Source organism: Chitinophaga sp., from assembly GCF_035761305.1.
GTDB lineage: Bacteria > Bacteroidota > Bacteroidia > Chitinophagales > Chitinophagaceae > Chitinophaga.
The window spans coordinates 1-57,671 of sequence record NZ_DASTRI010000221.1; the positions used below are offsets into that span (position 1 = coordinate 1).

At 50.6% G+C, this 57,671-nt stretch carries 43 protein-coding genes; 14 read left to right on the forward strand and 29 right to left on the reverse strand.

The genetic code is table 11. The annotated features are described in order from the left end of the window. Positions 1 to 171: 171 nt before the first annotated feature. Positions 172 to 1,161 (forward strand): Holliday junction branch migration DNA helicase RuvB, encoded by a 990-nt coding sequence (gene ruvB / locus VFS25_RS18600; RefSeq protein WP_326463675.1) that lies wholly within the window; start codon positions 172 to 174, stop codon positions 1,159 to 1,161. An 11-nt stretch (positions 1,162 to 1,172) separates the two neighbouring features. Here the strand turns inward: ruvB and VFS25_RS18605 are convergent, their stop codons facing one another. The 3 genes from VFS25_RS18605 to VFS25_RS18615 form a co-directional block, all read right to left on the reverse strand. Continuing rightward, positions 1,173 to 1,874, reverse strand: coding sequence for a response regulator transcription factor (locus VFS25_RS18605; RefSeq protein WP_326463676.1), 702 nt, complete (start codon positions 1,872 to 1,874; stop codon positions 1,173 to 1,175). 127 nt (positions 1,875 to 2,001) lie between these two features. Further along, positions 2,002 to 2,799: a DUF3108 domain-containing protein gene (locus VFS25_RS18610; RefSeq protein WP_326463677.1), complete on the reverse strand. Its 798-nt coding sequence runs from the start codon at positions 2,797 to 2,799 to the stop codon at positions 2,002 to 2,004. A gap of 9 nt (positions 2,800 to 2,808) precedes the next feature. After that, on the reverse strand, positions 2,809 to 3,675 hold the full coding sequence (locus tag VFS25_RS18615) for a lysylphosphatidylglycerol synthase domain-containing protein (RefSeq protein WP_326463678.1): 867 nt from the start codon (positions 3,673 to 3,675) through the stop codon (positions 2,809 to 2,811). Between the two features lie 155 nt (positions 3,676 to 3,830). Between VFS25_RS18615 and ruvC the strand changes: the two genes are divergently transcribed. Together ruvC and VFS25_RS18625 are read left to right on the forward strand one after the other, a co-directional pair. Continuing rightward, on the forward strand, positions 3,831 to 4,394 hold the full coding sequence (gene ruvC / locus VFS25_RS18620) for a crossover junction endodeoxyribonuclease RuvC (RefSeq protein WP_326463679.1): 564 nt from the start codon (positions 3,831 to 3,833) through the stop codon (positions 4,392 to 4,394). 247 nt (positions 4,395 to 4,641) lie between these two features. Further along, positions 4,642 to 5,394 (forward strand): response regulator transcription factor, encoded by a 753-nt coding sequence (locus VFS25_RS18625; protein ID WP_326463680.1) that lies wholly within the window; start codon positions 4,642 to 4,644, stop codon positions 5,392 to 5,394. Here VFS25_RS18625 and VFS25_RS18630 read toward each other — a convergent pair. The 4 genes from VFS25_RS18630 to rsmA all read right to left on the reverse strand — a co-directional run bounded on the left by VFS25_RS18630 (position 5,369) and on the right by rsmA (position 8,114). After that, complete coding sequence (locus VFS25_RS18630) at positions 5,369 to 5,773, reverse strand: HIT family protein (protein ID WP_326463681.1); 405 nt, start codon at positions 5,771 to 5,773, stop codon at positions 5,369 to 5,371. The genes VFS25_RS18625 and VFS25_RS18630 overlap by 26 nt on opposite strands. A gap of 79 nt (positions 5,774 to 5,852) precedes the next feature. Further along, a complete protein-coding gene (greA, locus tag VFS25_RS18635; protein ID WP_326463682.1) occupies positions 5,853 to 6,326 on the reverse strand; it encodes a transcription elongation factor GreA in 474 nt (157 codons plus the stop codon). Positions 6,327 to 6,438: 112 nt separating this feature from the next. Beyond that, positions 6,439 to 7,365, reverse strand: coding sequence for an NAD(P)-dependent oxidoreductase (locus tag VFS25_RS18640; protein WP_326463683.1), 927 nt, complete (start codon positions 7,363 to 7,365; stop codon positions 6,439 to 6,441). Further along, complete coding sequence (rsmA, locus tag VFS25_RS18645) at positions 7,362 to 8,114, reverse strand: 16S rRNA (adenine(1518)-N(6)/adenine(1519)-N(6))-dimethyltransferase RsmA (protein ID WP_326463684.1); 753 nt, start codon at positions 8,112 to 8,114, stop codon at positions 7,362 to 7,364. The genes VFS25_RS18640 and rsmA overlap by 4 nt, the downstream gene beginning before the upstream one ends. Before the next feature lie 75 nt (positions 8,115 to 8,189). Between rsmA and pdxA the strand changes: the two genes are divergently transcribed. Beyond that, a complete protein-coding gene (pdxA, locus tag VFS25_RS18650; RefSeq protein ID WP_326463685.1) occupies positions 8,190 to 9,251 on the forward strand; it encodes a 4-hydroxythreonine-4-phosphate dehydrogenase PdxA in 1,062 nt (353 codons plus the stop codon). Between the two features lie 138 nt (positions 9,252 to 9,389). Here pdxA and VFS25_RS18655 read toward each other — a convergent pair whose 3' ends face one another. From VFS25_RS18655 to VFS25_RS18665, 3 genes are all read right to left on the reverse strand, one after another. After that, a complete protein-coding gene (locus VFS25_RS18655) occupies positions 9,390 to 9,692 on the reverse strand; it encodes a transcriptional regulator (protein ID WP_326463686.1) in 303 nt (100 codons plus the stop codon). A gap of 104 nt (positions 9,693 to 9,796) precedes the next feature. Next, complete coding sequence (locus tag VFS25_RS18660; protein WP_326463687.1) at positions 9,797 to 10,444, reverse strand: hypothetical protein; 648 nt, start codon at positions 10,442 to 10,444, stop codon at positions 9,797 to 9,799. Between the two features lie 40 nt (positions 10,445 to 10,484). Then, the gene (locus VFS25_RS18665; RefSeq protein ID WP_326463688.1) at positions 10,485 to 12,638 is read right to left on the reverse strand and encodes a TonB-dependent receptor; all 2,154 of its coding nucleotides are present in this window, start codon (positions 12,636 to 12,638) and stop codon (positions 10,485 to 10,487) included. 164 nt (positions 12,639 to 12,802) lie between these two features. Here VFS25_RS18665 and VFS25_RS18670 point away from each other — a divergent pair, with 164 nt between their 5' ends. After that, positions 12,803 to 13,483 carry a hypothetical protein gene (locus tag VFS25_RS18670; protein WP_326463689.1) on the forward strand — a complete coding sequence of 227 codons (681 nt, stop codon included), beginning with the start codon at positions 12,803 to 12,805 and terminating at the stop codon, positions 13,481 to 13,483. A gap of 71 nt (positions 13,484 to 13,554) precedes the next feature. On the opposite strand, the gene atpA is transcribed toward VFS25_RS18670, so the two are convergent. The 8 genes from atpA to VFS25_RS18710 form a co-directional block, all read right to left on the reverse strand. Beyond that, positions 13,555 to 15,132, reverse strand: a complete 1,578-nt coding sequence (gene atpA / locus VFS25_RS18675; RefSeq protein ID WP_326463690.1) for a F0F1 ATP synthase subunit alpha — start codon at positions 15,130 to 15,132, stop codon at positions 13,555 to 13,557. A gap of 97 nt (positions 15,133 to 15,229) precedes the next feature. Then, on the reverse strand, positions 15,230 to 15,790 hold the full coding sequence (gene atpH, locus VFS25_RS18680; RefSeq protein WP_326463691.1) for an ATP synthase F1 subunit delta: 561 nt from the start codon (positions 15,788 to 15,790) through the stop codon (positions 15,230 to 15,232). A gap of 76 nt (positions 15,791 to 15,866) precedes the next feature. Further along, on the reverse strand, positions 15,867 to 16,361 hold the full coding sequence (gene atpF / locus VFS25_RS18685; RefSeq protein WP_326463692.1) for a F0F1 ATP synthase subunit B: 495 nt from the start codon (positions 16,359 to 16,361) through the stop codon (positions 15,867 to 15,869). Between the two features lie 147 nt (positions 16,362 to 16,508). After that, positions 16,509 to 16,766 carry an ATP synthase F0 subunit C gene (gene atpE, locus VFS25_RS18690; protein WP_326463693.1) on the reverse strand — a complete coding sequence of 86 codons (258 nt, stop codon included), beginning with the start codon at positions 16,764 to 16,766 and terminating at the stop codon, positions 16,509 to 16,511. Between the two features lie 45 nt (positions 16,767 to 16,811). After that, on the reverse strand, positions 16,812 to 17,969 hold the full coding sequence (gene atpB, locus VFS25_RS18695; protein WP_326463694.1) for a F0F1 ATP synthase subunit A: 1,158 nt from the start codon (positions 17,967 to 17,969) through the stop codon (positions 16,812 to 16,814). A gap of 198 nt (positions 17,970 to 18,167) precedes the next feature. Then, on the reverse strand, positions 18,168 to 21,929 hold the full coding sequence (locus VFS25_RS18700; RefSeq protein ID WP_326463695.1) for a DUF3857 domain-containing protein: 3,762 nt from the start codon (positions 21,927 to 21,929) through the stop codon (positions 18,168 to 18,170). Between the two features lie 57 nt (positions 21,930 to 21,986). Further along, positions 21,987 to 23,750: an ABC transporter ATP-binding protein gene (locus tag VFS25_RS18705; RefSeq protein ID WP_326463696.1), complete on the reverse strand. Its 1,764-nt coding sequence runs from the start codon at positions 23,748 to 23,750 to the stop codon at positions 21,987 to 21,989. Between the two features lie 124 nt (positions 23,751 to 23,874). Continuing rightward, positions 23,875 to 26,073, reverse strand: a complete 2,199-nt coding sequence (locus VFS25_RS18710; RefSeq protein ID WP_326463697.1) for a hypothetical protein — start codon at positions 26,071 to 26,073, stop codon at positions 23,875 to 23,877. Positions 26,074 to 26,202: 129 nt separating this feature from the next. Between VFS25_RS18710 and VFS25_RS18715 the strand changes: the two genes are divergently transcribed. The 8 genes from VFS25_RS18715 to VFS25_RS18750 all read left to right on the forward strand — a co-directional run bounded on the left by VFS25_RS18715 (position 26,203) and on the right by VFS25_RS18750 (position 38,268). Then, complete coding sequence (locus VFS25_RS18715; protein WP_326463698.1) at positions 26,203 to 26,949, forward strand: DUF1003 domain-containing protein; 747 nt, start codon at positions 26,203 to 26,205, stop codon at positions 26,947 to 26,949. A 161-nt stretch (positions 26,950 to 27,110) separates the two neighbouring features. Continuing rightward, a complete protein-coding gene (locus VFS25_RS18720) occupies positions 27,111 to 27,794 on the forward strand; it encodes a response regulator transcription factor (protein ID WP_326463699.1) in 684 nt (227 codons plus the stop codon). A 229-nt stretch (positions 27,795 to 28,023) separates the two neighbouring features. After that, a complete protein-coding gene (locus VFS25_RS18725; protein ID WP_326463700.1) occupies positions 28,024 to 29,073 on the forward strand; it encodes a sensor histidine kinase in 1,050 nt (349 codons plus the stop codon). A 49-nt stretch (positions 29,074 to 29,122) separates the two neighbouring features. Next, positions 29,123 to 29,752 (forward strand): sigma-70 family RNA polymerase sigma factor, encoded by a 630-nt coding sequence (locus VFS25_RS18730; protein ID WP_326463701.1) that lies wholly within the window; start codon positions 29,123 to 29,125, stop codon positions 29,750 to 29,752. Between the two features lie 69 nt (positions 29,753 to 29,821). After that, positions 29,822 to 30,829, forward strand: a complete 1,008-nt coding sequence (locus VFS25_RS18735; protein WP_326463702.1) for a FecR family protein — start codon at positions 29,822 to 29,824, stop codon at positions 30,827 to 30,829. Between the two features lie 34 nt (positions 30,830 to 30,863). Further along, positions 30,864 to 34,418, forward strand: coding sequence for a TonB-dependent receptor (locus VFS25_RS18740; protein WP_326463703.1), 3,555 nt, complete (start codon positions 30,864 to 30,866; stop codon positions 34,416 to 34,418). A 23-nt stretch (positions 34,419 to 34,441) separates the two neighbouring features. Continuing rightward, positions 34,442 to 36,178: a RagB/SusD family nutrient uptake outer membrane protein gene (locus tag VFS25_RS18745; RefSeq protein WP_326463704.1), complete on the forward strand. Its 1,737-nt coding sequence runs from the start codon at positions 34,442 to 34,444 to the stop codon at positions 36,176 to 36,178. A gap of 107 nt (positions 36,179 to 36,285) precedes the next feature. Next, entirely contained in the window at positions 36,286 to 38,268 is a 1,983-nt protein-coding gene (locus VFS25_RS18750; RefSeq protein WP_326463705.1) for an FAD-dependent oxidoreductase, read from the forward strand. A gap of 206 nt (positions 38,269 to 38,474) precedes the next feature. Here VFS25_RS18750 and VFS25_RS18755 read toward each other — a convergent pair whose 3' ends face one another. The 8 genes from VFS25_RS18755 to VFS25_RS18790 form a co-directional block, all read right to left on the reverse strand. Next, on the reverse strand, positions 38,475 to 39,788 hold the full coding sequence (locus tag VFS25_RS18755; protein ID WP_326463706.1) for a porin: 1,314 nt from the start codon (positions 39,786 to 39,788) through the stop codon (positions 38,475 to 38,477). A gap of 47 nt (positions 39,789 to 39,835) precedes the next feature. Continuing rightward, the gene (locus tag VFS25_RS18760; RefSeq protein ID WP_326463707.1) at positions 39,836 to 41,323 is read right to left on the reverse strand and encodes an MBOAT family O-acyltransferase; all 1,488 of its coding nucleotides are present in this window, start codon (positions 41,321 to 41,323) and stop codon (positions 39,836 to 39,838) included. A gap of 3 nt (positions 41,324 to 41,326) precedes the next feature. Beyond that, positions 41,327 to 42,655, reverse strand: a complete 1,329-nt coding sequence (locus tag VFS25_RS18765) for a GDSL-type esterase/lipase family protein (protein WP_326463708.1) — start codon at positions 42,653 to 42,655, stop codon at positions 41,327 to 41,329. A 35-nt stretch (positions 42,656 to 42,690) separates the two neighbouring features. After that, a complete protein-coding gene (locus VFS25_RS18770) occupies positions 42,691 to 44,094 on the reverse strand; it encodes a GDSL-type esterase/lipase family protein (RefSeq protein WP_326463709.1) in 1,404 nt (467 codons plus the stop codon). A 152-nt stretch (positions 44,095 to 44,246) separates the two neighbouring features. Beyond that, positions 44,247 to 44,780: a glucosaminidase domain-containing protein gene (locus VFS25_RS18775; protein ID WP_326463710.1), complete on the reverse strand. Its 534-nt coding sequence runs from the start codon at positions 44,778 to 44,780 to the stop codon at positions 44,247 to 44,249. Positions 44,781 to 44,955: 175 nt separating this feature from the next. After that, entirely contained in the window at positions 44,956 to 46,704 is a 1,749-nt protein-coding gene (gene aspS / locus VFS25_RS18780) for an aspartate--tRNA ligase (protein ID WP_326463711.1), read from the reverse strand. Positions 46,705 to 46,833: 129 nt separating this feature from the next. Then, on the reverse strand, positions 46,834 to 47,880 hold the full coding sequence (locus VFS25_RS18785) for an FAD-dependent oxidoreductase (protein WP_326463712.1): 1,047 nt from the start codon (positions 47,878 to 47,880) through the stop codon (positions 46,834 to 46,836). 4 nt (positions 47,881 to 47,884) lie between these two features. Then, positions 47,885 to 53,881, reverse strand: coding sequence for an alpha-2-macroglobulin family protein (locus VFS25_RS18790; protein ID WP_326463713.1), 5,997 nt, complete (start codon positions 53,879 to 53,881; stop codon positions 47,885 to 47,887). Positions 53,882 to 54,054: 173 nt separating this feature from the next. On the opposite strand from VFS25_RS18790, the gene VFS25_RS18795 reads away from it, so the two are divergent. Next, positions 54,055 to 54,768, forward strand: coding sequence for a response regulator transcription factor (locus VFS25_RS18795; protein WP_326463714.1), 714 nt, complete (start codon positions 54,055 to 54,057; stop codon positions 54,766 to 54,768). Between the two features lie 165 nt (positions 54,769 to 54,933). On the opposite strand, the gene sucD is transcribed toward VFS25_RS18795, so the two are convergent. The 3 genes from sucD to VFS25_RS18810 all read right to left on the reverse strand — a co-directional run bounded on the left by sucD (position 54,934) and on the right by VFS25_RS18810 (position 57,654). Next, on the reverse strand, positions 54,934 to 55,818 hold the full coding sequence (sucD, locus tag VFS25_RS18800) for a succinate--CoA ligase subunit alpha (protein WP_326463715.1): 885 nt from the start codon (positions 55,816 to 55,818) through the stop codon (positions 54,934 to 54,936). A 250-nt stretch (positions 55,819 to 56,068) separates the two neighbouring features. Continuing rightward, positions 56,069 to 56,887 carry an ABC transporter ATP-binding protein gene (locus tag VFS25_RS18805; protein WP_326463716.1) on the reverse strand — a complete coding sequence of 273 codons (819 nt, stop codon included), beginning with the start codon at positions 56,885 to 56,887 and terminating at the stop codon, positions 56,069 to 56,071. Between the two features lie 23 nt (positions 56,888 to 56,910). After that, entirely contained in the window at positions 56,911 to 57,654 is a 744-nt protein-coding gene (locus VFS25_RS18810; protein WP_326463717.1) for an ABC transporter permease, read from the reverse strand. Positions 57,655 to 57,671: the final 17 nt, after the last annotated feature.

Sequence of the window (57,671 nt, forward strand, 5' to 3'; positions counted from 1 at the left end):
AGGCCAGTATGATGACAGTGGTTAACCAAATTTTGTACATAGATATATTTATTATAACACAAATAAACTAATATCTCTATAAACAAGCAAACCCATACATCATAATTACGTATTTTTGGGCACTTTCAGTGTATTATGTCCAATTCGCATTTAAGACCAGATGAACACCGCATGAGCGCGGCTGAGAAGGAGTTCGAGAACAGCATACGGCCCAGGGATATTATTGATTTCTCGGGGCAGGACCAGATCATTGAAAACCTGAAAGTATTTATTAAAGCGGCTAAAATGCGGGGAGAGGCGCTGGACCACATTTTATTCCACGGCCCTCCCGGCCTGGGTAAAACCACGCTGTCGCGCATTGTATCTAATGAAATGGGGGTGAACATCAAGGAAACTTCCGGCCCGGTCATAGAAAAACCCGGCGACCTGGCCGGCCTGCTTACCAACCTCGAAGAGCGGGATGTGCTGTTCATAGATGAAATACACCGCCTGAGCACCGTGGTGGAGGAGTACCTGTATTCGGCCATGGAAGACTACCGCATTGATATTATGATTGATAGTGGCCCCAGCGCCCGCTCCATACAAATTAACCTGCACCCTTTTACGCTTATTGGCGCTACCACCCGCAGCGGCCTGCTTACCGCCCCGCTGCTCTCCCGCTTTGGTATTAAATCGCGCCTGGAGTATTATAATGCGGCTACGCTGCAAAAGATCATCTGGCGGGCGGCCGGCCTGCTGCAAACCAAAATCACTTCCGATGCCGCCATGGAAATAGCCCGGCGCTCCCGTGGCACCCCGCGCATTGCCAACGGGCTGCTGCGCCGTGTGCGCGATTTTGCGCAGGTAATGGGCAACGGCACCATTGACCTGGCCATTGCGCAGTTTAGCCTGAAAGCGCTGAATGTAGATGAATACGGGCTGGATGATATGGACAACCGCATTCTGAATGTGATCATTGAAAACTTTAAAGGCGGGCCTGTAGGCATTACCACCATTGCAACCGCCGTGGGTGAGGAAGCCGGCACCCTGGAAGAGGTGTATGAACCGTTCCTGATACAGGAAGGCTTTATTAAACGCACCCCCCGCGGGCGTGAGGTAACGGAAAAAGCCTACACGCACCTGGGAAAAACGCCTAAAGGCGGGGGAACCCTGTTATTTTAATTACGGGTTATTTATTCCTTCACCACCAGCCTGAACCCGTTGCCGTGTATATTCACAATTTCAATATCCGGGTCGTCTTTGAGGTATTTACGCAGCTTGGCGATGTACACATCCATACTGCGGCCGTTAAAATAAGTATCGCTGCCCCATATTTTTTTCAGCGCCAGCTCGCGTGGAAGCAGGTCGTTCTTATGTTCACACAGCATGCGCAGCAGCTCATTTTCTTTCGGGGAAAGGGTGTGTGACTCACCATCGTGGTTAAGGGTGCGCAGGCGGGCGTTAAACGCGTAGCGGCCAATATTAAACTCGTGCTGCTCTTCCTCCTTACTGCTCAGCTCCTGGTTGCGTTTCAGGATGGCCTTTATTTTCAGCAGCAGCAGCTCACTATCGAACGGCTTTACAATGTAATCGTCTGCCCCCAGCTTGTAACCCTGGATAATATCTTCCTTCATGGTTTTGGCGGAAAGGAAGAACAGGGGAATATCGGGGTCCACATCCCGGATCTCCTCTGCCAGCTTAAAGCCATCCATATTGGGCATCATAATATCCAGCAGGCACAGGTCAAATTTCTCCCGGCGAAAAGCTGCCAGGGCCAGTATGCCGTCGCGGCACAGCTCCACGTCATAGTCATTCAGCTCCAGGTAATTCTTCAGCACCATGCCCAGGTTGGTATCATCTTCTGCCAGCAATATATTGGGTTTACGCTCTTCCATAATACATACGGGTTATTAGTTTAAACAAATATAGAATTTTCTGCCGCTTGCAGCCTTGCTAAATTGTTAAATTAGCGGGGCCTGCATTATGCCAGGCATCCTGCCCCGGGGGCTGCCGGCAGCCCGCCTAACGTTTACCAACCAACGAAGTAAGGGGGTAACGCAGGTTCTTATAATCCATCATATCTACTACAATGCTGCCTACGGAAATAGCGCTTTGCACGCGCAGGGGTATTTTATTGGGATCATCGCTTACCCACACATCCATCTGCTCTCCGCCCTGGAACATGGTACCCTTTATCAGCAACGGTTTAAAGTGAATGGCCCTGAACTTGCCATAGCGGGTTTCTACCACCTCACGGCCAATGTAACGGATGTAAATGTTGTACACTTCATCATCCAGGAACATGCTGAAAGGTATTTTATCGTTAGGCTTATACTTGTCGAAATTAATGTTACGGGCGTAGAATACGGCGCTGATCACATCCTGCACACACTCCGGCACCTTAAAGGTGCCGTTGGTGCTGGTGGCGGTATGGCGGGTTTGATCAAAGGTAACGTTATTGTATATCTTATAACCGCCTTCGCTTACATTCCGTACAAATTTAAGGGGGCGCATGGTGGCGGTATCTACATAGCTTTCATAGCGGTCGCGCACTTTAAAGAACCAGTCGTAGGCCCGGTAGGTTTTACCTTCACCGATAAAATGATACACATCGGTATTGCCCAGCTTCTCCAGCAGGGTGTTAAAAACCGCTTCCCCTGCACCTACATAAACGCCGCTGAGGCGGTAATATACTCTCAGGGTAATGCTTTCTCCGGGCTTAAAACTACCATTGGTAATACCACAAAATTCACGCTGGGCTTTAACGGGATAACTATGGAACAAACCTGTAAGTAAGAATATGAGCGTAAAATATCTCATGTATGGATGCTATTTATCCTTAAAAATCTTTACTCCCAATAACAATATACTTCCCAGCACAGCCGGTAAAAGCAGGTTTACCAGCCATATACCAACGGTGGCCGCAATGATAGCAGCCGTATTATCGCTCAAAAGCCCCAGGAAATAAATGCTTACTTTGCCCCTCAGCCCCAGTTCAACAACCGCAATGGTAGGTACCACCGCCATTACCAGATAAATAACAGCATTCAGCAGAAAGCCTTGCCACCAGAGCATTTCCACGCCAAAAGTATTCAGCAAAATCAAATACTGTGCCGAGAAGACCACATACCGGCAGGCGGAAAGCAGCAGCAGGTATTGCAGATCAGCAGTGGTATAGCGGGTAATGATCTGCATAAATACTTTGGCTTTCCTGAGCACCGGTATCTTTTCAAAGATCGTAATCACAATCTGTAACCGAAAATATAATATAATGGCCAACACGCCAATAAGCGCCAGCGCCACCAGTAAAATTTTTTCCCATATGTAGGCGGCCGGATAGCTGTTTGCCTTTGCCAGCGGGAAGTTATTGACATAATAGATGAGCCCTGTTAACCCAAAAATAATAGTGATGATAAGCTGACTAAGGCTGCCGATCATGGTAGCGGCAATAGATTTCAGCTTATTCTGGTTGCTCATGTACAGCATACGGCCACCGTACTCGCCTATACGGTTTGGCGTGTTAATAGACAGGGAAACCCCTGAAAGCACGGCGCTGAAAGCCCGCAAAAACGAAACCGCTTCCAGCGAGCGTACCAGCAGCTGCCATTTGCGCGCCTCCAGCCCCCAGTTAAAGATCATGAGCACAAACACCAGGGTTAGCGCCATTCCGCCTTTTTGCCGGAGTGTAACCAGCATATGCTGCAGGGAAAGGGAGAGGTTGGGTTGGTGTTTTATTTGCGTGTAAATGGAATAGGCTAACCAGCTAAAAAGGACCGTGCCTAACAGGTAATTGAGAATTATTTTGGTACTTTTGTTCAGACATTTAAGATTTTGGCAAAAATAAACCGCGGTTGGCAAAGAAGTCAAAAATAATTCTGGGAATAGACCCGGGTACGCTGGTGATGGGGTATGGGCTTATACAGGTGCAGGGCAAAACTGCCAGTCTTATAAAAATGGATGTGCTCAAACTGTCCAATCGTAAAGACCACTATGAAAGGCTACAACTGATCCACTCCTGTATTAATGAGCTGATACTATTACATAAACCTGACTGTTGCGCGATTGAAGCTCCCTTTTTTGGAAAGAATGTTCAAAGTATGTTAAAGCTGGGCCGGGCACAGGGTGTAGCCATTGCTACCGCCATGCAGGCCGGGCTTACGGTGGCAGAGTATTCTCCTAAAAAAGTGAAACAATCCATAACCGGTAACGGTAATGCGGATAAAGAGCAGGTATGGCAAATGCTGCAACGCATACTGCTGTTCTCGGAACGGCCTGATTTCCTGGATGCTACGGATGCCCTGGCGGTGGCGGTGTGCCATTTCTTCCAGGAATCCAGCCCACTGGCCGCCTTACCAAAAGCCAGGGGGTGGGAACAGTTTTTGCAACAGCACCCCGAACGGATTGCAGGAAAATAGCTACCGCAGCAGCCAAACACGGCGTTACTGCAAGCTGATCACAGTGAGGGAGTTATACAATCTATAATTAAAAAGGTTATTTTATAAGTTCATAAATTGTATTTATTTTGATCAAAAATCGCCTCAATAACTCCATATTTTAATGATTTAATGGGCCGGGGACAACGCCATTAATACAATGATTATCATTAAAACCGGAATATTCGTAGAAAATGCGACATTTATATAATTCAGCATCACTGCAACTATGAAAGCAAGAATCCTATTTGTGGAAGATGATCAGAATGTGGGTGCGGCAACTAAAAGAAAACTGGAAGACGCCGGTTATGAAGTACGGCATTGCACGGATGGGCTGATGGCCTGGGAAGAGTTCCAGCACCGGACTTTTGACATTTGCCTGCTGGATGTGATGATCCCCAAAAAAGGCCTGGTGCCTGAAAAGGATTACGGTTTTGAGCTGGCAAGGCAAATCCGTAAGCGGAACGATGTGATCCCAATTCTGTTCATTACTTCCAAAACCATGATGGAAGACAAGATCGCCGGCTTTAAAACCGGCGCGGACGATTATATCATTAAACCGATTAACCTGCAGGAACTGCTCCTGCGGATTGAGGTGTTCCTGAAAAGAACCAAGAATATGGTACAGGCCACCCAGGCGGCTCAACCCTCCCGGTACGTAATTGGCAAGCTCACCTTTGATTATGCCGACCTGCGGCTGCACGACAGCACGCAGGAAAAATCCTTTACCCTTACCCAAAAGGAGGCCGACCTGCTGCGGTACCTGTGTGATAATGCCAATAAGGCCTTAAAGCGGGAAGATATTTTGTTTAATGTATGGGGCAAGGACGATTATTTCCTGGGACGCAGCATGGACGTATTTATTACCAAACTGAGGAAATACTTTAAATCAGACCCTGATATAAAGCTGGAAACCCTGCATGGTGTAGGCTTCCGTTTTAATGTGCCCCACACGCCTAATGTGTCAACATCTCTGCCCTGATCTTTTCCTGCGCCGCTTTAAATGCTGCTTCCGTTAGTTCCAGCTTGGGACGTGCAAAGTTCATATCGTCTGCCGAATTAATGGGTATCAGGTGCATATGCGCATGCGCTACCTCCAGCCCTACCACACTTACTCCTACGCGGTTGCAGGGGAAAGCGCGCTCCAGGGCTTTGGCTATAGGGCGGGCAAATACCAGCCACTCTGCCAGCAGTTCATCCGGCACATCAAAAAACTTATCTATCTCAACCTTGGGCACTACCAGGGTATGCCCTTTTACTAAGGGAAAAATATCCAGGAAAGCATAAAAATGGTCGTTCTCGGCTATCTTATAACTGGGTATTTCTCCTTTAATGATCTTGGTAAAAACGGATGCAGACATAGTATGTACGGTTTGAGATTACAATTTTAATAAAAAACCCCGGCACATGGCCGGGGCAGTGTACATGTGTATCAGTTTATCAAACGCTAATGTGGTCTATTTTGAATTTGAGCTTGCCGTTGGGCGCCTGTACATCGGCCACCTCACCCACCTGCTTGCCTAACAGGCCCTTGCCTATAGGAGAGGTAACGGATATTTTACCCGCCTTCAGGTCGGCCTCTGTTTCAGACACCAGCTGGTAGGTAAAAGTTTTTTTATTGGCTATATTGGTAATGGTTACCTTACATAATATGGACACCTTGGAGGTATCAATCGTATCTGCTTCCACTACCCTTGCGGTAGCAATAGCATTTTCCAAAGTAGCTATCTTAGCCTCATGCAGCCCCTGTGCTTCCTTGGCCGCATCATACTCGGCATTTTCTTTCAGGTCGCCTTTTTCCCTTGCCTCGGCAATGGCCCTGGCAATTTCAGCCCTGCCCTTGGTTTTAAGGGCATTCAGCTCTTCTTTCATTTGCTCCAGGGTTTCTTTCGTAACATAGTTGACGCCAGACATATTTTTTGGGTTTTAGAAATAAGAAAAAAAAATCAACGCCTCCATTTTCACAGAAGCGTTGTACTATGTTTGTATTTCAGCAAACATAACCATTTTTTCAATTGCCGCCAACTTAAATTCCCAGCTTATCTAACACATAGCGGGGCATTTTAATACTAGCCTCATGAGAGTAACCGGCAATATGCGGGGTAAGCACTACACCGGGGTGCTGCAGCAAACGTTCCATCACCTGCTGCTCGGCAGGCGAGTAGGTGGGCAGCTTTTCATTCTCCAGCACATCCAGGCCGGCGCCCGCCAAGGTGCCGTTTTCCAGGGCAGCCAGCAGATCGGGCGTGTTCACAATTTTACCCCTGGCAGTATTCAGGAACCATATTTTTTTACGGAAGGCGCTGAAAAAAGCAGCATTGGCCAGGTGCCGGGTTTCATCGGTAAGCGGCAGGTGAACGCTTACCACATCGGCCTTTTCAAACAGCTCTTCCATAGTAGCCTCTTTAACATAGCCGGCGCCAAAGCCTTTTTTATATTTATCGTAAGCCAGCACCTCCACATCAAAACCCTGCAGCTTGTGTGCAAAAGCGCTGCCGGTGTGCCCATAGCCAATAATGCCTACGGTACGGCCGTTCAGCTCATAACCGCGGTTACCATCCCGCTCCCATATGCCGCGGCGCAGCTCCAGGTTGCTTTTCAGGATATTGTTCATCATCACCAGCAGCATGCCCAGGGCCTGCTCCCCTACTGCATCGCAATTCCCTTCCGGGCTGCTTACACAGCGTATGCCCTTGCTTTCGGCATAAGGCACATCTATCAGCTCCATACCGGAGCCCAGGCGGCCTATCCATTCCAGGGAGGGGGCATTGTCTATAATGTCCTTGTCAATACGCAGGCGGGTGGTCACTATCAGGCCGGTACAGTCGTGCAGGGCGGCCTTTGCTTCGTTGTAGGTAATGGAGGGCTGGTAGCTCACCTCAAATCCTTTTTCTTCCAGTCTGTTAACCAGGTATTCATGTACCCGGGCAGTAATTAATACTTTACGTTTCATATCATCTTATGCGATAATGCCACAAAATCGGCTACAGTCAGCTCCTCTGCTCTTTTGCTGAAGAGGCTGTTCTGCAGGTATTCTTTATCAAATAATGGTTTCAGCGGGTTGCGCAGCTGCTTGCGGCGCTGGTTAAAGGCGGTTTTTACCAGGGTAAAGAACCTGCGCTCATTGGTAATGTTATAAGGCTGCTCCAGCCGGGTAAGCCGTATTACGGCCGATTTTACCTTGGGCGGCGGGTTAAAACACTGCTCATGCACCTCAAACAGGTACTCTACCTGGTACCAGGCCTGTAGGAGCACGCTCAGGATGCCGTAATCCTTGGTGCCATGAGTGGCGGCAATGCGCTGCGCCACCTCTTTCTGGAACATGCCCACCACCAGCGGTACCTGGCTTTTCCACTCCAGCACCTTGAACATGATCTGGGAAGATATGTTATAGGGAAAATTGCCGATCACGCTAAACGGGCCCTGGAAGGGCGCTTCCATTTCCAGGAAGCTTTGGTGGATAAGGCGGTTCTTTATATCGGGGTAGGTTTGCTCCAGGTACTGCACCTTCTCGGCATCCAGCTCCACGGCTTTAAACGTAATACCCGGCACCTGCAGCAGGTATTTGGTAATGGCGCCTGCGCCCGGGCCTACCTCCAGCACCTGCTGGCCGGGGCTTACAGGTAAGGCCTGCACAATCTTTTTGCACATATTCTCGTCACGCAGAAAGTGCTGGCCCAGCGATTTCTTTAATGTGTACATGATTGCGGCAAAGATACCAAATACCGCATTGTACTTTGTATTTGGTATCTTTGTATCTTGGTATTTTATCCACCCATGAGTAATACGCATATCAACAAACCGGTTATCGGCATCACCGTAGGTGACATTAACAGCATTGGTACGGAAATTATCATCAGGACCTTTACAGACAGCAGGATGCTGGAGTTTTGCACGCCAGTGATTTTTGCGTCTAACAAGACCATTAATTTTTACCGGAAGCTGATGAATGAGAATAACTTCAATTACCAGAGCCTGAAAGAGTTTTCCCGCCTGAACCACAAGCAGGTAAACGTTTTCAACTGCTGGGAAGAAGAAGTGCAGATTATGCCGGGTACCCTGAACGAAGCCGGTGGCAAATATGCAGCCCGCTCCCTGTCCGTAGCCATACAATGCCTGAAAGACGGGCATATACAGGGGCTGGTAACCGCCCCTATTCACAAAAAGAATATCCAGAGCGCCAACTTTAACTATACCGGGCATACGCCTTTCCTGCGCGATGCTTTTAGCGCCAGGGATGTGCTAATGTTCATGACCGCCGAAAATATGCGTATTGGCCTGCTTACTGAGCATGTGCCGGTAGCTGAAGTAGCGCCATATGTAACCAAGGATAATATTATGGGCAAGCTGCTGCTCATGCGCGACAGCCTGGTGAAAGATTTTGGCATTGATAATCCCCGCATTGCGGTGCTGGGCCTGAACCCCCATGCCGGTGATGAAGGGCTGATAGGCCAGGAAGAGATAAAAGAAATTATTCCCGCAATTAATAAAGCTAAAGCCAACGGCATACTGGCCTTCGGGCCTTACAGCGCCGATGCGTTTTTTGCCCGCAGCATGTACACGCAGTTTGACGGTGTGCTGGCTATGTATCACGATCAGGGCCTGATACCCTTTAAGTCACTGGCTACCGGCGAAGGCATTAACTATACTGCCGGGCTGCCCATTGTGCGCACCTCCCCCGACCATGGCACCGCCTTTGACATTGCCGGTAAAAACGTGGCCGATGCATCCTCTTTCCGCCAGGCCATTTTCACCTGCCTGGATATACTGGAGAAACGGGAACAATATGCAGAAAATACCAGGAACCCGCTGAAGAAAATGGAGCTGGCGTCTGAATAAGCCGAAACAGGTGCCACTCTCAGCATGGATGCAGGGTATTCATGGGAGTAACATTTGTTTGAATGAAAAGGCCGATCCTATGGCTTTATAAAATTAACAGTTATAACTGAAGTCACATTGCAGTTGCAGCATTTGCTGCTATTTGTGTTTGCCCGCTTTCAGGTAAGATTGTATAGAGGTCACATAATCTGCAAAGGCCTTGCTGCCCTGCGTGGTTATTTTGCAAAGGGTTTGCGGATAGTTGTCTTTAAATTGTTTGATCACGTTAATATACCCTGCTTCCTTCAGCTTGTTGATCTGCACACTCAGGTTGCCCGCAGTGGCATTGGTTCTTTCTTTCAGCAAGGTAAACTCCGCCTCCTGCTCACTCACCAATACCGACATAATGGCCAGCCGCAGCTGTGAATGTAACACCGGGTCCAGGTCTTTAAAATACATCATCACAACACAAGTTAACGAAATACTAATTTAAGCAGCGGAGCGTGAAAATGAAAGGTGAAGCATGGCGGTACCTCACCTTTCTCCCCTGTGCTTTTTCTGCGGCATTATTTGCCGGCCTGCTGCAGCAGGTCTTTTGCATGCGCCTCACCCCAGTGCGGCGCTATGCTGCTGGCGGGTTTAAAGGCGGCATACTTTTGCAGCGCCAGCTCCAGCACTTCCTTTGCTTTTTTCTTATCGCCGCCGAACTGCTCCGGCGTATAATACAGGGCCTGGCCTTCCAGCAGGTACACACGCGGGTTCTCGGGATTTATTTGTTTGGCTTTTTCGATCTGCATGCCGGACTCAGGGCCGTATTCCTGTCCGCGCGTTTGCGGGTCAACCATAATACGGGATGATGCAATGAGCGAACGGATGCAGGCTACTTCATCATTATTGGGCTGTAAGGAGTCGGCTTTGTTAATATTTGCCTGCGCCTTGTCGGCCAGGCCGTCTATCTTATCCTTGTCCTGCGTCATCAGGGCCGACATTACCTGAGCGTATGCAGCGTAATAATAGGGCAGCCACTGTGTTTTTTCCGCTGCCGCAATGCGCTCAAATGTGTTGGAAATATCCAGCATGGTTTGCGGGTTGTAGCTGCTTTCCTGGTCCAGCAGGGCCACCTGCTTGGCCATAGCATCCTGGTACCGGGGGCTTTGGGCTTTCACGGCGGCAGTGGCAAAAACCGCTAATAATAAAAGGAGGAACTGTTTCATATGTGATCTGTTTTTACGGTGGATTGTTTGATGATTATGTTTAGAGATTGTTGATTACATCCTGGCGGCGGTCAATACCAAAGTTCATGAACATGCCCACAAACAAAAAGCGGGGCGCGTTGGGCACTATCTCCTCCCGCCGCAGCTTATCCGTGGAATAGCGGTAGCCATACACCTGCTTAAAGTCAAACACATTGGTTACAGATACTACAAATACGGTGAACGCCCGGCCGATAGTGGTAAGGTAGCTGGCGCTTACACCCAGTGTATTAAAATCCATTGTTTTTTCAGACATAAAGCGGCTTTCCGGCAGGTTGGGATTATAATAGGGCCGCCCGCTGGCGTAGCTGTAGGTTAAACCAATATTGGTGGTGATTTTGGGAAAGTATTTTTTCACTACCAGGCTGGCGGTATGCTTAGCGGCAAAATCGGGCTGCACCTCATAAGGGTAAAACAGGTAGTTTCGCTTTGTGTCCAGGAAAGAGTAAGAGATCCAGTAATCCAGGTTCTTTACCGTTTTACGGTCGCGCCAGAACAGCTCAATACCTTTGGCGTAGCCGGTACCGTTAGTAGCGGTATCGGGCGCTGTTTTCACCAGGTTTTTATATTGCTTGTAAAATGCTTCTACGCGAAAGGTATAATTAGCCGAAAGACGCTGGAAGCTGGCTATGTAGTGCGTGGCCTTTGTGTAGTCAAGGTGCTGCTTAAAGCGCAGGTACTGCGGCTCCGGCTTCTGGTAATAGTCGCCGTAGGCCAGGGAAAACTGGCTGTAATCATCCAGCTTATAAGCCAGTGAGGCGCGGGGCGCCAGGTTCATTTTACCCAGCACCGTAGTGTACTCCAGGCGCCCGCCAAAGCGGCCTACAAACCTGGACGTAAAGTATATATCCGTTTCCGCAAAGCCGGCCGTATAGTTATCTGTATAATTAGCCTGGTAGGCGTTAAACTCCGACCGCTCTACAGCATACTGGTATTCACCGCCCAGGCGCAGCAGCGACAGCGCGCCCAGGCTTTTGGTAAGCTGCAGCCTTACCTGGCTCAGGTCCGACCGGTTATGCACATTGGTCACCGGCGATTTCTGAATGGTATCGAGATTGATTTTATCAATGTTGGAGCTGTAGGATAAGCCGGCGTACATACGCCAGCCGCTGCCCAGGCTTTCTTTATACGTAAGGTTCGTATATACGTTTTGGTTACGCACGTCTGTTTGCTCCTGGTAGCCGGGGTATTCTATGCTGTTCTTTTTAAAGCCCATACGGCTCCAGTTACCATAGCCATAAAATTTTATAATGCCGGTTCCGGAGGTTCTGCGGCGGAAGTTAAGCGATGTGCCTATTATTTCCGGCCCCATGGTAGGTTCCTGTTTGGGCTTGGCCACGCTGAAGTAGGGCTCCAGGTTGGTATAATCCGCCTCTATGCCAAAGGAGCCTTTTTTGTCTTTCGACAGCACGTCCAGTCCGCCGTTTACGCCCAGTATAGAGGCGCCCAGGCTGTAGGATGACTGGGTGGGCAGATCTTCCGACTCCAACACCAGGGCGGAGGAAAGCCCCTGGCCGTATTGGGCGGAGTAACCGCCGCTGCTGAAGGTGGTGCCTTTGAACAGGAAGGGCGAAAAGCGGCCCCTGCCCGGCATATCCGGCAGGCCGGTAAAAAAGGGATTGCGCACCATTAACCCGTCAATGAATATCTGTGTTTCATAGCCGGTGCCGCCGCGTACAAACAGGCCTTCGCGGTCGTTGGTTTGCTGGGTGCCGGGCAGGGTTTTCAGCGCATTCACAATATCGGCGGTGGCGCCTGCAGTGGTAACAATGTCAAGGGGTTTGAGCACCGTATTATTTTTATCGCTGCTGGCTTCAATGCTGCCTGCGGAAATGGTTACCACCTTCAGCTCGTTCATAGCGGCTTTGAGCATAAGGGTAAGCTGCAGCGGGCCGCTGATGTTTACGGGCTGCTCCAGGGTTTGATAGCCCATTAAGCTAGCTACTACCACCTGCGCGCCGGTAGCCGTGGTGGTAAATGAAAAGCTGCCGTCGGCAGCAGCGGTGGCGCCGTCATAGCTGCCTTTAATATACACGTTTACACCCGGGAGCGGGTGCTTTTTAGCATCGGTGACCTTACCGGTAATTTTTTGCTGCGCCAGCAGCAGCATTGGCATGCACGTACAGAATAACAGGTTAAATGAATGCTTCCACATGGAACGGGGATTTACAACAAAGCTAATTTAGTTTATTTCGTAAACAAAGTTACGGAATAAACAAATCGGTTAAAGCAGGTCCGGGGGCGGTAAAAGCGGGGAAAGGACCGGGGAACAGGAATAAGTTTATGTATATTTAGATGCTACTTCAATTGTTACACTCCATGAAAAAATTTTTAGAGGCCAACAAAATATACTTTGAGGTATTTTCAATGGCCTTTTTAGGACTTATGGCGGTAATTGTTTCCTTTACGCAATGGAGAACTTCCAGCCGGGAATTTGAGCTGCATAAGTATGAAAATATGCCCTTAATAAAGGTGAGCTATGAGCTGATAAAAACAGACACCTCCGGTACATACGATACAGAAATATTAAGAGTGACCAATGAAGGCAAGATTGTGAAACGGTTCAATAAAGCATTCTTTTCCTTTTATCATTTTAATATTAAACCCCTTGATAGTAACGGTAAAGGAAAAGACATATATGTTCCGGTGGCGGACTTTTTCGGGTTAACCTTTAATTCCAATAATCTTTCAGGCAAATTATTTGAATCATTCAGCTACCATAATAATTCAAATATCGTAAACGCCGAGCGGCATTGTCAGGCGTTTTTCAGCACCAAACGCCTTTTTATTACCGTAACAAGAGAGGTATATTTTAAATTCGACTTTACAGACATCAGCAATGAAAAACATACTATTTACATGGATACGTTCGGAAATGAAATAACCGCACGCGAGTATCAACATACAAAAGCCAGGGTAAACAGCTACGAGCCTGGCCTGGTTGCCATGAGGGATGTAAATAATGAGTTTATAGACAACCTGGTTAACAGCGCCCAATAGAGCGAGCCAATAATAAAAAAGCTCCCGGCCTGCAGGCCGGGAGCTTTTTGTTATACTTCATCAACTTTCGCTTAGGCAAACCTGGGCTTCAGCTCGTTGGCCAAAGTTACCATCTTCTTAATACCGTCTTCTGCAAGGTTACCTTTTTTGAATTCAGCCAGCACATCGGGCAGGCGTACTTCCATTTCATGCAGGAAAGCTTCTTCAAAGGCGCGTACATTCTTCACCGGCACTTCACGCAGCAGGCCCTGTGTACCCAGGTATATCATAGCCACCTGTTTTTCCACCGGGTAGGGGTTAAACTGGGCTTGCTTCAGTATTTCCACGTTGCGGGCGCCTTTATCCAGTACGGCTTTGGTAGCAGCATCCAGGTCGCCGCCGAATTTGGAGAAGGCCTCCATTTCGCGGTACTGCGCCTGGTCCAGCTTAAGGGTACCAGCCACTTTTTTCATGGATTTGATCTGTGCGTTACCACCTACGCGGCTTACAGAGATACCTACGTTAATAGCCGGGCGTATACCGGAGTTAAACAGGTTCGACTCCAGGAATATCTGGCCGTCGGTAATAGAAATTACGTTGGTAGGAATGTATGCAGATACGTCACCGGCCTGTGTTTCAATGATCGGCAGTGCAGTAAGTGAGCCGCCGCCTTTTACCAGGTGTTTGATAGAGTCGGGCAGGTCGTTCATCTGGCGGGCAATATCATCCTTGGCAATGATTTTGGCGGCGCGCTCCAGCAAACGGCTGTGCAGGTAAAACACGTCGCCCGGGTAAGCTTCGCGGCCCGGCGGGCGGCGCAGCAGCAGCGACACTTCACGGTAAGCAACGGCCTGTTTTGACAGGTCATCATATATGATCAGCGCGGGACGGCCGGTGTCGCGGAAAAATTCGCCGATGGCAGCGCCGGCAAACGGTGCATAGAACTGCAGCGGCGCAGGCTCGGAGGCCGATGCGGCTACGATGGTAGTGTAAGCCATAGCGCCGTTATCCTGCAGGGTTTTCATAACACCTGCAATGGTAGAGGCTTTCTGGCCAATAGCCACGTATATGCAATATACCGGCTTGCCTGCATCGTAAAACTCCTTCTGGTTAATGATGGTGTCTATACAAATAGCGGTTTTACCGGTTTGGCGGTCGCCGATCACCAGCTCACGCTGGCCGCGGCCAATAGGTATCATGGCGTCAATAGCCTTAATACCGGTTTGCATGGGTTCTTTTACCGGCTCACGGTAAATAACGCCCGGGGCTTTACGCTCCAGCGGCATTTCATACAGCTCTCCGGTTACGGGGCCTTTACCGTCAATCGGCTCGCCCAGGGTATTTACTACACGGCCTACCAGTCCTTCGCCCACTTTAATGGAGGCGATTAAACCGGTGCGGCGCACTTTATTGCCTTCTTTTATTTCGCCGAAGTCACCCATCAATACCACCCCCACGTTATCTTCTTCCAGGTTCAGGGCAATGGCTTTTACACCATTTTCAAACTCTACCAGTTCACCGTAACGAACATTGTTCAGTCCATATATACGGGCAATACCATCGCCCACCTGCAATACTGTGCCTACCTCTTCCAGGTCGGCCGCAGCATTGAAATTGCTCAATTGCTGGCGCAATATTGCCGAAATTTCATCAGGTTTTATCTCAACCATAATTATGCTTTTTAAAAAGAGTGCTTTAAGAATTTGTATTGGCTCCGGACCGCCTGGCTTTATTTAATAAACCCTGCCGCCGGATAAAATATCGTAATTATTTGATATTAGACAGATAAATGTTTTGCGCAAACTGCTTTTTTATATCCTTCAGGTCGCGCAGTATGGAAGCATCGTACAAGCGATCTTCTGTTTCCAGTACAAAACCGCCTATCAGGTCGGGCTTCACGGCTGTTTCCATCTCTATTTTCTTATCAGTGCCGGCCTGTACTTTTTGTTTAATGCTGCTGAGGATATTTGCATCCAGCGGCACTGCAGTAGTGATTTTTACCTTGCTGATGTTATTCAGCGTGTTATACTGCCTGCCAAATTCCGCGGCAATCTCTACCAGGTTGCTTTCACGGCCTTTGATTACCAGCAGCTGTATGAACTTAGCGGTAATGTTGCTTACCTTACCTTCCAGGATAGCCGCCAGTATTTTCTGTTTTTTATCCGGTTTAATAACAGGGCTTTTCAGCAAAGACACCACATCGGGGTTGCTTTTAGCGATCTGCTGCAGCACCTGCATATCTGCACGTACCGCTTCCAGCTGGCTGTTTTCAACCGCCAGATCCACCAAAGATTTTGCATACCGGGATGCTAAAAGGGGATTTTGCATATTTTATATGTACAATGTGCAGGTAAGCGGCCGTGCAGGTATTGATCATTTGCACATGCGCATAGCTGCATATTAATTAATTCAGTTTAATGCTCTCCGCCTGTTGTTTAATAAACTGCTCCTGGGCGGTTTTGTCAGACAGCTCTTTGCGCAGCACCTTTTCTGCTACCTCAATCACCAGCTGGCCTACCTGGTTCTTCACATCTGTAAGGGCGGCCATTTTCTGGTTTTCAATAGCGGTGTAGGCTTCGTTAATGATCTTCTTGGCCTCTGCCTGCGCCTGGGTTTTGGCTTCGCCGATGATCTGGTCCTTGGCTTCTTTGGCTTCTTTCAGGATCTTGCTCCTTTCTGCCTTGGCTTCTGCCAGCACATGCTCATGCTCTGCCTTCATCTGCGCCATTTCTTCCTTTACCCTTTCAGCAGCCGCAATAGACTCTGAAATAGAAGTTTCCCTTTCCTTTAAAGTAGAGAGGATGGGCTTCCAGGCAAATTTTTTCAGAATGAGGAAAACAATCAAAAATATTAAGAATGAAATGGTAAACAAGCCTAACGCGGGCTGTAACAGATCCATGATTGAATTATTTTAATTACGAATTACAAATTACAAATTACGAATGATTAGTCACGGGAGGCAGCCTGCCTGGTCGCAATCGATCATTCGTAATACAATTACTGCATCCTTTGCCCTGTGCGCCGGATGCAGTAATTAATTTTGTTCTTACAGTACTACCGCTAACAGACCTGCGATAACGCCGAACAGGGCAACACCCTCTACCAGCGCCGCAGCCAGGATCATGTTTGCACGGATGTCGTTAGCAGCTTCGGGCTGACGTGCGATGGATTCCAACGCGCTTTTACCGATGTTACCTACACCGATACCAGCTGAAATAGCAGCAATACCAGCGCCAACAGCACCACCGGCTTTTGCCAGACCAGAAGTTGCAGCAGCCTGCAATAAAATTGTTAAAAGAGCCATTTTTTAATGTATATGTGTGTTAATAAATTACAAGTGTCAAATCAATTAATGATGCTCGTCATGCCCGCCTTCCATTGCCTGGCCAATAAATACAGCCGTAAGGTTAGCAAAGATAAACGCTTGTATAAATGCTACCAGTATTTCCAGCAACATCATCACTATATTAAAGATAATGGTGATCGGCAAAAATCCGTAACCGGCAAATTTGCTCAGGGATCCGAATATAAATACCAGGGAAATGATACTCAGCACAATAATGTGGCCGGCCAGCATGTTGGCGAACAAACGTATCATCAGGGAAATAGGCTTGGTGAACACGCTGATCAGCTCAACCGGCGCCAGGATGAATTTCACCCCAAACGGTACCGGCGGGTTGAATATATGCCCCCAGAAATGTTTGTTGGAGCTTACCAGGATGGCTATAAAGCTAATGATGGCCAGCGCTGATGTTACCGCCAGGTTACCGGTTACATTGGCCGACCCGGGCAGCAGGCCTAACAGGTTGTTAATGAGCACAAAGAAAAAGATGGTTGCTACAAACGGTACAAACCTTTCGTAATGCTTACCGGGAATATTGGGCTTTACCACCTCATCGCGCATAAAAATGATCACCGGCTCCATCAGGCTCTGGAAGCCTTTGGGCGCCTGCTTTGCGCCACGCACCTTGTAGGCTTTGGCTACATTCAGCATCAGCACCACCAGTAATATGGACGACAGCAGCAGGGCGGTAATGTTCTTGGTCATAGACCAGTCATATATCTCTGCCCCTGTAGGGTTGTCATTTTCATCTACTGCTATTATTTTCCCGTCGGGGTATTCATTGGGCGACAGGCCCTTTTCATGCAGGTAGTGGGTAGTTACCAGGCGGTAGCCATCATAGGAGGCGTGGCCGTGGTGAAAACGGGATGAGGAGAAAACAGACACGCCCCTTTCCTTATTGTAAATTATTACAGGCAGCGGTATGGTAACGGGCGTTTCCCCAATATCCATCAGGTGCCAGTCATGCGCATCCTTCACGTGGCCCAGTATTACCTCCTTGGCATCAAAACCGCCTTTTTTATCACCCGGTTCGTCAGCAGTAGCTAAAGGATGCTGGGAACCATGATGTGCTTCTTTTTCTTCATGCGTTTGCGCATGCGCGACCGCACTAATTCCAATGATGTTAAGGGCTAGTAACAGCGCTATCAGACTATGTTTGAGCAAGTTGCAGGAAATCACCGTTTTCTGAAATTTTGCGCAAAGATAATCGATTTTAACTCAAAAAGGCAACGGTTTGGAAAAAAAGGGTCACCCCCTTATTAATACGTTGATAAATAACAATTTATACCCAATTTTGACGGTCATAAAAGACAAAAAAAACGCCCCTTTTCAGGAGCGTTTTTTTTACCATATGTAAGGTTGTTATTTAAAGGATATATATTTCTGCTCCGCTGCAACTATCGTATTAAAAAAGCTTTTCATTTTATCAAAGTCCGTAGCGGTGATCAGCTGGTTGCGGTTGGTGCTGAACCGGCGTTTGATCTGCAGCTTATTGGGCGCTGTTTTCTGAAAGCTGAGCTGGTAGGTCATGTTATTAAAGCTGGCCTTTATGTCGCCGGGCACCTGGTCAAAGGCCTTGCCTTCCGGCAGCTCTATATCCACATCCGTAGCATATTGGTCTGTATTCTCATAGCTCCAGTACTCAAAGGGATATTGGCGGGCTTCCGCGGTAAAAATATCCGGCGTAGCCACCAGGTCTGTAAATATGGGCTTTATCATGCTAAAGTCGCCCACGCTGATCACATCATTCTTAATGGTGTAATGCTGCTCCTGTGTTACCGTGTCCTGCAGGTTCTCCAGGTTGGTAAAGGTTACATCATCCAGCACAACGGGGTTTTTATGCTGCTGCGACAGGGCCGACTGCATATCGTCCGTAAGCTCCTGCCGGGTTTTATGCGCATACTTGCTGCGCACCAGGCTGGCCAGCTCGCCGGTGGTGCGGCTGGTGGTTGTTACCCGCTGGTCCGTACCATTAATAACCACCTTTGTTTTACGGATCAAAGATACCTTACGGCTGTCATCGCCCGGCAGCAGCGCTATTTTCTCGCTGCTGTTGTAATTAAAGGGTATATTCAGCACCTGCGCAGCCACCAGGCTTTGCGGCAGGGCGTTAAAGGGCAGCTGGTTGTTGGTAAGCTCCAGGCAGTGGTATTCATTATCGGCCTTAAAGCGCACCACGCAATGGTTAAACTCCAGCGAAGGCAGCAGCATGGCATTGCGGCCGTTCTCGCGGGTGCTTACCAGCATCAGGTTGGCGTCCATACCGGCTTTGCGGGCAAAGGCCACAAACAGGGCCGAGAGGTCTTTACAATCTCCCAGGCGGGTGTTCAGGGTTTTGGATGCACGCTGCGGCACATAAGCCCCCTGCCGGAAAGAAACCGAGCTGTAGGCAATATGCTCCTCTATATACTCATAAATGCGTTTGGCCTTTTCCCAGTCTGTAAGCTGCTGTGCGCCCTTGGGAAAAATTTCACTGAACGCGGCGTTCAGGTCAAAATCTTCCCGGCACTGCATGCGGGTAAGGTCGCTGTACCACTCGGCTATAACATCCCACGACTTTACGGTTGATACGTGCAGCACCTGCCCTATATCATCAATATTGGGCATATAGCTTTCCCGCTTAAAGGCAGGCACATTCTTCATTTCCCAGGTGTACATGTGAAAATTCTCATGCTCGCTTTCCACCGGCTTGGCGGTGCTGTTCTGGAACACGTAGTAAATGGGCAATGTTTTGGCAATCAGCATGCTATACCTGGCCAGGGTGGTAGGTACAGAGGCGGAAAAGTAAAATTTATCCCAGTACTCGCGGCCCAGGCGCCCTATGCCATAGCTGCTGATCTTGTAGTTGTAGTAAATAGCATCGCCGTTTTCCAGCTTGGTGTACACAATCTGGTTATCATATGTTTCGGCCGGCACCCGTGCGCCATTGGCCTTTATTACCTCTGCTTTTATAATACTTACATCCTGGTATACGCTGTTATAGGGCACTGATATTTCTTTCCAGCGGTCAATACCATCATTATTATTAATGTACACCGCTGTGCTGATCATTTGCTCATTGGCGCCCTCCGGGTACAGCACCACATTCTTTTCATCAAAAATGTAGTAGTAGGATTTGGTGGTATCTTTCGGCTGCTTCAGGGCTTTGCTTACTTCTTCATACGTATCAAGCTTGGGAAAATAAGAGAATACATCCGGCTTTTTTTCCAGCTCCCTTATTTTCCGGCGGTAACTGGTGCCCCCTGCATACTGCACCAGGGCTTTCTGGTAATAGGCCAGCGCCTGCCTGCGGTCGTTCTTCTGCTGGTAGCAGGTGGCTATTTCGCCCAGTATGCGGTGGGAGTAAGGGCTAATGCCATGCGCCTGCTCCAGGTAATAAATGGCAGAGTCGTACTGCTGGCGGGAGAAAAAGTATTCTGCCAGCGGATCGTAGGAAGCTGTTTCATAAGGGGCCAGGTTCAGCAGCGCTTTCAGCATGGCAATGCCTTTATCGGTCTGGTTCTGCTCAAAATATTCCTGGGCCAGGGTTTTCATTACCTGGTAGGAATAGTTGTCCTTTATATACTTTTCCATTACCTGCACTGCAGATGCAGGATCTTTCAACATGCTTTTGTAATACTGCTCCATGGCCATAACTACCTCCTGCCGGTCGGGGTAACGCTCATAGGCTGCTTTCAACAGGGCTACCGTGCTATCCAGCTTTTCCATGTAAGCGTAAATGGCTACCCGTTTAAGGTCCGTAAGCTCTGTAGGCCCCTGCAAAGCCACCATTTTATTTACTATTTCCAGCTCTTCCGCATATTTCTTTTCCCCATCCAGCTTTTGGGCATTGCTGTACAGCACCCAGTAGTTTTCCGGGGCCATTACCTTCATTTTCTCGTCCAGCTCCTGCTCTTCGGTACGGTCATATTTGCTGGAGAGGGAGGCGGAGTACTGCTGCAGCACAACCGGGTCATCGGGGTATTGCAGGTACAGCTTATGCATTACGGCCTTTGCCTTGTCATATTCCTGGTTGCGCACATACACCTTGCTGAGCAGGCAGGCATAGGCAGGGTCCTGCGGATATTGCTCCATACGATGGCGGAAAAAATCTTCTGCAAAATGCACAACGGTTTGCGGTGCGCCGGTAGTGGTATCGGGCTGGTAGGCCTGTACCTTGCTGGTGCTGCTGATGTGCGGCAGGCTGTTATATTTTTCGTCGGTAAGGCGTACAATAAAGTTGGGCATGTTATTGCCGTCTGTAAACCCTATCTGCACCAGCACGCGGTTATAGCCTTTGTGCAGGTGGCAGCGGGCTTTGTAAAAATCCAGCTCCGTAGCCCGTTCTTCGGCGTCGGCCAGCATCAGCTTATCGTTCAGCCACACTTTCAGCGCGCCGTTGCCGCCCAGGCATAACAGGGCGTCCTGCTCCTGGTCGGATAGTACATAGGTTTGCGCATACCCTACCGCATTGGAGGCCGGGAAGGCGCTGCCCACAAATACCCAGCCCTGCTGAGTGGTATGCAGCGGCGTGAACCAGTCAATAGGCGCATTGTTGTAGGATATAAAACCTTTGCCGCTGGCGGGCTCTTTTACCGGCGGGTACTCCTTGTTAAAACCGCTTCCGGATATATTGTCAAAAGGCCCGGCAAACTGCCAGTCTTCCAGCGCGCCCATTTTCGGGTACATGCGCTTTGACTGTTCCTGCTGCTGGCAGTAGAACAGGTGATAGCCCTTGAAATAATTGGCGGCGGCCCGTATGGAGCCATTCATGGCCGTGTCTGCAGACAGGCGTTCCAGGTTGGCCAGCAGCTTGCCTTTTTTCTTGCCATACTCACCCAGTATGGCATAATTGAACCATAATGCATACACGTAAGACTCCGGCTGGCTCCACTGGTCCAGCGGGTCGGGGTACTTTTCCAGGTAGCGTGTGCCAATACCGTCATAGGTTTCCAGCATAATGAGCGTAGCTACCGCATTATCCCGGTTAACATTGTTTTTGATGGCTTTTAAAAGCAGCTCCCGCGCATGCTTAACGTCGTTGTGGTGCAAAGCGTCCCAGGCTTTTTCATAATCACCGGCTAACAATGTAAAGGGTAACAATAACAATACAATAACCCCCACTTGTCGTAGAAAGAACTTCATAAAAAGGTATAAGGATTTGATTTACTAATTAAAAAGTAATATAAATATATGAAATTTTTACATGTTTACTGCTTTCTTAAACTGCATGCTGTGCAGTTTATAATAAAAACCTTCTTTTTTCAGCAGCTCCTCATGGGTGCCCATTTCCCGTATTTCTCCTTTATCCAGCACTATAATGCGGCTGGCTTTGCTGATGGTGCTCAGCCGGTGGGCGATAATAATGGAGGTGCGGCCCGCTATCAGCTTGTCTATGGCCTGCTGTATCAGCATCTCGGACTCGGTATCTACCGAAGAGGTGGCCTCATCCAGTATGAGGATGGAGGGGTTGTACAGCAGTGCGCGCACAAAAGAGATCAGCTGCCGCTGGCCCAGTGAAAGGGTGCTGCCTCTTTCCATTACCGGGTAATCGTACCCGCCGGGCAGCTGCATAATAAAGTCATGCATGCCTATGAGGCTGGCTGCATGCGTTACCTGCTCCCGGGTAATAGCCGGGTTGCGGAGGGTAATATTTTCATAAATAGAGCCGGAGAACAGGAACACATCCTGCAGCACCACGCCTATTTTGCTGCGCAGCGCCGCCAGCGTATAGTCCTGTATGTTAATACCGTCTATTTTTATAGCGCCTTTCTGTATTTCGTACAGGCGGTTCAGTATGCTGATGATGGTGGTTTTGCCTGAGCCCGTGTGGCCTACAATGGCAACGGTTTCGCCGGGTTTGGCATGAAAGGAGATGTCTTTTAGCACATACCGGTCTTCTGTGTAGGCAAAAGACACCTGGTCAAACAGGATGTCGCCCTGCATGTGGGTGGCCTGCTGCCGGCCTTTGTCTGCAATATGCTCGTTGCTGTCCAGCACTTTAAACACACGTTCGCTGGCAACCATGCCCATCTGCAGCGTGTTAAACTTATCGGCCAGTATGCGCAGCGGGCGAAACAGCAGGTTCAGGTACATGATAAAGGCAATCATTACCCCCTGTGTTACCTCGTAGCTTAATACTTTATTGGAGCCCCACCATACCATTAATCCCAGGGAAATGGCCAGTATAATTTCCACTACCGGGTAAAATATAGAGTAGGCGAAAATAGCCTGGATATTGGCTTTGCGGTGTTCTTTATTAATCTGCTTAAAGCGGGCATACTCCCTTTTTTCAGCAGAAAAGGCCTGCACCACCACCATGCCGGTAATGTGCTCCTGTACAAAGGCGTTCAGGGCGGCCACGGCATTTCTTACGGCGTGGAAAGATTTATTCACGCTTTCCTTGAACATCCAGGTGGCAATGATCAGCACGGGAAAAGGCGACAGGCTGATGAGCGTAAGCCGCCAGTCTTCCACCAGCATTACCACCAGTATGGCCACGATCATAAGCAGGTCGGCTACAATGGAAATAATGCCTTCGGAAAAAACGTCGTTAATAGCTTCTATATCGTTAATGGTACGGGTTGTAAGCGTGCCAATGGGTGTTTTGTCAAAAAAGGAAAGGTTCAGGCGCACCACTTTTTTGTATACCGCTACCCGCAGATCCCTTATTACTGATTGTCCCAGCCAGTTGGTAAGGTAAGAGAACAGAAAGCGCACCGCGGTTTCCAGCAGCAGCAGGCCTATTTGCACAATAGTAATGATGATGAGCATCCGCATCCACTGGCTGCTGATGTATTTATCAACGGTAACCTGTATCAGGTAGGGGCGCAGGGGCGACAGCACGGCCAGCACAATGGTAAGCGCCATGGATAAGTAAAAGGAGCCTTTATAGGGTACTGCAAAAGAGAAGAGGCGCCGTAACAAACTGAAGTCAAAAATCCGCTTGATAGTTAATTTCTCCATGAGTGATGCAAACCTACGGCTTTTTACGGAAACTAAAACGCCGGCGGTCCGCCAGGAAGCAGCACTTGAAATATTGCTTGTTTCCCGGTGAACCGCCGGCGGTATATTATAGCGTATAACCTGCTTACTTATCTTCCTTCATGATCTGTTTATAAGCCTTTATAAATATGGCGCCCAGGTTTTTATGCGGGGGCACATAATCGCTGAACAGCTCGCGGTTGCGGGCATCGCCGGCAAAGTGGCGGCCCAGGGATGCCCACATATCCACCCAATCCACGTTTTTACCGTTGCGTATCACCTCTTCCAGGCTGCGTATAATGGGCTCATTTACAAAGCGGGTGCCTACCTGCTTGGAAGATACAATGTGCGCATCCGGTGCTTTCTGCAATACCACTGCCAGGTTATGATAGCCGCCGCAGGAGCCCAGCACCACTATTTTGGCCGAGCTTTGCAGGTTATCCAGCGTGGTGTTTACATGGTAGCTATGGCCGCGGTGAATGAACACGGTGGGGTGTATATCTTTTTCGTCCAGGTAGTCGCTCAGTTTCTGAATGGCGTCCTTATCCTGGGGCTCATCCAGCGGCAGGTTGGCAAAAATGGTTACGGGTTTGCCTTTTATGGAGGTAATGGTGGTCCATGAAGCGCCCTTGCTGATATGCCATTCGCTGCTGGGGAAGTTGGTCATAAAGCTGGCGTACGACTCCTGCCCGTCCTTGTCCCCGTAAAAGAACACCTGCTCATACACCCGGCCGCTGTCGCTCATTAACCCGTTAAAATCAACATAATTCACCGGCGGCAGCTTGAATTTAGCTGCCATATCGGAGGCCTTGGCATTATCGTCGCCCTTGCTCACCTGGGTTTCAAACAGGCTGGAAAGCAGCTCGTAAATCACCATGCCGCGCTTATCGTTCTTACGCGATACGAACACATAGTTCTTCTTCACTTCATCGCGCAAAAAGTCAAGCAGCTTGGGATCGCGTATGCTGCCAAAGGAATTGGCCACATCCACCGCATCTTCCAGGTCATCTGTTTTTTCCAGGTTGCTCACATATTTTTTCATGAGGTAGTTGGCATTTTCCGGCGCCATGGATTTCAGGAAGTTATCCAGGGTGTTAAAGCCGGCTGCCATGGCTATGAATTTCTTAAACCGGTCAAAGCTTACCACCATCAACAGGCTGTCGCTGCGGGGCGGTTTCATGCGCGCCATCATCTGGTCGTACAGGCCGGCGTTGCTATGGTTGGTGTAGCTGGAGGTGTACAGCTCCTCCTGGCCGTTCACGATCAGGTAGTACAGTTCCTCCGGCGTAAAGTCTTTTACAATGCGAAAGCGCACGTTCACCGGCTCCTCATGCAGGTCGTTCACTTCCCGAATGTAGCGCAGGGAGCGGGCCTGCATGTTTTCCATCATGGCCTTTAGCCCCAGGGGATGCTCGCCGTTGGTTTTTTTCTGCTGCAGCACTATGGAGGTTTTAACCATCTGCTTAAAGTACGGGTAATCGCTGCTTACAATTCCTTCCAGCGAGTCGATGGTCATGGAGCCGTCTATCAGCTCGTCAATAAAAGGCAGTATGCGGGTTGACTGGCCCGAGTTGCCGATTTTTACGATCAGCTGCACCACGGGGTCCTGGTTCTTTTTAATAGCGGTGGCCACCGGCGTGTAGGAGGTGGCGTAGGTAAGCACCTGGTTGGGATATTTGCGGGCTACTGCGGCCACTACCGAGTCGGTTACCGGGTAGTCGAGATAGTTGCCCACTTCCGCCATTACGGTTTCCAGGTTCTGGAAGGCGTATTTGCCAAACAGCATGCCCCTGGCTTCCTGGTAGCCGGGGTTATCGCGGAACACTTCTATCAGCTTTTCGCCGGCGGTAAAAGACACCTGCTTTACCATGGGCAGTATGCTTTGCCCTTTAATATTGGCGTGCATCATATCGCGGTAAGCCTCAATAATAGAGGGCGCTTCCGCGGGGTCTATCTTATGGTAGGCGCGTTTGTTATTATAATCGTGCAGCACGGTGTACAGGCCGGAGAGATAGAGTATTTTGAGGCGGTGGTCCAGGGCGGTATCAAGCTCAATTTCCACCTGCAAATCATTTACCTGCTTTATAAGGGCATTGGTTACCTGCAGGTTGATGGTAGCATCGTCCGATACTTTTATCATATCGTCTGTCTTCCCGTCAAACTTGTCTGCCGCTGTTTGTTCTTTATCTATGTTGTCGTGAAAACCCTGGCGTCCAATAGGAATATCCACCTTTTGTGCGCCCTGTGCGTATACCAGGGTACCCTGCAGGGCCGCCAGGCATACGAGTATTAAAAATTTCTTCATCTATAAATGTACTTTTCGCTTTCCCTTATAGCAAATTTACGACCAAATTCCTTAATCCCTGTTCCCGCGCTGTTTTTAGATGGTTTCAGATGGCCGGAGTTTAATATCTTGCACAGCATAAAACAGATTATGCAAACCTTTGTAAGCGATCTTTCCGGCCAGCACTTCCCGGTAACCGAAAAAGTGAACGGCCGGGCCATCAGGCGGGAGCTGTTTGCGCTGATAAAAAGGGATCATCCGCATTTTTCCAACAAGTGCAGCCTGGCTATTTCAGAGCTGAACCAGTACCGGCAGCAGTATTATGAAGCCTTTTTTGCCAAGGAGATAGGGGAGCTTACAGAGCTGGAAAAAAACGTACTGGAAAAGCTGCGGAGCCACGAAACCCTTACAGAAAAGCTGGAGGAGGGTATGGAAAATATGCCTCTTTCCTTCGGGCAGCGGCTGGCAGACAGGATTGCCGATTTTGGCGGCAGCTGGACCTTCATTATCCTGTTCCTGGCTTTTATACTGGTGTGGATGGGGCTTAACATTTACTGGCTGCAGAACAAGGGTTTTGACCCCTACCCTTTTATTTTACTGAACCTGCTGCTTAGCTGCCTGGCCGCCCTGCAGGCGCCGCTGATCATGATGAGCCAGAACAGGCAGGAGGAAAAAGACCGGCAGCGGGCCAAGAATGATTATATGATTAACCTGAAGTCCGAGCTGGAAATACGCCTGCTGAATGAAAAGGTTGACCACCTGGTAATGAAGCTGCAGCAGAATATGCTGGAGCTGCAGCAGGGCCAGGTAGAAATGGTGAATGAAATGACCCGGGCCATTAAGAAGTCGTTCACGCAAAAGGGAGATAATCATAAAGATACGAATGGAACCAAATAGCCATATCAACTACGGCGCTGTTCGTATGCCATGGAATTGTTGTAAATTTGCCAGGTTTAAATAACCAGCCGGAACCGAATTAACAATTAGATAATGTTAACTTTCTATTAATGAACCCGGGCGCTGTTTAATTTTGTGCCATCTCAACAAAGTGTAATTGTATGATAGACCAAGCGGTAGTAGGTAAAATATTAGTGGTGGATGATGAGTCGGATATATTGGAAATTATCAGCTACAACCTGAAGTCAGCCGGGTACGACACAGTAACGGCCAAAGATGGCAGCGAAGCCATCCAGAAGGCCCGCATTTTCCGCCCCGATCTTATTATGCTGGATATTATGATGCCTAATAAGAACGGGATTGATACCTGCCGGGAGATCAGAAAAATACCTGAATTTAAAGATACCATGGTGCTGTTTCTCACAGCCCTGAATGATGAAAAGTCTGAAATTGACGGCCTTAACATGGGGGCCGACGATTATATAGCCAAACCCATTAAGCCCAAATTACTGGTAAGCCGTATTAACGCCCTGTTCCGCCGCCTGCATAAAACAGAGGAAACGCAGATGCAGCTTGGCGATTTGATCATTGACCGGGAAAAATTCACCGTTACCTATAAAGGGCAGGAAATTGTGCTGGCCAAAAAAGAGTTTGAGCTGCTGCAGCTGCTGGCCTCCAAGCCCGGCCGCGTATTCCTGCGCAATGAAATCCTGAACCAGGTTTGGGGTACGGAAGTAATTGTTGGCGACCGCACCATTGATGTACACATCCGTAAAATACGCCAGAAAATAGGTATCGACCTGGTAACCACCGTAAAAGGCGTAGGTTATAAGTTTGAAATGTAGGGGAAAGCGGAAAGCATAAAGCTGCCTGCCGTTTGCTGTTTTTTCTTTTTTATTTTATAACGCCCTGCGCCAGGCCGGTTACATTGCCTGCATTTTCAACTTTTACTTTTGCTTTTTACTTTTTGCCTTTTGCTTTTGCTTTCAGCTTTACGCTTTTTTAACCATGCCTTCTGCTTCTAAAAAAATTACCTTAATTTCCCGTTATTACAATAATTACTCACTTTGGAGTATGTTTAAAGCAAAGAACTTATCCCCCCAGAAGCTGGCAGGATTTACCGCGCTTATTATATCTGCCGTAATAGCGCTTGGCAGCCTGGTCGCAAACGGTTCATGGCGGTTAACGCTGATAGCCTTTATTCTCACCTTCCTGGTTTCCTATTACCTTTACCTGTACACACTGCAGAACTTTATTTACCGTAAAATAAAGCTCATTTACAAATTCATTTACCAAACCAAGGCCTCAAAACGGGAAGAGTTTTTTAACAAGAACATACTGCCCCTTAAAACCATTGATGAAGTAAGTGAGGACGTAGAAAAGTGGGCCATCCAGAAAAAGGAGGAACTGGACAGCCTGCGCCGTAACGAAGCGTTCCGCAAAGAGTTTTTGCTGAACCTGAGCCATGAGCTGAAAACGCCCATTTTTGCCGTGCAGGGCTACATACACACCCTGCTGGACGGCGCTGTGGAAGATCCGAGCGTGAACAAGGTATTCCTGAAAAACGCCACCAAGAACATCGACCGCCTTTGCCACCTCATAGATGACCTGGATGAAATATCCAAGCTGGAAAGCGGGGAAATGACCATTAACAAGGAAACCTTTGTGATACAGGATATGATAAAGGATGTTTTTGACACCCTCTCCCTCAAAGCCAATACAAAGGGCATTAAGTTCAATATTAAAAAAGGCTGCGAAGCGCCCGTGGCTGTGCAGGCCGATAAGGAAAAGATACGCCAGGTGCTCATGAACCTGGTGGACAACTCCATTAAATACGGTAAAAACGACGGCCATACCATTGCCAGCATTTATGTAATGGACGATAAACAGGTGCTGGTAGAGATCTCCGATGATGGCCTGGGCATTGCCGAAGAGCACCTGCCCCGGGTGTTTGAGCGCTTTTACCGTACCGACCGCGCCCGCAGCCGCGATATTGGCGGCACCGGCCTGGGGCTGGCCATTGTAAAGCATATCATAGAAGCCCACAACCAAACCATTAACGTACGCTCCAAGCTTGAAATAGGCTCCACCTTCGGCTTTACCCTGGAAGCAGGCAAGGATTAGCAGCGGCATTTGCATATCTGCCTGCTGGCGCATTACTTTGCTGCCATTAATGTTAACCGGCAACAAATATGACGAGCCTACGCCTTTACCGGGAGCAGCAGACCAGCTGGCCTGGCAGGCATTTACAGGCAGGGGCGATAATGCTGCCTTTGAATGGCTGTACCGGCACTTCATTCACACCCTGCTGGATTACAGCTATAAAATATGCGGTGAAAAAACGCTGGCGGAAGATGCTGTTCAGAATGTTTTCACCTACCTGCTGCTGCACCGCCGGCAGCTGCCCCTTCCCCAATCCATTAAATTCTATTTGCTGCGCTGCGTGCGCAATGAGCTGCTAAAGCTGCTGCGCAGGCGCCGCCGTACCCTGCCTGCCCGGGAGCTGTTTGATGCGGTGCTGCACCTGCAGCCTGCCGCTCACACCTCTGCGCTGGACGCCTTTTTGCAAAAAGACCAGCTGGCCGCTTTACAACAATATATTCAGCAGCTGCCCGCCCGCCAGAAAGAGGTGATTTACCTGCGCTTTTTTCATGGCCTCACCTATGCCGAAATTGCGGTGATCATGCAAATAGACCAGAAATCGGCTTACAAAACCGTATACAAAGCCCTGGAAACCCTGCGGCAAATAATGCCCGGCCCTGCCCTTGCCTGGCTGCTGCTCCTGCATAATTCCCCGTTCTAAAAAAAAATTTGCGCCGGAGGGATAAAAACGGCGCTTCGCATACTCTGTGTCAGAAAATGGCCGGCCTGTATGAAAACAACTGCTGCCTATAGCGCTTATACTGCCTGGGACCTGGCGCTCGACGATGATTTTATCCGCTGGGTAAAAACGCCGGAGGCGGGGGATAATGCCTTCTGGGAACAATTCCTGGCCGTTTACCCACACAAAGCCGCTGCCGTGCAGCAGGCCCGTGCGCTGCTGCTGCATTATACTTTTGCCCCTGCGCAGGTAGATGCCGCTGTGGTGGAAAACATATGGCAACAGCTGCAGCAAACCCAAACAGGCTTGCAGCAACGCCGGCCAATACTGCGCAGGCTAGGCCGGCAGTGGCGTTATGCAGCCGCCGTGCTTATACTGGTGATGGCCGGCGTATTCGGCTACCGTTACTTGCAGCCGGTAAATACCAGCATCGTAACCGCCGCGGGAGAAATGCGCCGCATCACCTTTGCCAACGGCACACAGGTGGTGCTAAACCAGCTTTCCCGGCTGCAGTACAGCAGCCGGCATCCTTACACGGTGCAGCTGGAAGGGGAAGCCTGGTTTTCCGTACAGAAAAGGGCCGGCGCCCCTGCATTCACCGTGCAATGCAGCCGGGGTAATATACAGGTGCTGGGCACCGCTTTTAATGTAAATACACAGCAGCGCCATTTAAAAGTAGTGCTGGAGCAGGGCGCCGTACAGGTAATACCTGCCAACCCCGCGTGGCCGGCAAAAAAAATGCAGCCCGGTGAAATGGTGGTGATGGATGCACAGGGTATGCGCAGCAAACAGGTGCAGGCAGCGTGGTACACTGCCTGGCGCAATAACCGGCTGGCGTTTACAGATGCGCCGCTGGCAGATATATTCACGTTCCTTACAGATACATACGGATGGCATTTCACTATAGACAGGCAGCTAACGCTATCGAACAAACGTTTTAACGGCACCGCGCCGGCAAACGCGCCGGAGCTGCTGCTGGAGAAGATCAGCACCGTTTACCAGCTGCATACGGAGCGCCGGGCAGATACAGTATTTATCAGCAAAAAAAGCAGGCCATAGTTAGTACACAATAGCAATAATAAATATTCCAGTTATGAAGAACATCTTACCCAAAAGATGCTCCGGGCGTTTATTTTTCCTGGGGTGCTGCCTTTGCATTCAGCAGGCAGCCGCTGCCCAGGACCTTTCCTGGAACAACCACTGGGAACAGCGCCAGGGCAAAACAACACCCCGCAGCATGCTGCTTACAGATGCCCTTTCCGGCATAGCAACACGCTACCATGTTACTTTTGACTATGATACGGAAGCGTTGCGGCAAAAGCAGGTAACCTCCGAAAAAGTGCTGCAGCACCTGCGCAGCCACCGACAGTACGCCACGCTTGACGCCCTGCTGAAAGACCTGCTTGCTCCCTTTGGTATGAAAGTAAGGCAGTTTGGCAACAGCTACACCATTTACAAGCCGGCGCCGCCTGCAACACAGCCCGGCGGCAACATAACGCCCGCCGGTACTGCGCCGGCTGATACCACCATCCGTGGCAGGATCATATCTGCCGACGGGCAGCCGCTGCCCGGTGTAAGTGTGCTGGTAAAAGGCAGCAACAAGGGCGTTGTGTCGGATGCCGACGGCACCTACCATTTACAGGTGCCGGACCACAATGCCATACTGGTGTACCAGTACATTGGCTTTGAGCCGCGCGAGCTGGCAGCGTCGGACAAAGCCACCGCCAGCGTAACGCTGCAATCCGGCACCAGCTCCCTTTCAGAAGTGGTAGTAACCGGCTATACCACCCAGCAAAAGAAAGATATTACCGGCTCTGTGGCAGTGGTGAACACCAAGGACCTGCTTTCCACGCCTGCCGGCAACTTTGGCCAGCAGCTGCAGGGCCGCGCGGCCGGCGTAACAGTTACCAGTAACGCGGCGCCGGGCGCAGGCGTGGCTATACGCATACGCGGTATAGGCACTATTAATGATAACGGCCCCCTGTATGTGATTGACGGCGTATCTACCCGCAGCCAAAGCCTGAACAGCTTAAACCCGAACGATATTGAATCCATACAGGTATTGAAAGATGCCGCATCTGCCTCTATATACGGCGCACAGGCCAGTAACGGCGTAGTGATCATCACTACCAAAAAAGGCAAGGCCGGCGTATCGCGCATTTCCTATGACGGCTATTACGGCATGCAGTACCCCGGCAAAGGCCCGGATATGCTGAATACAAATGAATGGGCCAACCTCATATGGACCAGCCTTAAAAACGCCGGGCAGGTTAGCGGCAACGGCAATCCCAACCACCCGCAGTTTGGCAACGGCCCTGAGCCGGTTATTCCCTATTACATACTGCCGGCCGGCAAAGCCCAGGGCACGGTAGATGAAAGCCAGTACGACCTGCTCACCAACCAGATTGTGCGGGCTAACCAGGCCGGTACGGACTGGTACGGGGAAATATTTGCGCCGGCATCTATTCAAAACCACCAGGTTACAGGCAGCGGTGGTTCTGAAAAAGGCAACTATGCATTTGGGCTGAACTATTTTAACCAGCAGGGCATTTTAAAGTACACCAACTTTAAGCGCTATTCCGCCCGTATTAATACGGAGCTTACCGTAAAAAAGAATATTAAGTTCGGGGAGAACCTGCAGATCGCTTTTACAGAATCAACCGGCGGCAACTATGCCAGCGGCGAAGGCAATGCCATTGTGCAGGCCATGCGCGTGCCGCCTATTATACCGGTGTATGATATACAAGGCAATTTTGCGGGCAGCCGGGGAGCCGGCCTTGGCAACTCATCCAACCCGTATGCATTATTATACCGCGGCAAGGATAACAAAAACAAAGGCTTCCGCGCTTTCGGCAACGCGTATACGGAAATAACCATTCTTAAAGGACTGCAGTTCCGCTCCAGCTTTGGCATTGATTACACCAACAGCACCGCCTACAGCTTCTCCTACCTGAACCCCGAACATTCGGAGCCTGCTGCCAACAATGCATTCAACGAATCGTCCAACTACAACCTGCGTTGGGTATTTACCAATACGCTCAATTATAAAAGGGTATTTGGCTTTCACTCCGTAAATGTGCTGCTGGGCACAGAAGCCATTTCAGAAAACGGCCGTAACCTTGCCGCGGGGCGTTTCAACTACTTCAGCAACTCACCATTGATCTGGAACCTGAATAACGGCGACCCCAGTACGCAAACCAACAGCAGCACCCGTTCGCAAACAGCGCTGGCCTCTATGTTCGGCCGTGTTGATTATGCTTTTCACGATAAATACCTGTTTACCGGCATCCTGCGCAGGGATGGGGTTTCGCGCTTTGCGCCGGACCACCGCTACGGCATTTTCCCTGCGGCCAGCGTAGGCTGGCGCCTGTCTGAAGAGCCTTTTCTTAAATCTGTGCCCTGGCTGGATGAGCTGAAGCTGCGCGCGGGCATTGGCGCTACCGGCAACCAGGAAATTCCGCGCGCCTATAACTATGCATACGAATACGGCACCAGCCCCGGCACCTCTAACTATGACCTAGGCGGCACCAGCAACAGCACGGTTATCGGTTACTATCTTGCCAACTTAGGCAACCCGGAAACAGCCTGGGAATCTACTGTAATGACTAACATTGGCCTGGACCTTTCCATACTCAAAGGCCGGCTGGAAGTGAATGCGGAAGTGTATGACCGCCGCACCAACGGCATGCTTACGCAGCCGCAGCTCACGGCGCTGGCCGGCCGCGCCAATGCCCCTTTTGTAAACATTGGCGATATGAAAAATACCGGTATTGACCTGAACCTGGATTACCGGGATAAAATAGGTGGCGATTTCCGGTATGAGGTAGGCCTTACCTTCAGCCACTACAAAAATGAAGTGCTTCGTTTGGGCGACAGCGGTACCGAACAGATATTCAGCGGCGGCACCCGCTACGGCACCATTACCTTAACCGAAAAAGGACAGCCCGTATCTATGTTCTACGGCTACCGGATAGAAGGTATTTTCCAGAATACAGATGAAGTAAAGAACCATGCACAGCAAACCGGCATGGATAAAAACAACCCGGCCAAGTTTGTAGGAAAATATAAGCTGAAAGATATAGACGGCGATGGCGTGGTAACCCTGAACGACCGTACCTTCATTGGCAACCCGCACCCCGATTTTACCTATGGCCTTAACATTAGCCTGGCCTGGCGCAACTTTGACCTGAACCTGTACGTATACGGCTCCCAGGGCAACGATATTTACAACATTACAAAGTACTATACCGATTTTCAAACCTTTGCCGGCAACCGCAGCAAGCGTATGCTGTACGACTCCTGGACACCGGACAACCGCGATGCAAAGCTGCCCATACTGGATGCCAACGATAATATCAGCAACGGCATTTCCCATAGCTACTATATAGAGAACGGCTCTTACCTGCGCGCCAAAAACCTGCAGATCGGCTATACGCTGCCGGCCTCCCTTTTACAGCGGGTAAAAATTGAGCAGCTGCGGCTGTATGTGCAGGCCACCAACCTGTTTACCATTACCGGCTACAGCGGGCTTGACCCGGATATTATGAATGCCACTTTTGACGGCAGCGGCGATTTGAACAAAGGCGTGGACTACGGTTTTTACCCCAACGCCCGGCAGGTGCTGGCAGGCGTTTCACTTACTTTTTAATGTGTACTGTTAAAACCATTTTTATGCAACAACTATGCAAACCATATAAGAAAATAGCGCTTATAGCAGGCAGCTGCATATTGCTGTTCAGCCACCTGCAATGTTCAGACAGTTTCCTGGATAAGCAGCCGCTGTCGCTGGACCAGACAGCCCTGGCAAATAAAAAAGGAGTGAATGCCATTCTCATAGGCGCCTACTCGTTACTGGATGGTATTGGCGCCGGCGGCAGCTATGAGCAAACCGCCTCTAACTGGAGCTTTGGCAGCATACGCGGCGGCGATGCGCATAAAGGCGCTGACCCCAGCAGCCAGCCCGATATAAATAATATTGAAAGGTATGAGTCAAACCCAACGGATAATTATTACCTGGGCAAATGGCGCACGGTGTATGAAGGTGTGCTGCGCGCCAATAATACGCTGAAAGTACTGCGCCTGGCGCAGGATATGACTGAAGACGAAAAGCTGAATGTAACCGCGCAGGCGCGCTTTCTGCGGGGCTTCTATCATTTTGAAGCCAAAAAATTATGGAATAATGTGCCTTACCTGGGCGACAGCATTACAGACCTCAACCCCAAAATACCGAACGACAGGGATATATGGCCGGAGATTACCGCCGACCTCCGGTTTGCAGCAGATAACCTGCCGGAAACACAGGATATGATAGGACGGGTGAATAAATGGGCCGCCACTGCCTTTTTAGCAAAAGCGTATATGTACCAGCGTAAGTTTGCCGAAGCCAAACCCCTTATTGAAGCGGTGCTAACCAACGGCAAAAACTCGCGCGGCGTAAAATACCAGCTGAACGCCTGCTTCCACGACAACTTTAACCCTGCTACCAAAAACAGCCCCGAAGCCATACTGGAAGCACAAACCTCTGTGAACGACGGCGCAGGCGGCGCCAACGGCAACCACGGCGATATGCTGAACTATCCCTACACGGGCGGGCCAGGCAAATGCTGCGGCACCTTTCAGCCCAGCCAGGACCTGGTAAACTCCTATAAAACAGACGTGAACGGGCTGCCTTTGCTCACCACTTATAATAATGAAGATGTAAAAAATGATGAAGGCATTGCCTCAGACCAGCAATTTACCCCTTATACAGGGCAGCTGGATCCGCGGCTCGACTGGACCGTTGGCCGCAGGGGCATTCCCTACCTTGACTGGGGCCCGCACCCCGGCGCCGCATGGATCCGCAACCAGTCTTATGCCGGCCCTTACAGCCCTAAAAAGAACGTGTACTATAAGGAGCAGCAGGGCAAATTTTCAGACGCCTCCAGCCCTACCAGCGTGGCCAATAACGTAAAGCTGCTGCGCCTGGCCGAAGTAATATTGTGGGCCGCTGAATGCGAAGCGGAAATTGGCGACCCTGACAAAGCCCGCACCTATGTGAACATGCTGCGTGCGCGCGCCCGCAACGGTTGCTATGTGCAGCAGCCGGACGGTACGCCTGCCGCCAATTATTATGTAGATGTGTATAAAACACCCTGGACATCGCGCGATGAGGCGCTGCGGGCCATACGCTTTGAGAACAAGCTGGAGCTGGCCATGGAAGGGCACCGCTTTTTTGACCTGGTACGCTGGGGCGTTGCAGATACGGAATTAAATGCTTACCTGGCTGCAGAATCCACCAAAAGAGTATATCTTAAAGGCGCCACGTTTACAAAAGGGGTAGATGAATATTACCCCATACCACAAACAGAAATACAAAACAGCTATGTGAACGGGCAGCCCACGTTGCAGCAGAACCCGGGGTACCATTGAGCGTTCAAAAAAAGTAACTGAACCGGCAGCTTTGTATCATAACATCAAACACATAAGCATTAACGGAAAAAGATAAACTAACAATAATGATTATACGGAAGCACATTATGAAAACAGCAGCGGGCGCTATGGCGGCGATGATGCTGCTGTTTGCGCCTGTAAAAAAGACTGCGGCACAGCAGGGCAGCAGCTACGACATTTGTATTTACGGCGGCACCGCGGCAGGCGTAATTGCCGCATACACGGCAAAAAAAATGGGTAAAACCGTACTGCTTATTGAGCCGGGCGCCCACCTGGGTGGTATGACCACCGGCGGGCTGGGATTTACCGACATTGGCAACAAGTACGCCATCAGCGGGCTGGCCAGGGATTTTTACCGGCGCGTAGGCAGGCACTATGGCAAATTTGAGCAATGGGTGTTTGAGCCGCACGTAGCAGAGGAGATCATTAACAGCTACATTCAAAAAGCACAGGTGCCGGTGCTGTACCATTACTACATCACAAACGCAGCAAAAACGCAGGGCAGCATACAATCCATTACACTTACCAAAGCCGCCGGCACGGGCGCCACACAAAGAACCATACAGGCCAAAATGTTTATTGACTGCAGCTATGAAGGCGACCTGATGGCAAAAGCCGGCGTAAGCTACGCGGTAGGCCGCGAAGCCAACAGCCAGTATAATGAAACCTATAACGGCGTACAGCTGCTGAACAAGCACCAGTTTGCAGACGGGATTGACCCGTACAAAATACCCGGTAAGCCCGAAAGCGGGCTGGTATGGGGCATTAGCCCCGAGCCGCTGGCGCCGCACGGCAGCGGCGATAAAAAGGTGCAGGCCTATAATTTCCGTATATGCCTTACCAATGATCCCGCTAACCGTATACCCATTACCAGGCCCGATAACTATGACTCCACGCAGTTTGAGCTGGTGTTGCGCTACATGCAAAAAACGCCCTGGAAAAGCCTGTCGGCTGGTTTGAAAATAGACCTCATGCCCAATCATAAAACAGATATTAACAACAACGGTCCTATATCAACAGACATGATAGGCATGAGCTATGATTACCCGGAAGCAGATTATGCTACCCGGCAAAAGATCATTAAAATGCACGAAGATTATGACAAAGGGCTGCTGTATTTCCTGGGCCATGACAGCCGCGTGCCTGAAAACCTGCGCCGGCAAATGCTGCAATGGGGCTACCCTAAAGATGAATATACCGACAACGGCAACTGGACCTTTCAGCTGTACATCCGTGAAGCGCGCCGCATGACAGGCGATTATGTAATGACCCAGGCCAACTGCGAGGGACGCGCCAAAGTACAGGATGGCATTGGGATGGCCGCCTACACCATGGACTCGCATAACTGTGAGCGCGTAGTGGTGAACGGCATGGTAAAAAATGAAGGCGATGTGCAAATGGGCACACCCGGCCCCTACCCTATCAGCTACCGTGCATTAATACCAAAAGCAAATGAATGCACCAACCTGCTGGTACCGGTTTGCCTGTCGGCCACACACATTGCCTATGGCTCTATCCGCATGGAGCCGGTGTTTATGGTACTGGGGCAGTCAGCTGCAGCTGCTGCCGTAATGGCCATTAACAATAAAAAAACCGTGCAGGATATTGATGTAAGTGCCTTACAGCAAAAGCTAAAGCAGGATCCCCTGGCGGACGGCAGCATACCGGAAGTGCTGGTAGATGATGCAGATACCGCTTATATAACACGCACAGGCAGCTGGCAAAAAGCAAAAGTGCCCGGCAACTACGGCATGTCGCTGTTGAGCGCAGCCGCCGGCACAGGCAATAACTCCGTACGCTTTACACCGCCCATGCAGCGCAACGGGCGCTATACCATTTACTATTATAACACCAGCCATAAAGACAAAGCGCCGGCAGCTGCATTTACCATTACCGCCGGCAGCCAAAAGAAAACAGTAACGCTGCCCCTGCAGCAGAACGGAAATGAATGGCTGCCGCTGGGCACCTTTGCCTACACCAAAGGCAAGCCCTATTATGTGGATATTAGCCTGCCTGCAGGCGCCCAGGGCGAGCTGCCGGCCGATGCGCTGCTGTTTGTACCGGAATGATTAATAAGCGCACCATTGTGCCGGGGCTGATCAAAAAGAATGTAAAATCATAAATGTAAAATCTAAAATGTAAAAGTGAAGCTCAACTAACATAATACTGTAGCTGGTTTTGTGGCATTTTTACTTTTACATTTAGCATTTAAAATTTTACATTTTACATTTTACATTCTTTTTGATCAGCTCCTTTACTTATACACTTTGTCTAATTAAAACCGGAACTGCAGGCGGCAGGTGAAAATGTTGTCTGCAACGTCGGACGTATAGCCATCCAGGTCTGTTACCTCATTGCGCACCAGGTCGTACCAGAAAACAATTTTCAGGTGCTCATTCATATAGTACAGGTAGCCGCCGCCAAAGGTATCGTAGCGTATATCCGCCTCCGTTGTATTGCTGCCCGGCTGGCCTACCTGGTGGCCGTGTACTTCCCGGTTAGGATCGTACCAGTCGTATTTCAGCGCCAGCTGGTGCTGCTCGCTGCCCAGGTGCTGCAGAAAATAAATGTAGGCGCCGTCAAACTTGCGTACATACAGCGGTTGCAGGTGGCCGCCGGCATCTACGGGTATTACGCCCGGTGTTTCGCTGGCAGCGGCAGTGGCGGTTTGAGTGCCGCGTATATACTCCGCCCGCAGCTCGGTAAAGCCTTTACGGTTAGGTATTTTCCACTGCACATCAGCCCCGTAATAATGCCGGGGCGCTATTTTGCCTTCATTGGCTGCCGTGGAATCCACGTTAAAGCCCGCAGCGCCGCCGGAGCGGTATATGTACCGGGTGAACTGCTGCATGCCGCCATACAGGCATGATATGCCGGCGGAAAGCCGCATGCCGCGCGCGTTCAGCGGCAACGGCTTCAGGCTTATACGCGCTATAAGATCTTTATGGCTGTCAAAATCCGTTGTGCTGGTAAGGCCCTGCCCGTTGAAAAGGCCGGCGTCTATTTTCAGGTATCGCAAAGGATGGTCTTTGCCGCGGGGTTCAAAGCTGATCATAGCGCCCAGGTCGCGCTCCGTTTTCATAAGCAGCTGCGACATGCGGCCTCTTTCCGGGCTTTCCCTGTCGGCAGAGCTCAGGTTCACCTCATACCCGAAGGGGCGGGCAAACATACCGGCGGATATAGACAGCACATTCCATTTATTCTCAAAAAAACGGCCGTAAAAGTCACGGATAAAAACGCCCCGCTCTGTTCCATCAAACTGAAAGGCAAACTGCACAATGGGCATATTATCCTTGCCATACCGCTCATAATCCAGGCGCAGGCGGCCGCGGCGCAGCATAAAACGGTTGTTTACGGCAGCGGGGAAGTCGCCGCCGGCAAAGCTTTTGGCGCCTTTACTGCCGGCATACTGGAACTGCGGCTGTATATAGCCGCTGAAGCGCAACGCATCATACTTTTTGTACATAGAGAACACGCCCTTACCCAGTTCGGTAGTGGTATCAATCATATCCATCAGGAACTGGGCCCTGGCAGCTGCAGACAATAACAGCAACAGACATAACACTGCAAAGCGCCTTGATATTCGCATAGTTGACAGCTATTTTGGCGCAAATGTAGAAGAAATGTATTTAAAACCTAAAACTGGAAATAAATGGGTATCATGGGCTGCGTGGTCTTTACCTGTATCAGCAGCCATATAAACACTACCAGTATGGCTACGCTGCCTGCTACCGGCACCCGGGCCAGCGCTTTTTCCATTACCCGCTGTCCGCCGCCGGCTGTTACAAAATGCAGCGCAAAACCCAGCAGCATTAAGGCAAATACAGCGGTGTAGCCCTGGTACAAATCGTACCAGATACCGGGCTGAAAGTCGTACACCACCTGGTGTATGAGCGCCCAGGCATCATGAAAGGTGGCTGCCTTAAAAAATATCCAGCAAAAACATACAAAGTGGAAGGTGATTAAAATGCCCAGCACCTTAAAAAAGTATTTGCTAAAACCGGTGTACACTTTACCGGTGCGCTTCAGCCAGTCTATCCGCACCTTATCAATACCCAGGGCCACCCCATGCAGGCCGCCCCAGAAAATAAAGTTCCAGCTGGCGCCATGCCAGAAACCGCCTATCAGCATGGTCAGCGCCAGGTTTACATACTGGCGGAATTTGCCTTTGCGGTTACCACCCAGGGGAATATACAGGTAATCGCGCAGCCAGGAAGAAAGGGAAATATGCCATCTTCTCCAAAACTCGGTAATGGAAGCGCTCTGGTAAGGCGTGGCAAAGTTGGGCGGTATTTTAAACCCGGTCCAGCGGGCAATGCCAATGGCCATATCGGAATAGCCGGAAAAATCGCAATAAATCACCAGCGCATATCCGTACACGCCCAGCAGGCATTCCAGGCCAGTGTGCCTGGAGGGATCATCGAAAATATACTGTACAAAGTTGAGGTAAATAAAATCGGAGATTACGATCTTCTTAAACAGCCCGCTGATAATAAGGTACATGCCGGCGCCTACATCCTCCCGGTCCAGCACATAAGGCTGCGATATTTGCGGAATAAAATCCGCCGCACGCACAATAGGCCCCATCATGAGCTTGGGGAAAAACGAGAGAAAGAAGAGGTAATCCATAAAATTGTTTACCGGCGGAAACTCTTTGCGGTACACATCTATGGTATAGCTCAGGTTCTCAAACGTATAAAAGGAAATGCCAATGGGCAGCAATAAATGTAACGGGCGTATATGCCCGGCCGTTACTTCGTTAATAATACCTATGAAAAAATCGGTGTACTTGAAATAGAAAAGCAGCCCTATGTTAATAATAATGCTGAACACCAGCAGGAACACACGTAATGCATGCCGCTGCGCGCGGTATATCCACCGCGAAAGGTTAAAATCCACAATGGCGGAAAGGATCACCAGCCCTACATAATAGCCGCAGGCCTTGTAAAAGAAATACAGCGAAAACAGGGTAAACACCCATACCCTGCCGGTTTTGCTGCCAGATACCGCCAGGTAGCACAGCAGGAAAATGGCAAAGTAATAAAAGAAAAACGCGCTGTTGAACAGTACCGGATCGCCGGGATCATACAGTAAGGCGGACAGCAATTTATTAACGTCGATCATGGTTTAAAATTTACAGTACAGGCTTTGCCTGCTTTTGCACGGCGCCTGGTTACTGCTTGTATCTGCAGCAGCAGTTACCGGCCGGTCCAGGTACATGGCGTAAGAGCGGCGCAGCGCTTCATACAGCAGGCGCCCCTGCAGCTGGTAACCCCTGGCGTTAAAATGTATATGATCCGGCGCCCAGGCCCCGGCAAAGCTGCTTTTCATAGCCTTGTTCACGGCATTAAAGTTCCAGCAGGCCAGGCCATGCTGGCGGCAATAGTCGATCAGCAGCTGCGTAACCGTGTTAATGGCCGGGTTAGGATAGTACTTTATGCGGTAATAGGTACGGTACTTTTTACCTACTTTTTTCCTGTATGGCCTTTTAGCCGTACGCATGCAATCCGGCGGTGTGGTAAGCAATATGCTTACCCCGGGCAGCTGCTCCCTTATGAGGCTTACAGCCGCATCTACCTGTTCCCTTATAGCAGCTGCGCTTTGGCCGCTATAGGCCTCATTGGTACCAAGCGATATGATCACCAGCTGCGGCTGCAGCACCTGCATTTGCGCGGCAATCGTATTACCTGTTTCCACGTAATGTTGGTACATGGCGCCGTTAATGCCAATAGCGCTGTACAATATACCATTTTGCCCGTTCCGCAGTATGGCCCCGTAAAACCGGAAAATGGCGCTGCCATTGTCCTCCCAGCGGGTCTGGAAACTGGTCATGGTTTGCGGAAAGCGCAGGGTAGCCATGCTAAGCGTGGGCGAGCCTTCATAGGGTGCAGGCGTTACCGTTATTGCCGCTCCCGGGCTTTGCACGCTTACATCCGGGGTGCCTGCATCAAAGAACAGCTGTGCTTCTTTTACCTCATCATTCATACCGCCGGCATTATGCTGCCGCCCGTCAAAGGCCAGCGTAGGCGCGGCGCTTTGCGAGTAAATTACAATACCGCCGGGGCCGGGCTCCTGGTCTTTATGCCGGTCTATGACCCGGTCGGTTTGCCAGCGCACGGTGCTGTTCCAGCGGTAATCATCCGGCCCGTTGGTACCGGCCACGTTGTAAGGGAATACCCATCCGCGGCCGGCATTGCCGAACTGCCGCTGCAGGGCGCCGCCGGTGGCTACCGGGAAAAAGCCGGCCTGTATGTGCGAATCGCCCAGGTGCAGAATGCGTACTACGTTACTATCCACCTTGTCCAGCGCCGCAAAAAAACGATACAGGGCAGTGTCCTGCTGTATAATATTACCGGATGCCGCCAACGGGGCACGTTGTGCCAGCACGTTAACAGACATCAATAATAATCCTGTGAAAACAAGCACCCGCGCGCTTTTCCCCTTACTACTGTCCATGAATAAAACCAAATATGCTTTTACAAATCCCTTCACTAATGGTGCGCTGCAGCGTTCTGCCTGTACTCATCCATAATTGCTTTATACAGCAGCGCTCCCACCCTGGCCGCTCCCTTACTGTTAAAATGTGTATAATCCTTATTTGCCAATACCGTATCGCCCTCCACCCAACGCGTCATGGAGCCTTCGCCGCCCATGGCTGCATACAGGTTCCAGTACGCAGTGCCGTATTCCTCCGCCAGTTCATGCTGTACTTTCAGCAGGGCGGGCACACCGGGCGCGGTAATGTAATGGTCGGTTTTCTTATAGGCTTTATCTGCCGTACCTACGATCAGGAAAGAGGTTTGAGGCCAGTTGGTGCGCAGGCTGTCTATAACCCTTTCCATAGGCCGCTCATACCAGCTGTAATCCGTAAGCTCGGGGCGAAACAGCACATTGGCGCCGTAATGCAGCACCACCAGGTCATACGGATGCCGGCGCTGCATTTGCTGCAGCATGCCGTGCCGCAGCTTGCTCAGCTCAATACCGCTGATGCCGCGGAAAGAAAAATTATCTACATAAACGCCGTTGTCGCTCTCAAAACTTAACCCGTAAAAGGGCTGCGCAGCGCCATCGGCATACTTCAGCAGCACATATTTTTGTGTAGTGTCCTGGCGGAAGGCCAGCTCATTCAGCGGCGCGCCGCCGGTAAGCGTATAGGGCCTGCCGTTAATCAGCACACGACTGTTACCCGGGCCGTAGAAAACAGATACCTGGCTGAATTTGTCGAGGCCATGGCGGTGCACGGGGCTATACCGCGCCCAGCTTTCCGTAGCAGGTATAAAAGCGTGGCCCGAAAGGCCCAGCGGCAGGTCCTGCGGGGGATTGTTCCGGAAATGATAGTCTTTCCAGTTATCGGAAAATGTATGTTGTATGGTGGCCCTGAAAGAAGCCACCACAGAGGTTACTGGCACAAAACCCACGCCGGAGCCGCCAAATGCTGTTTGCAGGCTGTCGCGCAGGTCGCTGGTAATAAGGTCGCCTTCAATCATGGAGTCGCCGAAGTAGGCGATACGCACTTTTTTACGTTTGCCAGTTTTCAGCTCCTGCAGGGCTTTTAAAAAATGCTGCATGCCCGGCGCTGCTATCGATACCGTATCTGTATACTCCTGTATGCCGGTGTAGGTCATGAAATCATAGACAGGGCGGGCTGCTGCCGTTGCATCCACCGTATCTGCCGCCTGTGCGGCTGAATCTGCCGGCTGCGTTTGCGCTATTACTTGTTTACGGGGGGCAGGGGCCGGCGCCGGGGTTGGCTTAAGATCGGCCAGCATATCTACCTGGCGGGAGGTAAAGCCCTGTAAAGAAAAACTGTTATGTATAAACGATAATGCCAGCAGGCATGCCATGGTGCCGGCAATGATCAGGAAAGGATAAGCGGATTTATTGTTGGCAGGCATATGTCATGGTGTTCAGTCAATTACGAATTATCAATTACGAATTGGGAGGCGCGCCTATAGCCTGATGTTTTGTCGCACAAGCATTGAGCATTCTGCGTTAAGCGTTCAGCATCCGGCGTTTTCATTCGTAATTCGTAATTGATAATTCGTAATTAATTTGTGGATTTTGCAAAGTCCATTTGCGCATCCAGTTTATATAACTTGTAACGTTTAATCAGGTTCGTTACTCTTCTGATCCATTCAACGCCGGCAGTACTATAGCCACTGTGGTTCATGTGTTTTAGCCAAACTGCATATTCGGTATTGCCTTTCAGCGCAGGGTACCATTTCTTTTTACGGATAATTTTTACAAAGTGTTCATAGGAGTCTTCATCCGTTTTATACTCCCGGTACTTGGAGCGGTAGGTGGTGTGCTGTTTGGCCAGGCTGTTACGCCCCACTATTCCAAAATGGTTATGCAGCAGTTTGGCATTGCGGCTGGTACCCATGCCCGACTCCAGCATGCCTATGCCCAGTATTACACTGGCGGGGATGCCGGTTTCATTCATCAGCTTTATGGCCAGGGCCTCGTATTTGTCGAGATAGCGCTTTTTATAGTGTTGGGCGTATGCTGTTTGTACGATCAGCAAACATATTAGCATTGCACAAAACCATACCACACGACTGAGTAGTTTGTTGCCTCTCATGGCAGTATATTTTTTGTGGTGTAATTCAATTTACAAATTTATGTAATATAAATTATAATTCAATATGCTGCTATATTGCATCAATCCCCTTTGATGCCTTTTTGCCGGGCGCCAAAGGGGATTTCCTATTCAAAAACATCTGCCTCTCGCAAATTACATGCCGGGCTGTGCCGGTTTACTTTACCAGCGCTATTTTCAGCTCGTCCAGCTGCGTCTGGTCAATGCTGCTGGGCGCATCCAGCATTACATCGCGGCCCGAATTATTTTTGGGGAACGCAATGAAATCGCGGATGCTTTCACTGCCGCCCAGCAGGGAGCACAGGCGGTCAAACCCGAATGCAATACCGCCATGCGGCGGCGCACCGTACTCAAAGGCGCCCAGCAGAAAGCCGAACTTATGGCGGGCCTCCTCAGGGCTCATACCCAGGGCGGCAAACATTTTTTCCTGCAAATCGCGCTGGAAAATACGGATAGAGCCGCCGCCTACTTCTGTACCATTCAGCACTATATCGTATGCATTGGCCTTTATTTCTCCGTAGCGGGACGGGTCGCCCATCAGCTCCACCTGGTCTGGTTTAGGAGAGGTGAATGGATGGTGGCGGGCCACCCAGCGGTGCTCGTCCTCTGCATATTCAAAGAGCGGAAAGTCTATGACCCATAACGGTTTAAACTCGTTTTTGTTGCGGAAACCCAGGCGTTCGCCCATTTCCAGGCGCAGCTCACTCATGGCTTTGCGGGTACGTTCTTCCCTGCCGGCCAGCACCAGCACCAGGTCCCCGGGCTGGGCGTTACATTTTTCCGCCCATCTTTTCAGCTTTGTTTCATCAAAAAATTTATCCACAGAGCTTTTCAGCGTACCGTCTGTATTGTATTTCAGGTGAATAAGGCCGCTCATGCCTATTTGCGGGCGCTTTACCCACTCGGTCAGCTCATCCAGCTGCTTACGGGTATATTCACTGCAGCCTTTTGCGCAAATGGCCACCACCAGCTCGGCCTCATCAAACACCTTAAAGCCCTGGTTCTTCACTATACCGGTCAGGTTCACCAGCTTCATGTCAAAGCGGATGTCCGGCTTGTCGTTCCCGTAAAACTCCATGGCATCGTCCCAGGTCATGCGCGGAAAGGGTTCGTTAAAGGTAATGCCCTTGATCTCCTTGAACACATGCTTTACCATGTCTTCAAAGGTGTTCAGGATGTCTTCCTGCTCCACAAAGCTCATTTCGCAGTCTACCTGGGTAAATTCCGGCTGCCGGTCGGCACGCAGATCCTCATCGCGGAAGCATTTTACAACCTGGTAATAACGGTCATAGCCGCTTACCATCAGCAGCTGCTTAAAGGTTTGGGGCGACTGCGGCAGGGCGTAGAACTCGTTGGGGTTCATACGGCTTGGCACCACAAAATCGCGGGCGCCTTCCGGGGTGGATTTTATGAGAAAAGGCGTTTCAATATCCATAAAGCCCCTGGTGTCCAGGAAGTTGCGCACAGCGCGGTTTACGCGGTAGCGCAGCTCCAGGTTTTGCTTCACCATGTTGCGGCGAAGGTCCAGGTAGCGGTATTTCATGCGCAGTTCATCGCCCCCGTCCGTATCGTCCTGGATGGTGAAGGGCGGTGTTTTGGCCGCATTCAGTATGGTGTAATCGCTTACGGTGATTTCTATATCGCCAGTAGGCATATTCGGATTTTTGCTGGTACGCTCTGTAACCGTACCGGTTACCTGCACCACAAACTCGCGGCCCAGGGGCTGCGCATCCAGCCTGGCATTCAGGCTTTCGCCAAACAGCAGCTGCGTAACACCGTAACGGTCGCGCAGGTCCACAAAGGTAATGCTGCCAAATTTCCTGACGGTTTGTATCCAACCGGCCAGTGTTACCTGCCGGCCTGCCTGTTCCAACCTGAGTTCACCACAAGTATGCGTTCTGTACATATAGAAAGTTAATTATGTTTGAAGCTTTGACAGTGTTTGTTTAATGGATATGGATCATCAGACAACACACCCTCAAAAGGTATTAATCGGGGGGCAAAGATACATTTTACGCCCTGGATTTGTTAGCCTTCATCTATTAAAATACCGTTTAATATCTGTTTCCGGCGGCAGCGGCGCCCCCTGCAGCAGGTGCATGGTAAGCAGGTGCGCCATGTAGGGGGCCAGGGAGCAGCCTTTGGTTCCCAGGCCGTTAAACAGGCCCAGGGCCGGGTGCTGCGGGTGCAGGCCCATAATAGGGCGGCGGTCCTTACCGGAGGGGCGTATGCCTGCCTGCTGGTTCAGCACCGTGTAGGGCACCTTCAGCATTTGCTGTATGCCTTGCTCCAGGAAAGCCCTTTTTTCCGGGGTAGGCGCTTCATCCGTATAATCCCACACAAAGGTGGAGCCTGCCCAAAACACCTCCGGGGCCTGCGGCACCAGGGTAATGCTTTTTTTAAGAATGTTTTCCGTTTGCAAACCCGGCACCCGCACCTGCAGCACCTCCCCTTTGTTCAGCAAAAACGGTATTTGCGTGAACCAGGGGTTGTGGATGATTTGCGCGCCTTCGCAAAAAATGATGGCGCGCGCCCGCAGGCGCCGGTACTGTACGCCGGCCGCATTATGCAGCAGTGCTGCAGGATGCAGCTGCGTTTCCAGCAGCAGCTCCCTTTCCGCCAGGTAACGGCGCCAGGCCGGCAGCAGATGGTGCAACAGTACTGTAGCGCCTTTTACAATGGCGGCGCCAAACGGCTGCTGCAGCCAGGCATCCATTAAAGCGGCATCGGCCGGGCAGGTGTATTGCCGGGCAGGTCCCTGCGTGGTTTTATTGTTAAAGGCGGTACGCAGCTGTTCAGAGGGCAGCGCCATCCATATATCCCTTTCCGTGAACGCCGGCACGCCCAGCAGCTGCCCCATTTGTGTATAGGTTTGTTTGGCAAAAGGGTACAGCTCATTATACAGCCAGGCCATCTCAAACCGGCGGCCCGATACCGGGTTTATAACACCGGCGGCTATACGCGATGCGCTGTTGGGTTTATACGCGTCTATTACCAGCACCCGCTGCCCGGCCTGCAGCAGGCTGTAACTAAGCATGGTGCCGGCTATGCCCTGCCCTACAACCAGGTAATCGTATTCCATAACATTACTTTTCAACCTTAACATTCATACCTGCGCTGTGCGCGCTGAACTCCGGCGCATACATGCACTGCACGGTGCTGATGCCGTTGGAGAAATCACCTTCATGCGTTGCAAACAGGGTGTATTCAAATACATGCGTGCCTTTGGGCAGGCGGCTGAAAAAGAAGTCGGTAGAAGCGTCTTTTGTGCTTTCATAGTAGCTAAGCCCGTTCTGCCACTTGCTGCTGCTGATCACGTTCTGCGGCTCAAAGCAGGCGGCCCGCATATCCTGCAGGTGAATGTATTCCATATCCCTGTCGGCCCGCAGCACTATGCGCACCTTCACTTTATCGCCCACCTTCAGGCGGTTGTTGCCTGTTATGGCGGTAAGCACCGGGCCTTTATCCGTATCGTGCTGAATGAACAACTGTTTTTCCAGCTGCAGCGGTGTTTGGGAAGGCGTTATTTTATCCAGCCGCTCAAAATACTGCCAGTATACAGCGCCCCAGGAGGGCTGGCCCTGGCTGCCCTGCAGGGTAACCTGTATGTGGCCCATAGCAGGTTTTACCTCCCTGCCTTCCAGCCGCTTTTTGAAATAGCCGGTGCCTGCCGCTGCCGGTTCGCTGGTATTGCTAACAGCGGCATTGCCCAGCTGAATAGTTACCTGCGGGTTGGCGGCCAGCCAGCTGCTGCCGCCCAGCAGCATGGCATAGCAGGCATCGGCGGTGGCCTTGGTGGTATGCCAGCTATTGGTTTGCTTGTTTTTAAGCAGCCACGTTTTCATGGCATCTGCCGCTGCGGTATCATGGGCCACTACCTCAAACGCCTCAATAAGCATGGCCTGCGTTTCAATGGGGGCCTGGTACCACCAGTAGCCCGGTTGCGTTTTCCAGTACATGCCCATTTCTTCGCTGGTAATGGCATTTTCTTTCAGTGATTTTAATATATCCGCCGGCGTTACCCCGTCGTTTTGCCGGTGCAGGGCAACGGCCGCCATGGCTTGTGCAAAACGGTTTTGCTGTACCCAGAATTTTTTGGCCTGCCCTAAGTAATAATCATAAGCCTTATTGTATTTCGCCGGCAGCGGCTTATCCTTAAAGAAGCTGCGCATATACAGGTAGTGTACCTGTATGCTGCTGATGTGCTGCTTTTTCATATCCGCCTTTTCTTTCAGCAGCTGGTGGTAGTCTTTATCCAGCTGCATATCCAGGTAAGCCAGCGCTTTATCCGTCAGCTCCCGGCAGCCGGCCCGCTGTTCGGCTGAAAGGGCGCCCACCTGCTGCAGGCGGCCTATACCGGTTATAATATACTGGGTAATAAAACGGTCTTCCCACATGCCGTTAAACCAGGGGAAAGCGCCGGAGGGCAGCTGCATTTCCTTTAGCTGGCCCAGGGCCTTCGCCAGCTCACCGCTCATGCGGTGCAGGTCAAACAGCAGGGCTATACGCGATTGCTGTTCCGCCTCATTCCTTGCTTCCAGCACCCACGGGGTTTGCTGCAGCAGCACAGCTTTCAGCTCCTCATTCTTTTGCAGGTTGCTTTGCAGCGCTGCTGTATCTTTTGTACGCCATTGCTCAAATACGGCTTTAATGCCCGGCAGGGCGTTGGCTATATGGGTAGCCAGCGCATTGGCATAATACCGGTTAAAAATTTGCTCTGCACACTGGTGGGGGTATTCCATTAAGTATGGCAATGCCTGTACGGCGTACCAGGCGGGGTTACCGGTAAATTCAACGGTTAGGGCATGCTGCTGCAGGGTTTCAGACGTATCGCTGTGCAGCAGCTTATCAAAGGTAAAGGTGCGCTCACCGTTGCCCCGCATGGCCAGCGGCAGGGTTTCTGTTACCAGCATGCTGTTGGTAAGCACCGGCAGCGCATTTTCCTCCCCATCGCTGAATGATCCCGACTGCGCCACCACGCGGTACAGCAACGCGCTGTTAAAGTGGTAAGGCACCTGTACCGGAAAGGTAACTACGGTGCTTTGCCCTTTATATGCGGTAAAATGCTGCACCGGGAAAGTGTTCTGGAACCAGCCGTCTACAGGCTGCATAGTGGCGGCATCCAGCAGCTCCAGGCGGGCCTGGCCGATGAGCGTGCTATCGGCCAGGTTGCTGATTTTAGCGCTGAACTCCATACGGTCGCCTTCACGCATAAAGCGCGGCGCATTGGGCTGCACCATTAAAGGCTTTTGCGTTACAATACTGGTTTCCGTATAGCCGAACGCCATATCCTTTGTGTGCGCCAGGCCCATAAAACGCCAGCGCGTAAGGGCTTCCGGCACTGTAAATTCAAAGGTGATGTTGCCGTCTTTATCCGTATGCAGGTCAGGATAAAAGAAAGCGGTTTCATTAAAGTTCTTGCGGGGCATTACGGTTGCCGGCGGAGCGGCGGGTGTTTCCGCCTGCTGCGCTGTGGCAACGGCATTCGCATCAAAGCGTTTCATTTCCCGCATATTATCTGCATTTGCAGGAGCAGCCATCGTGGGCGCAGGCGGTGCAGCGGCAGATACCACTCCTCTTATTCTAACGCCCACCGCAGATGCTGACTCCCGGCTGGCATAGCCGCCGTAACCACCACCACGCCAGTCGAACCAGCTTAAAGCATCATAGGTAATAACGCTGTCTTTCACAGGCGGCGCCGGCGGGTAGTGGTTAAATGATTGCTCTTCGGTAAAGTTATGGCTGTCCTGCCACAACGGGCCTGGCATAAAGGTCGGGTACAACCGCGGCGCCTGCCATTGGTGCGGCGTAAAGGCATCCAGCGAAGCATCGTACATAGTGGCCAGCAGCGCTGCGGCCACCTGGTCTTTTTTATAGCCTTTTATTTTTACCTGCCACTTTTCCTTTTCGCCGGGCAGCAGCTTATCGCGGTGCGTGGCAACCTGCACATCCAGGGTTTTATTATCCCAGGGCACCTGTATGTCATGCGTCCAGCTGAACAGGCGGTTATCCTTTACGGCGGTGTAGGTTATACGGAACCCGCCACGGTCTTTTTCTGTAACAGGATAGGTAAATGCCTTTTGCGCGGCGCTGAGCTGTACAAACTTATCTTCCGGCTCCTGGTTCCAGCGTTCTATACTTTGCAGTATGTGCAGGTCTTTTGCCGTGGTGCCTGCTACCAGCTTTACATCGGTGCCCGGCTCATAGCTTTCCGTGCCTCCCAGGTTGCTGAAATAAGCCGGGTAAGGCAATTGCGGGGCAGCGGGATTTACCACGCTGAATATTTTTTTCTCCGTTACAGGGCCGCCCAGTTTATCCGTTGCCGTTACCTCCAGCTCATACACGCCTGCAGGCAGTGTTTTTACAGCCAGGGCAGCGCTGCTGTTGTTTGCAGTGGTAAATGTTTTTTCCAGCACCGGGGCTTTGCGCGGCCATTGCGCCGGCTCATTTTCGTGTTTGTACTCATCCAGCGGAAAGGCCTGCAGGAACGCCTGTTCTGATAATACAAACTGGTCGGGCGCTTCCCAGTAGCGCGGGCGTATTAAGCGGTCCGGCGCCTGCAGCGGCAGCAAACGTACCTGCACGGTGGCCGGCTCAAAAGCGCCGCCCAGGTTGGCGGTGGTTATTTTTACCTGTTCCAGGTTATTGCCGGTAATAACGTCCGGCACATCCAGCTTTACTTCCAGCAGCTGGTAACCGGCAGCTACGCGCTGCTCGCCGCTGCGGGTTTCCCCGTTCAGGTCCGTCACATCTGCATAAACGCGGTAGGTGAAAATGGGCTTCAGCTCAGGTTTTACCTGCTTATCCGGCAGGGCGGCAAAGTGAATGGTAAATGTACCGTCTTCACCGGTTTGCAGCTGGCCGTGCGCTATTTCCCGCGATGCAGATGCCGGCGCCGGGCGGAACATAAACATCCAGTAGTAGGGATAGCGGGCTTCCCGTACTACCCGGTACTTCACCTGGGCGCCGTTGATATTATTACCGGCATAGGCCAGCGCTTTGCCGTGAACAGTAACGGTGTCACCTATACGATAGCTGCCTTTCACCGTATCAAACTCCACGTAAAATTTAGGTCGTTTATATTCTTCCACAGCAAAGCCAACTTCACTTTTGGCTGTAGTATCGTAAATGCTGAAACGCCCGTTTAACGTACCCTCCGGCAGCTTAAAGGCGCCGTTATAAGCACCGTAATCATTGGTGGTTACCTGTATGGAATCTACTTTTTCGCCGTTCACATTCCGCAGCTGCAGCAGGGTGGTAAGCCCGGGTATGGCATTGCCGCCTTTGCCCGACTGCGCTTTTTTAACAACAATGCCTTTAAAGTACACGGTTTGGCCGGGGCGGTAAATGGCGCGGTCTGTAAACAGGAAGCTTTGCGGGTGCGGCGGCTTATTATCAACCGCGGGGTAATAGCTGTACAGGTATTGATAGTTGTCGGTGAACAGCGTGTCCTTACCCAGTGTCCATTGCAGCCGTATGTTAAAGCTTTGCCTGTCCGGTATATTTTTTAAGGTTACCTGCCCGTTTGCGCCTGTGGCAGCGGTTTGCAGCAGCTTGTCGCTGGTACTGCCGTTGCGGTTGTTTACCATTTGCCATACCTTCAGCTGTACGCCTGTAAGCGGTGCGCCGCTTTCGCGGTGCAGCACCAGGTAGTTATCCCTGCCGCGGCTAATGTAGCTTAGCTGTGAAACGTGTATGAACTGCACGGCCAGCATGCTGCTGTCAAGGCCAAAATCCGGTGTGGTGGCGGCCAGCAACACGTACTGGCCCAGCGGCAACGCACCTGTTTTTATTTCTGTCCGGTGCTGCCGGTAGTCTGCGGGATCGGGCAGCGACTGCTCCCACTGCCGCAGGGCTTTTCGCCCGGTAATCAGCCGCCAGTAGCGGTTAGTAGTATCGCGGTAATCATTCTGCGCATTGCGCAGCTCGTGCCTGAACGACTCATTCACCCGCACCACGCGCAGGTATATCCTTTGCAGGTTGCGGTAGGTAACCAATGTGCGGAAAGGCTGGTCCGGCAGGTTCACCAGCTCGGAGGTAAGTTGCAGCCCGCGCGCTTCTATTTGCCGCAGCAGCTGCCGGCACCTGCCTGCGCCATAGCTGTCCGGCGCCTGCTGTATGGCCTGGCGGCACAGCGCCGCAGCCATCACGGCTTTACCGGTGGCGCTGTCTTTCTCCTGCTGGTCCTGCTGGTAGTAGTACTGCGCCAGCATGTACGTTACCCTTGTTACCTCCGGCTGCTTTGCATAGGCCTGCTGCATGTGCTGCAATGCTTTTACATACAGCGTATCTTTATCAGCCATTATGCCTACCTGGTTCACGTAAGCAATACGCTCCAGGTCAACATCCAGCAGGGCGGCGGAATTATCTTTTTCATGAAATGCTATTAATGCCTGTAACAGCTGCAGGGCTTTGAACTGCAGCGATGTTGTATCTGCTGCTGTAAAGGTATGCGCCGCAAAATCAGCGGCAGGCGCAAATGCCTGCGCATCATCCAGCTCAAACAGGTCGGCAGGCTGCGCCAGGTTGGTTTCGCCGGATTTGAAATAGCTCAGCGCGCGGTGCGCCAGCAAATCGTATAGGGTAGGCCGTAAGGCCCGTGTATTGCCTTTTTCCAGTATCTCGTCATATGCGGCCAGGTTTGTTTTTTGCAGCCCGGCCGTATTTTCCAGTGAAGTGTTGTAGGCCGCTGCAATTTCATGGTTCAGCCGCTCCATGCTCCAGCTGCTTACATCCCCGGCGGTATCGGCAGCCATTGCCGTACGGTGGTACAAGCGATAGCGGTTGCTTTGCAGGTAGTTCCACAACATCTCTCCTTTCATGCTTGCCAGTATGGAATATACCGGCCCTTTAAACTGCTGCAGCTGCCGGCTAATGGTTTCCAGGTTCGTTATCTCACCGTTTTCCTCATTCGCCTGGTATTTCATCCGGAAAATAAGCGACTTAATGATCTCTGCTTCGCGGCCATCTTTCACTGCCTGTTCGTAGATGCCTGTAACCGCCTGCAGCGCAGATTGCGGCAGGCCTTTATCTTCCAGCTCCGTTACCTTCTTCCACTCTTTATTGTAATTATACTGTGCCATAACCGGTTTATAAAATCCAATGAAAATGAGTATGCAAAGAAATTGTAATCGCATATGGGAGGTGTATTTTACGGTAAGATACCCATAATATTTTTTTTCATTCCTGGCCATTAGCATAAATTTACCCGGTAGAAGCAGGCTTTTTATCACCCCGAAATTATCCTTGAAATACTATGCATCACACGCTAATACACCCGGAGGGCTCCTCACCATCCGCTGCCGGCAAAGCACTGCAACCGGTTATTATTACTGCCGATCAACACTTCCTGCAAACCATTATTGCCGGCATACCGGAACAGCAACCCTATTGCCGTTATATGCCTGCATTAACGCCGGAACATACTTTGCAGCTCAGCCACGAATTTGGCAACGCCCTGTTATTGTTTGTGGATATAGATGCTTATGCAACTACAGACGTTATAAGCTTTATGGAACAACGGCGCCAGCTGCCCCACGCACCACAGGTAATAGGTATTTCGGAATGCCGCGATCTGAACGTGGTTATACATTACCTGAAAACAGGCTTTAACGGGTATTTTCTGAAGCAGGAGGTGAATGCCGCCCTGCTGGCGCATAGTGCAAACATCCTGTTACAGCAGGGGTTTCCGTTATCGCCGCTTGTTACGCAACAGCTCATTTACGACCTGGTGGTAACCCGGCAAAACAATTATACGGCATTGCTCAGCAAACGGGAGCAGGATATTTTAAACCACCTGGAAAAAGGCAGCACCTATAAACGCATCGCCTTTGAGCTGCGCATTTCGCTGGAAACCGTACGTTTTCACGTAAAGAACATTTACCGCAAGCTGAATGTAAACTCCAGGAGCGAGCTGGTAACACGCATCCTGCACTGGCCATACATCCCGGTTGTTACAACAGCACTGTAATTTCCAGGCGGCAGTAATATTTGCTGCACAACTGCCGCCATAATGCAACTGCCGTAAAAAAGGCGAGCATTACTCATGCTGCTAACCGTATTTCATACAGCCGGTTAAATAAAAAAGCGCCGCGGTTACAACTCCGCGGCGCTTTCCTTTATAAACAGCTGTTTATTATTTCACCAGCTCTTTTTTCAGCACTTCCGCCATGGTTTTACCAATGTTGGCAGGGCTTTCCACCACGTGCACACCGCACTCGCGCATGATCTTCATTTTAGCTGCAGCCGTATCATCGGCGCCGCCAATGATAGCGCCGGCGTGGCCCATACGGCGGCCCGGAGGCGCGGTTTGGCCGGCAATAAAGCCTACCACCGGCTTGGTGCCGTTTTCCTTGATCCAGTAAGCTGCTTCTGCTTCCATGCTGCCGCCGATTTCACCAATCATGATAATACCGTCGGTTTCCGGATCGTTCATCAGCAGCTCTACTGCTTCTTTGGTAGGCGTACCGATAATGGGATCGCCGCCAATGCCAATGGCAGTGGAAATACCCAGGCCGGCTTTCACTACCTGGTCGGCCGCTTCATAGGTAAAGGTACCGGATTTAGATACGATGCCAATGCGGCCTTTCTTGAATATAAAACCAGGCATAATGCCTACCTTGGCTTCTTCCGCCGTAATAACGCCGGGACAGTTAGGCCCTACCAGGCGGGTGTTGCGGCCCTGCAGGTAAGCTTTGGCCTTTACCATGTCCTGCACGGGAATACCTTCTGTAATACATACTACCAGCGCAATACCGGCTTCGGCGGCTTCCATAATAGCATCGGCTGCAAAGGCAGGCGGCACAAATATGATAGATACATCGGCATTGGTGGCCTTTACCGCGTCTTTCACCGTGTTGAATACCGGGCGCTCAAGGTGGGTACTGCCGCCTTTACCCGGCGTTACGCCGCCTACTACCTGGGTTCCATATTCTATCATCTGCGTAGCATGGAAAGTACCTTCTGTACCGGTAAATCCCTGCACAATTACCTTGCTATGCTTATTAAGTAAAACACTCATTGCGCTTGGTTTATTAGTTTACTATTATTAGTTAAATTCCTTTTCAGTGGGCAAAAATAAAACTACAAAACCCAAATACCAAACCTTTCCGCCGGGCCCCGCGGCGGCGGCGGTAACCGGCTGCCACGGTAAAGCCCGCAATATTCCCGGTTACCGGCAGTAAGGGGGCTGTAAAGCGGCAAGGGAGAATTGCCTGCCAGCCCTGGCCGGCGTGTGCGCATGCTGGATTGGTAAAGACCGGATATGGCGCCTATTTTGCCGGCGGCTGGCCGCTTTTCAGCCGGTCGCGCCAGTTCTTATCCCGGAACATTTCCATTTGCCGCATTTCCTTGGCATCACGCAGGAAGTCAGAGGCAAAAATGAAATCATTCAGCCGCTCGTCCTTGGAAAAAATAATTTCCTCATTACTGCCTTCCCACTGTTTCTGGCCCTGGTACATATAAATGATATGATCCCCGCTTTCCATTACGGTGTTCATATCATGGGTATTGATAACGGTGGTGATATTGTATTCGGTAGTCAGCTCTTTGATCAGCTTATCTATGAGCAGCGAAGTTTGCGGGTCCAGGCCGGAGTTGGGTTCATCACAGAACAGGTATTTCGGGTTTAGCACAATGGCCCGGGCAATGCCCACCCTTTTTTTCATGCCCCCGCTTATTTCCGCGGGAAACCGGCGGGCAGCATCCTCCAGGTTCACCCGCTCCAGGCATTCCATCACCCGCTTTTTCTTTTCCTTGTAGCTGCCTTTGCCAAACATATCCAGCGGGAACATTACGTTCTGCTCAACGGTCATACTGTCAAACAGCGCCGATCCCTGGAACAGCATGCCTATTTCCTGGCGTACATTTTTTTTCTCCTGCGCGTTCATGGCGGTAAAGTCCTGCTGGTTGTACAGGATGGTGCCGCTGTCAACCTCCATCAGGCCTACGATGCACTTCATCATCACTGTTTTACCGCTGCCGCTGGCGCCGATGATGAGGTTCACCTTGCCCGACTCCATGGTGGCGGATACGCCTTTCAGTATCTCCTTATCTCCAAATCCTTTTTTAATGTCTTTAATTTCGATCATAGTGGCTTGGTATGGTCCTTCGTTTACAACAGTATGGCCGACAAGGCATAATCCGCGAATAAAATGAGCACGCAGCTTACCACCACCGCGGTGGTGCTGGCCTTACCTATTTCCAGCGCGCCGCCCTTTACGTTATAGCCGTAGTAGGCAGATACGCTGGATATTATAAATGCAAACGTGTAGGCTTTGCTGAGGGCAAAGAAAATATTGTACACTTTCAGCTCCTGGCGCAGGCCCTGTATAAACTCGTCGTTTGAAATGATACCCGACAGCACACCAGCTTCCTTACCGCCCCAGATACCCAGGAAACCCGCTACTACCACCAGGCAGGGAATGGTTAACAGGGCGCCCAGTATTTTGGGCATTACCAGGTAACCTTTGGTATTGATACCCATGATCTCCAGCGCATCTATTTGTTCAGAAATACGCATGTTACCCAGCTCCGACGCTATTTTGGAGCCTACCACCCCGGCCAGCACAATGGAGGTAAGGGTGGGCGCAAATTCAAGTATGATCGTGTCCCTGGTGATCTGGGCTATGGTGGCTTTGGGAATAATGGGACTTACCAGCTGGTAGGCGGTTTGCAGGGTAGTAACGCCTCCCATGAACAGGGAAATAATAAATACAATTCCCAGGGAGCCTACGCCTATATCCACACACTGCTGCATAAACTGCTTCCAGTACATTCTCGGGTTCTCGGGTTTCGAGAACATTCCCTTCAGCATCAGCAAATAAGCGCCAAAATGGTAAAAGAATCTAAATTCCATAGATTTTCAAAGATAGT

Bases quoted from the DNA above. Each gene is read 5' to 3' on its own strand.
- ruvB (WP_326463675.1), top strand. From the start codon at position 172: ATGAGCGCGGCTGAGAAGGAGTTCGAGAACAGCATACGGCCCAGGGAT.
- VFS25_RS18605 (WP_326463676.1), bottom strand. From the start codon at position 1,874: ATGGAAGAGCGTAAACCCAATATATTGCTGGCAGAAGATGATACCAAC.
- VFS25_RS18610 (WP_326463677.1), bottom strand. From the start codon at position 2,799: ATGAGATATTTTACGCTCATATTCTTACTTACAGGTTTGTTCCATAGT.
- VFS25_RS18615 (WP_326463678.1), bottom strand. From the start codon at position 3,675: ATGCTGGTTACACTCCGGCAAAAAGGCGGAATGGCGCTAACCCTGGTG.
- VFS25_RS18625 (WP_326463680.1), top strand. From the start codon at position 4,642: ATGAAAGCAAGAATCCTATTTGTGGAAGATGATCAGAATGTGGGTGCG.
- VFS25_RS18630 (WP_326463681.1), bottom strand. From the start codon at position 5,773: ATGTCTGCATCCGTTTTTACCAAGATCATTAAAGGAGAAATACCCAGT.
- greA (WP_326463682.1), bottom strand. From the start codon at position 6,326: ATGTCTGGCGTCAACTATGTTACGAAAGAAACCCTGGAGCAAATGAAA.
- VFS25_RS18640 (WP_326463683.1), bottom strand. From the start codon at position 7,365: ATGAAACGTAAAGTATTAATTACTGCCCGGGTACATGAATACCTGGTT.
- rsmA (WP_326463684.1), bottom strand. From the start codon at position 8,114: ATGTACACATTAAAGAAATCGCTGGGCCAGCACTTTCTGCGTGACGAG.
- pdxA (WP_326463685.1), top strand. From the start codon at position 8,190: ATGAGTAATACGCATATCAACAAACCGGTTATCGGCATCACCGTAGGT.
- VFS25_RS18655 (WP_326463686.1), bottom strand. From the start codon at position 9,692: ATGATGTATTTTAAAGACCTGGACCCGGTGTTACATTCACAGCTGCGG.
- VFS25_RS18660 (WP_326463687.1), bottom strand. From the start codon at position 10,444: ATGAAACAGTTCCTCCTTTTATTATTAGCGGTTTTTGCCACTGCCGCC.
- VFS25_RS18665 (WP_326463688.1), bottom strand. From the start codon at position 12,638: ATGTGGAAGCATTCATTTAACCTGTTATTCTGTACGTGCATGCCAATG.
- VFS25_RS18670 (WP_326463689.1), top strand. From the start codon at position 12,803: ATGAAAAAATTTTTAGAGGCCAACAAAATATACTTTGAGGTATTTTCA.
- atpA (WP_326463690.1), bottom strand. From the start codon at position 15,132: ATGGTTGAGATAAAACCTGATGAAATTTCGGCAATATTGCGCCAGCAA.
- atpH (WP_326463691.1), bottom strand. From the start codon at position 15,790: ATGCAAAATCCCCTTTTAGCATCCCGGTATGCAAAATCTTTGGTGGAT.
- atpF (WP_326463692.1), bottom strand. From the start codon at position 16,361: ATGGATCTGTTACAGCCCGCGTTAGGCTTGTTTACCATTTCATTCTTA.
- atpE (WP_326463693.1), bottom strand. From the start codon at position 16,766: ATGGCTCTTTTAACAATTTTATTGCAGGCTGCTGCAACTTCTGGTCTG.
- VFS25_RS18700 (WP_326463695.1), bottom strand. From the start codon at position 21,929: ATGAAGTTCTTTCTACGACAAGTGGGGGTTATTGTATTGTTATTGTTA.
- VFS25_RS18705 (WP_326463696.1), bottom strand. From the start codon at position 23,750: ATGGAGAAATTAACTATCAAGCGGATTTTTGACTTCAGTTTGTTACGG.
- VFS25_RS18710 (WP_326463697.1), bottom strand. From the start codon at position 26,073: ATGAAGAAATTTTTAATACTCGTATGCCTGGCGGCCCTGCAGGGTACC.
- VFS25_RS18715 (WP_326463698.1), top strand. From the start codon at position 26,203: ATGCAAACCTTTGTAAGCGATCTTTCCGGCCAGCACTTCCCGGTAACC.
- VFS25_RS18720 (WP_326463699.1), top strand. From the start codon at position 27,111: ATGATAGACCAAGCGGTAGTAGGTAAAATATTAGTGGTGGATGATGAG.
- VFS25_RS18725 (WP_326463700.1), top strand. From the start codon at position 28,024: ATGTTTAAAGCAAAGAACTTATCCCCCCAGAAGCTGGCAGGATTTACC.
- VFS25_RS18730 (WP_326463701.1), top strand. From the start codon at position 29,123: ATGTTAACCGGCAACAAATATGACGAGCCTACGCCTTTACCGGGAGCA.
- VFS25_RS18735 (WP_326463702.1), top strand. From the start codon at position 29,822: ATGAAAACAACTGCTGCCTATAGCGCTTATACTGCCTGGGACCTGGCG.
- VFS25_RS18740 (WP_326463703.1), top strand. From the start codon at position 30,864: ATGAAGAACATCTTACCCAAAAGATGCTCCGGGCGTTTATTTTTCCTG.
- VFS25_RS18745 (WP_326463704.1), top strand. From the start codon at position 34,442: ATGCAACAACTATGCAAACCATATAAGAAAATAGCGCTTATAGCAGGC.
- VFS25_RS18750 (WP_326463705.1), top strand. From the start codon at position 36,286: ATGAAAACAGCAGCGGGCGCTATGGCGGCGATGATGCTGCTGTTTGCG.
- VFS25_RS18755 (WP_326463706.1), bottom strand. From the start codon at position 39,788: ATGCGAATATCAAGGCGCTTTGCAGTGTTATGTCTGTTGCTGTTATTG.
- VFS25_RS18760 (WP_326463707.1), bottom strand. From the start codon at position 41,323: ATGATCGACGTTAATAAATTGCTGTCCGCCTTACTGTATGATCCCGGC.
- VFS25_RS18765 (WP_326463708.1), bottom strand. From the start codon at position 42,655: ATGGACAGTAGTAAGGGGAAAAGCGCGCGGGTGCTTGTTTTCACAGGA.
- VFS25_RS18770 (WP_326463709.1), bottom strand. From the start codon at position 44,094: ATGCCTGCCAACAATAAATCCGCTTATCCTTTCCTGATCATTGCCGGC.
- VFS25_RS18775 (WP_326463710.1), bottom strand. From the start codon at position 44,780: ATGAGAGGCAACAAACTACTCAGTCGTGTGGTATGGTTTTGTGCAATG.
- aspS (WP_326463711.1), bottom strand. From the start codon at position 46,704: ATGTACAGAACGCATACTTGTGGTGAACTCAGGTTGGAACAGGCAGGC.
- VFS25_RS18785 (WP_326463712.1), bottom strand. From the start codon at position 47,880: ATGGAATACGATTACCTGGTTGTAGGGCAGGGCATAGCCGGCACCATG.
- VFS25_RS18790 (WP_326463713.1), bottom strand. From the start codon at position 53,881: ATGGCACAGTATAATTACAATAAAGAGTGGAAGAAGGTAACGGAGCTG.
- VFS25_RS18795 (WP_326463714.1), top strand. From the start codon at position 54,055: ATGCATCACACGCTAATACACCCGGAGGGCTCCTCACCATCCGCTGCC.
- sucD (WP_326463715.1), bottom strand. From the start codon at position 55,818: ATGAGTGTTTTACTTAATAAGCATAGCAAGGTAATTGTGCAGGGATTT.
- VFS25_RS18805 (WP_326463716.1), bottom strand. From the start codon at position 56,887: ATGATCGAAATTAAAGACATTAAAAAAGGATTTGGAGATAAGGAGATA.
- VFS25_RS18810 (WP_326463717.1), bottom strand. From the start codon at position 57,654: ATGGAATTTAGATTCTTTTACCATTTTGGCGCTTATTTGCTGATGCTG.